This window comes from Kitasatospora sp. NPDC056446 (assembly GCF_042796115.1).
GTDB lineage: Bacteria > Actinomycetota > Actinomycetes > Streptomycetales > Streptomycetaceae > Kitasatospora.
This window is the reverse complement of record NZ_JBHTRF010000006.1, coordinates 147,214-204,884: the sequence shown is the minus strand read 5'-3', so window position 1 is coordinate 204,884 and position 57,671 is coordinate 147,214. Positions and strand designations below refer to the sequence as shown.

Here is a 57,671-nt window from a genome sequence, read left to right as displayed (position 1 = left end):
GGGCGGCAAGTCCGCCAACGTGGTGCTGCCCGGCTCCAACATCACCCGTGCCGTCAAGGCGAACGTCGCGAACGTGTTCGCCAACTCCGGCCAGACCTGCAGCGCCTGGACCCGGCTGCTGGTGCACGAGGACCAGTACGAGGAGGCGGTCACCCGGGCCGCCAAGGCCGCCGCCCAGTACGTCCCGGGCGACCCGGCCGACCCGCAGACCCGGATCGGCCCGGTGGTCAACGCCAAGCAACTGGCCCGGGTGCGCGGCTACATCGACGGCGCGCTGGCCGAGGGCGCCCGGCTCGTCGTCGGCGGCTCCGAGCCCGTCGCCGAACTGCCCACCGGCTTCTACGTCCGCCCGACCGTACTCGCCGACGTGACACCGGAGATGACCATCGCCCAGGAGGAGGTCTTCGGTCCCGTCCTGGTGATCCTCGCCTACCGCGACGAGGACCACGCCGTCGAACTCGCCAACGGCACCCCGTACGGCCTGGCCGGCGGCGTCTGGGCCCGCGACACCGACACCGCCGCGGCCTTCGCCCGCCGCCTCGACACCGGCCAGGTCGACCTCAACGGCGGCCGCTTCAACCCCCTCGCCCCCTTCGGCGGCTACAAAGACTCCGGCCTCGGCCGCGAGCTGGGCCGGCACGGACTGGAGGAGTTCCTCCGGTACAAGTCGCTGCAGTACTGACCAGCCGGGAACGGCGCGAGGTCAGGGGCAGCGCGGGAACGGAACAGCGCGGGGCCGCCGGAGGATCCTCCGGCGGCCCCGCGTTCCGGGTGCCTCGTGGGCCTGGCGCCTGGGTGCCTGGGGCCGGGTCAGACGAGGTCGACGCCCGGGTAGAGCGGGTAGGGGGCGAGGAGGTCGGCGGCGCGCTTGGCGGTGGCGTCGCGGAGGGCCGCGTCGAGGGTGTGGTTGGCCTTGGACGGGGCGCCGGCGGCCGTGGTGGCCGGGGTGGTGGCGCGCAGCACGGTGTCGATCAGCTCGGCGATCTCGTCCATCTCGGCGGTGCCGAGGCCGCGGGTGGTGAGGGCCGGGGTGCCGAGGCGGATGCCGGAGGTGTACCAGGCGCCGTTCGGGTCCTGCGGGACGGAGTTGCGGTTGGTGACGATGCCGGAGTCGAGCAGCGCCGCCTCGGCCTGGCGGCCGGTCAGGCCGTAGCCGGAGACGTCGGCGAGCACGAGGTGGTTGTCGGTGCCGCCGGTGACCAGCGTGCCGCCGCGGCGCAGCAGGCCCTCGGCGAGGGCCCGGGCGTTGTCGACGACGGCGTGGGCGTAGGCCTGGAACTCGGGGCGGCGGGCCTCGGCGAGGGCGACCGCCTTGGCGGCCATGACGTGCGAGAGCGGGCCGCCGAGCACCAGTGGGCAGCCGCGGTCGACATGCTCGGCCAGCTCGGAGGTGCACAGCACCATGCCGCCGCGCGGGCCGCGCAGGGACTTGTGGGTGGTCGTGGTGACGATGTGGGCGTGCGGCACGGGGTCGTGGTCGCCGGTCAGCACCTTGCCCGCGACCAGGCCGGCGAAGTGCGCCATGTCGACCATGAGGGTCGCGCCGACCTCGTCCGCGATCTCGCGCATCGTGCGGAAGTTCACCAGCCGGGGGTACGCGGAGTAGCCGGCGACGATGATCAGCGGGCGGAACTCGCGGGCGGTCTCGCGCAGCGCGTCGTAGTCGATCAGGCCGGTGACCGGGTCGGTGCCGTAGCTGCGCTGCTCGAACATCTTGCCTGAGATGTTGGGGCGGAAGCCGTGGGTGAGGTGGCCGCCGGTGTCCAGGGACATGCCGAGCATCCGCTGGTTGCCCAGCTCCTGGCGCAGCCGCGCCCAGTCCTCCTCGGTCAGGTCGTTGACGTTGCGGACCTGCGCCTGCCGCAGGGCCGGGCTCTCGACCCGCTGGGAGAGGACGGCCCAGAAGGCGGTGAGGTTGGCGTCGATGCCGGAGTGCGGCTGGACGTAGGCGTGGTCGGCGCCGAACAGTTCGCGGGCGTGCTCGGCGGCGATCGCCTCGACGGTGTCGACGTTGCGGCAGCCCGCGTAGAAGCGGCGGCCGACGGTGCCCTCGGCGTACTTGTCGCTGAGCCAGTTGCCCATGGCGAGGAGGACGGCCGGGGAGGCGTAGTTCTCGCTGGCGATCAGCTTGAGCGAGGCGCGCTGGTCGGCGAGTTCCCGGCCGATGGCGGCGGCGATCCGCGGCTCGACGCCGGCGACCACGTCGAGGGCGCTGCGGAAGGCGGTGTCGGCGGCGGGGGCGGCGGCGGTGTGGAACCGGAACGAGGGATCGGGCTGCTGGGCCATGGCGGTCTCCTGGTGGGGATGCGGATGGCCCAGGCGCTCGGCAACTTCGACGTGAGGTTTCACGAGGCCGCTTCCCGATGGTTGATTCCATCCCTGCGCGCCAGTCGCGGCCCACCGGGATCGTATCAACATCGGACGGACTGTGGCGGAGGTCTCAGAATGCGGAACGGCCTGCCCGTTTTGATGGCGTATGTCCGTTGTTTTGCAACGCCAGTGTTGCGGCGAAATGAAGCCGCCACATTTCCCGAAACAGTTCCGAAGGAATTTCCCGAAGCGTCGCCGAAGGGATTTGCGGAACCTCGGACGCATCCGATCTGATGGCGCTCGAACGGGCCGCCGGGAAACCCCCGGAGCCCGTACCGGAAATGCACACCAGCGCACCCTCACCCATGGGGCGGCGGAGAATTCGGGGGTCACGCCTCATGGCAGCGGTCGACACAGTCCCAGGCCCCACGGCCGTACCCGGCCGCTCCCCCGAACCCGCCCCCGGGTCCGCGCCCGCCGCCGCCGCGGGCCTGCTCCGCAGGATCCTGCGGGACCGGGTCGGCGCCGCCGCGCTGACCGTCGTGGCCCTGTTCCTGCTGCTCGCCGCGGCGGCCCCGCTGATCGCCGCGCTGTACGGCAGGAACCCGGTCGAGCACTACGGCCAGAACGCTCCGGGCCTGCTCAGCGACAGCGGACTGCCGATGCTGCCGAACGGCGGCATCTCCGGCGACTTCTGGTTCGGCCTGGAGCCCGGCCTCGGCCGGGACGTGTTCACCCAGCTGCTGTACGGCATCCGCACCTCGCTGCTGATCGCCTTCGTCGCCGCCACCGTGACCACCGCGCTGGGCGTCCTGGCCGGCGTCGCGGTCGGCTATCTCGGCGGAATCGCGGACCGGCTGTTCGGATTCCTCGCCAATGTGCTGCTGGCCTTTCCGACCCTGCTCCTGCTGCTCGCGCTGAGCCCGGTCATCCAGTCCCGGCTGGTCGATCCGGGCGCCGCGGAACCGGAGTGGATGCAGTTCCTGGTGCTGATCCTGGTTTTCTCCGCGTTCGGCTGGATTCCGCTCGCGCTTTCCCTGCGGGCCACCGTCCGCTCGCTCCGGGAAAGGGATTTCGTGCAGTCCGCCCGCGCCCAGGGCGCGAGCCGGTTCCATGTCGTCGTCCACGAACTCCTGCCGAATGTGCGCTCGCAGCTCCTGGTGCACGCCACCATGGCCGTGCCGACCTTCGTCGCCGCCGAAGCCGCGCTGTCCTTCCTCGGCGTGGGCATCACCGAGCCCGTCCCGGACTGGGGGCGGATGATCTCGCGCGGCTCGGAGGTCTTCCAGGCCGACCCGACGTACCTGGTCTTCCCCGGCGTGGCACTGCTCCTCTTCGTCATCGCCTTCAACCTGCTCGGCGACGCCGTCCGGGACGCGCTGGACCCCCGCTCCGGCCCCCGCTGAGCCGCACCGCTCCACCGATCCGCCGCTCTACCGATCCGCCTTCCCCATCCATCACCCCGAGCCCTCCCCGGCGCAGTCCGCCGGGGCGAGGAGAGATTCGCCATGCGCTGGACCAGACCGTCCCTCGCCGTCATCGCCACCGCCCTGCTGGCGACCTCCTGCTCGGCCGGCGCGGGCAGCACCGGCTCCGCCGGGGCCGGAGCCGCCGCCAAGGAGACCTCCCCGCTGACCGCCGTCCTCGGCAGCGAGCAGGAGAGCGCCGGCCCCGCCCCGGCCGTCCCGGGCGCCCGCGCGGGCGGCACGGTGAACGTGTACAACAGCGTCGAGTTCCGCCACCTCGACCCGCAGAAGGTCTACGCCGGCGCCACCTACAACGCCTCGCTGCTCTGGGGCCGCCAGCTGACGCAGTACCAGGTCGTGGACGGCAAGGCCAAGCTGGTCGGCGACCTCGCCACCGACACCGGCACCCCGGCCGACGGCGGACGCACCTGGACGTACAAGCTCAAGCAGGGCGTGGCTTGGGAGGACGGCAAGCCGATCACCTCCCAGGACGTCAAGTACGGCATCGAGCGCACCTTCGGCAAGGGCTACGAGGTCGGCCCCCCGTACTGGCCGCAGTGGCTCACCGGCGAGGCCGGCTACGAGGCGGCGGTCGCCAAGTACCCGGGCCCGCAGGCCGGCGACCTGGCCGCGATCGAGACGCCCGACGAGCGCACCGTCGTCTTCCACTTCCCGCAGCCGCAGGCCGACGTCCCGTACATGGCCGCGCAGTCCTCCTCCTCGCCGGTGCGCCGGGACAAGGACACCGGGACCGAGTACGACCGGCTGCCGTTCGCCACCGGGCCGTACCGGATCGTCGAGCACGTCCAGAACACCCGGATGGTGCTGGAGCGCAACCCCGCGTGGAAGCCGGAGACCGACCCGATCCGCAGCCAGTACCCGGAGAAGTTCGTCTTCACGTACGGCAAGGAGGCGCTCAACCTCAACCAGGAGATCCTCTCCGGACGTGACGGCGGCGCCAACGCCACCACCGCCTCCGACACCCTCTCCGCCGAGCTGTACCAGACCGCCGACACCGACCCGAAGGCCAAGGAGCTCGTCGTCTCCGGCCGGCAGGGCGCCTTCGTCACCCAGCTGATGATCAACAACGAGCGGGTGCCCGACGTCGAGGTCCGCAAGGCCCTGCACCTGGCCTACCCGCGCCAGCAGGCCCGCCAGGTCCAGGGCGGCGCCCGGACCGGCGAACTGGCCACCACGCTCAGCTCGCCCGCGCTGATCGACTGGCAGAAGTACGACCTCTACCCGGTCAAGCCCGAGGGCGACCCGGACGCCGCCAAGGCCGAGCTGGCCAAGGCCAAGCAGGCACCGGGCAGCCTCACCTACGCGTACCGGAACACGCCGACCGGGCAGCGCGTCGCCCAGGTGCTGGTCGACGGCTTCGCCAAGGCCGGCATCACCGTCGTGCCCAAGCCGGTCGACCCCAAGGCCTTCCTGGACGAGGTGCACCGCGCCGACTCCCCGTACGACCTGTTCGAGGAGACCTCCTCCGTCGACTGGCCGACGCCGTCGACCCTGGTCCCGTTCTCCTTCGACGGCCGCGCCGGCAGCGACACCAACTCGGCGCGCTACCGGAACCCGGAGGTCGACAAGGAGATCGACCGGATCAATCAGATCGGCGAACCGCGCGCCAAGGCCAAGGAGCTGTACGCGCTGGAGCAGACGGTGATGAAGGACGTGCCCGTCCTGCCGTTCGCCTACCCGACCGTCAACCAGCTGCGCGGCAGCAACGTCGGCGGGTCGTTCATCCACCCGATCTACGGGACGGTCTCGCTGGCGTGGCTGTACCTGAAGTCGTGACTCCGTGACGCCCTGACGGCCTGAGGCCGTCCGTGGCGGGGCCCGCTTCCGCCTCCCGCCGGTCGGCGGGAGCGGGCCCGCTCCCCCTTCGCCTCTCCTCGGCCCCCTTGCCCTCCCCCTTCCCAGCCACGTCGACCCCGGATCGGCCATGCTCTCCTTCGTCCTACGACGGACCGTCCAGGCCCTCGCCGTCCTGGTCGCGGTCTCCGCCGCCGCCTTCGCCCTCTTCTACGCCGCGCCCGCCGACCCCGCCCGCGACGCCTGCGGTCCGCGCTGCGACGCCGGCCAGATCGCGGCGGTGCGCCAGAGCATGGGCCTGGACCAGCCGCTCGCCGCCCAGTACACCGACTACCTGGTCGGCGTCGTCGCCGGACGGGACATCAACGACGTGGACGGCTCGACCATCCACTGCGCCGCGCCCTGCCTCGGCTACTCCTACCGGCTGCACCAGCCCGTCAGCGAGGCCCTGGCCGAACACCTGCCGGTCACCTTCTCGCTGACCGCCGGGGCGCTGGCCGTCCTGCTGGTGCTCGGCCTCGGCACCGGGTTCGTCTCCGCGCTGCGGCACGGGCGGCGCACGGACCGGCTGCTGTCCGGCTTCACCCTGGTCGGTGCCAGCGTGCAGATCTACTTCCTCGGCTACATCGCGCAGTGGGTGCTGGTCTACTCCACCGGCCTGCTGCCGCTGCCCTCCTACACCCCGCCGGGGGAGGACCCGGCCGCCTGGGCGGGCGGGATGCTGCTCCCCTGGCTCGTCCTCGGCTTCGTCAACTCGGCCGTCTTCGCCCGCCTTTCGCGCTCGCAGCTGCTGGAGACGATGAACGAGGAGTACGTCCGCACGGCCCGCGGCAAGGGCCTCGGGCGGCTCCGCGCCCACCTCAAGTACACCTCGCGCGGCGCCGCCGGTCCGCTGGTGCAGCTGCTCGGACTGGAGGCCGGGGCACTGCTCGGCGGGGCGGTGATCACCGAGACGGTGTTCGGGCTGAACGGGGTCGGGCGGTTCACCGCGCAGGCCGTCGCCGGGCAGGACCTGCCCGCCGTGGTCGGCGCGGTGCTGCTGGCCGCCTGCTTCGTGGTGCTGTTCGTCGCGCTGGCCGACCTCGCGGTGGCCTGGCTCGACCCGCGTGTCCGGCTGAGCTGAGGGAGTCGTTCGATGAAGTCCACCGTTCCGGGTGTCGCCACCGGCCGCACGGATTCCGTGCTGAGCGTGCGCGACCTGACCGTCACCTTCGCCGACCCGCGCGGCTGCCCTCCGGTGACCGCCGTCCAGGGGCTCTCCTTCGACCTCGCCCCGGGTGAAGTCCTGGGCCTGGTCGGCGAGTCGGGCTCCGGGAAGTCCACCGTCGGGCTCGCGGTGCTCGGCCTGCACGACCCGCGCACCACCACCGTCACCGGCTCGATCCGGCTGGACGGACAGGAGTTGGTCGGCGCCGAGGAGTCCGCGCTGCGCGGGGTACGGGGCGGCCGGGCCGCACTGGTCTTCCAGGACGCGCTCACCTCGCTCAGCCCGTTCCACGGCGTCGGCTCCCAACTCGCCGAGATGTACCGGCTGCACCACCCCGGGACGGGCCGCGCCGAGGCCCGTCGGCGGGCGACCGGGATGCTCGACCGGGTCGGCATCCCGGCATCCCGGGTCCGCGACTACCCGCACCAGTTCTCGGGCGGGATGCGCCAGCGGGTGATGATCGCGATGGCGCTGATGAACGAACCGCGACTGCTGATCGCCGACGAGCCGACCACCGCCCTGGACGCCCGGGTGCAGCGGCAAGTCCTCGACCTGCTGGGCGAGTTGCAGCGCGAGCACGGCACCGCCGTCCTGCTGGTCAGCCATGACCTGGGCGTGGTCGCCGGCACCACGGACCGCACCCTGGTGCTGCGCGGCGGCGTCGAGGTCGAGTCCGCGCCGACCACCGAGCTGCTGTCCGCGCCGCGCGAACCGTACACCCGCGCGCTGGTCGGGGCGGCGCTCCGGCTGGACTCCGTACCGGGCAGCGCACTGCCGACAGTCGACGATCCGTCACCGACGCGGGTGTTCCGGCCGAGGGTCACCGAGCGGCCCGACCGCTGGCTGGTGGAGGTGGACGACCTCACCGTGCACTTCCCCGGCCGACGGCGCTTCCCCGGCCTGCGTGCCGAGCCGGTACGGGCGGTCGAGGGCGTCGGCCTGCGGATCGCGCCCGGTGAGACGGTCGGGCTGGTCGGCGAGTCCGGCTCCGGCAAGTCCACCACCTCACGGGTCCTGGCCGGGCTGCAGCAGCCCACCGGCGGACGGGTGCGGTACGACGGGCAGGACGCCACCCGGCCCGACCGGGAGCTGCGGCGCCGGCTCAGCCGCGAGATCCAGCTGGTCTTCCAGGACCCGTACGCCTCGCTCAACCCGCGGCGCACCGTCGCGCAGACCCTCGACACCCCGCTGCGCCTGCACACCCCGCTGACCGCGGCCGAACGGCGGGAGCGCTCGGCCGAACTGCTGGAGCAGGTCGGGCTGAACACCGGGCACCTGGACCGCTATCCGCACGAGTTCTCCGGCGGGCAGCGCCAGCGGATCGGCATCGCCCGTGCCCTGGCCCCGCAGCCGCGCCTGATCATCGCGGACGAGCCCGTCTCGGCACTCGACGTGTCGGTGCAGGCGCAGGTGCTCAACCTGCTGATGGAGCTGCGCGAACGCCTCGGGGTCGCCTTCCTGTTCGTGTCGCACGACCTCGCGGTGGTCCGGCACTTCTGCGACCGGGTGGCGGTCATGCACCGGGGCCGGCTGGTCGAGTCCACCGACCGGGACCGACTGTTCGACGCCCCGCACACCGAGTACACCCGGGAGCTGCTGGCGGCGGTGCACTGACGGTGGGCGGGGCGGGCTCCGGGCTGAGGGCTGAGGGCTGCGGGGTGAACAGAGCCGCATAAAGGGTTGGCGTGACCGGAGCCGGGCGACTCATGATCGAAGCCCGACAGATCCGATCGAAGAGGTGCAGCGATGACATCCACCGAGCCCGCCGACGACCGGACACCCGTGGACGAAGAGCTCGTCGAGGCCGCCCTCGCGGTGGTGCGGCAGTACGCGCGGGGCGACAACCACACCGTGGCGGCGGCCGGACGCAACGCCGACGGACGGATCGTCACCGCCCTGAACGCCTACCACTTCACCGGCGGGCCGTGCGCCGAGCTCGTGCTGATCGGGGCGGCGGCCGGGCAGGGGGCGTACGAGCTCACCACCGTCGTGGCGGTCGCCGACCGGGAGCGCGGGGTGATCCCGCCGTGCGGGCGCTGCCGCCAGGCGCTGTTCGACTACTTCCCCGAGGTGCGGATCATCGTCGGCCAGGGGGCGCGGCAGCGGTCCGTACCCGTGCGGGACCTGCTGCCGGAGACGTACGTCTGGTCCGACCACCAGACGGACTGAAGGACCGAAGGGACGTACGACGCCAGGGCGAACGGGCACTTCCGTTCGCCCTTCGTTCTGCTGCGCGAGCGCGGCTCAAGGCGTTAGCGTGCAGGCGATGTGACGTAGGAATCCCGGAATCGTCAGCCAAGGAGGCACATTGTCGGACGACCTGCTCATCGCAAAGATCAATCACGGCTTCGATCACCTGGACGCCGACGGCGACGGCCTGATCACCGAGCGGGACCACGTCCTGATGGGCCACTCGGTCGCCCGCTCGCTCGGCCACCAGGAGGGCTCGGAGGCGGAGGCCGTCATCGTCCGCGCCTACCTGACGATCTGGCACGACCTGCACCTCGCCCACCTGCCCGCCGGCACCGAGGCGATCAGCCGGGAGCAGTTCCTCGCCTCGACCGGCCCGCTCGCCGACGACCCTGCGGCGGCACGCGACAGCCTCGGCGCGCTCGCCGAGGCCTTCCTCGCCGTCGCCGACGCCGACCGCAGCGGGACCGTCGACGCCGGCGAGTTCTTCGTCTTCCAACGAGGCCACTTCGCCGGCCTCAACCGCGACGACGCCGAGGAGGCCTTCCGCCACCTCGACACCGACGGCGACGGCGTGCTGTCCGCGGCCGAGTTCACCACCGCGATCATCGAGTACTGGACCAGCCGCGACCCGGCCGCGCCCGGCAACTGGTGGACGGGGAAGTCCCCCGCGCGCCTGTCGGCCCGGCCCTCCGACGCGGTCTCCTGACCCGGCGCGCCGGGACCGTCCCCGCGCGCCGGAAGCGCGGGGGCGGCCCGGCGGCGGGTCGGCCGCGAGGCGGGTGGGGAGTTGTAGAGCGGGCGGTAGCCGCGAGGCGGGCGGGCCGGATCCGGTCAGGCCGCGGGGACGATCCGCGCGACGATCGTGTCGATCAGCGCCGCGAGGCCGTCGACTCCCAACACCTCGGGCAGGGTGAGGTGTTCGAGGATCAGCCCGGTCATGGCGAGGTAGAGCACGACCACGGTCTCCCGGTCGCCGGGGAGACCCTCCCCCAGGTGGTAGGCGATGTTGGCCTCCAGATCGTCCCGGATGGTGCGGGTGAGCTGTGCCCGCAGGTCGGGGCGGCGGGTGGCCTCCAGCCGCAGTTCGAGCATCGCCAGATAGCCGGGCCGGTCGGCGGTGATGCGGCGGATCAGTTCGTGCATCAGCGCCGTGACCAGGGCACGGTCCCGGGGCGCGCGCAGCAGTTCGTCGAGGATCGCCGGATCCGGGGTGATCCGGTGGTGGATGTGCCGGGCGGTCTCGTGGAGCAGGTGGTCCCGGCCGGCGAAGTAGTTGGACGCGGTGCCGTTGGGGACGCCGGCCTGCCCGTCGACCGCGCGGAAGGTGAGGCCGCGGGCACCCTCGCGGGCGAGGACCTCGATGGCGGCGTCGGCGAGGGCGGCACGGCGGGCGGGGTTCTGGACCATGGGGCGATTCTCTCTCCTGTGACGTCGGGGCCGGACCGGGCCCGACGTCGTATTCGACGCACCCCGACGCCTCGCCCCCTGGCAACCACTACAGGTGAAGTACTATAGTCGTAGTGGTTCACGGGGCAGGCCCAACCGGCCCGCGCCGCGTCCCGACCCCGTTCCCCGATCCCGAGGACCTGCATGCGCAAGCTCAGCTACTTCGTCGGCGCCAGCATCGACGGCTTCATCGCGGCCCCGGACGGTGGCTTCGAGTTCTTCCATCCGTACGTCACCGAGGACTTCGCCCCGGTGGTCTTCGGCGAGTACCCCGAGACCCTCCCGACCTTCGGCCGCGCCGCGTTCGGCCTCGCGGACGCCCCCAACAAGCACTTCGACACCGTGCTGATGGGCCGCCGCACCTACGAGCCGGGGTTGGCGGCCGGACTCACCAACCCCTACGCCCACCTGCGCCAGATCGTCTTCTCCCGCACGCTCGGCACCAGCCCGGACCCCGCGGTCGAGGTCACCGCCGAGGACCCGCTGGACGTCGTCCGCCGACTGAAGCAGGAGGAGGGGCTCGGCATCTGGCTCTGCGGCGGCGCCGACCTCGCGGGCCGGCTGCTGCCGGAGATCGACGAGCTGGTCATCAAGCAGTACCCGGTGGTCCTCGGGGCCGGCATCCCGCTGTTCTCCGCGGACTTCGCGCCCCTCGCCTTCACCCTCACCGACAGCCGGGTCTTCGAGCGCGGGAACGTCGTGCTCACCTACGGGCGGATGCCGCCCTCCCCGGACGCCGGCTGACGCTCACCACCAGGCAGACCCCCGCCACCACGATCGCCCCGCCCGCCAGCGTCGGACCGGTCAGCGGCTCGGCCAGGACCAGCCAGCCCAGCAGCACCGCGACCACCGGGTTCACGTACGCGTACGTGGCGACGAGCGTCAGCGGCGCGGCGCGCAGCAGCCACGCGTACGCGGTGAAGGCGAGCAGCGAGCCGAACAGCACCAGGTAGACCAGGGCGAGCCAGGACCGGCCGGAGACGGCCGCCAGGTCCAGCCCGCGCTGCTCACCGCGGACCAGCCCGATCAGCAGGTTGCAGAGGCCGCCGGCCAGCATCTGGTAGGCGCTCGCGGCGAGCACGTCGGTCGGCATCGGGACCTTCTTGCTCGCGAACGAGCCGACCGCCCAGAGCAGCGTGGCGCAGATGATCAGGACCACGCCGAGCGGCCGGACGGACCCGCCGATCGCCGGGGCCGACAGCACGCCGAGGCCGACCAGGCCGAGCAGCACCCCGGCGAGTTCGGCCCGCTTCGGACGCTCACCGCCGAACGCGGTCAGCACCACCATCCACAGCGGGACGGCCGCCACCAGCAGGGCGGCCAGACCGGACGGGACCGAGGTCTCGCCCAGGACCACCAGGCCGTTGCCGCCAGTCAGCAGCAGCACGCCGACCAGCGCGGCGGAAGCCAGCCGGCGCGGGCTCACCCGCAGACCGGCCGGACCCCGGCGCACCAGCAGGTAGCCGGCCAGCAGGAGGCCCGCGGTGAGGAAGCGCGCGGCGGCGGAGAGGAAGGAGGGCATCGTCTCCACCGCGATCCGGATCGCCAGGTAGGTCGAGCCCCAGACCACGTAGACCACCGCGAGGGCCAGCCAGACCGCGCCGCCCAGGCGGGGGGCGGGCCGGGTGTCGGCCTGCGGAGGCTGTGGGGCCGGTGAGGCGGGGGTGGCGAGGGTGCCCTTGGTGATGGTGACGGGCGCCGCGACGGGGGTGGCGGGCGTGGTGGGAGTGGCGGTCGTGGGGGTGGGGGCCGGTTGGGAGGAGGCGGGCGATGTCATGTGTGTCCCCCTTGGACGGTACTGGCCGACATTCGACATGAGAGCGCATGGACGGGCAGGTGCGCCAGTCGGTATCACGAACCGGACCGGAGGACGTACCGTGGGCGCCCCGACGAGGAGGTCGAACCCGTGTCCGAGTATGTGTCCGCGCCCGGGCCCGGCCCGGGATCCGGCGCCGCGGCGGTCCTGCCGTTCTTCGTCTACGGCACCCTGCGCAGCGGCGGCCACAACCACGCCGTGCACCTGGCCGGACGCTGCGCGGACATCCGCCCGGCGGTGCTGGACGGCGCCGCGCTGCACGAGGGCCCGGGGTTCCCGTACGCGGTGCCCGACGCCGCGCCCGGGCGCCGGATCGTGGGCGAGCTGATCACCGTACGCCCCGGCGCGTACGCCCGAGCCCTCGCGACCCTGGACATGCTGGAGGAGTGCCGGGCGGACGGGACCGGGCTGTACGTGCGGCGGCGGATGACCGTACGGACGGCGGCGGGCGAACCCCGGGACGCCTGGGTCTACCTCGCCGGGCCGACCGCCGAGGCACAGCTCCGCGAGCGGCCGGCGTTGATCCGGTCCGGGGACTGGACGGACCGGACCGGACCGGCGACAGATGACAGATGACAGATGACAGAGTTCAGCGAACAGAGTTTGAAATCTGTTCGCTGAACTCTGTCATCTGTCCGCCGCCGTCCGTCACCCCGTGATCCGGCCCGGACCCGCCCGGATACCGCCAGGTAGGCTGCCCCGGCCGGTAAAGACCGCAAGATCCGCACGACCGCACGATTCGAACGACGAGGAGCCACCCGGTGCCCGAGCTGCCACCCCCGATCACCGTCGTCGGGATCGGGGCCGACGGCTGGCCCGGCCTCGCCGCCGCCTCCCGGGCCGCACTGCGCGACGCCGAGGTCGTCGTCGGCGGCCCCCGCCAGCTGGACCTGCTCCCCGCCGACGAGGTCACCGCCGAGCGCGTCCCCTGGCCGTCCCCGCTGCGCCCGGCCGTCCCCGGGCTGTTCGCCGCCCACGCCGACCGTCGCGTCGCCGTCCTGGCCAGCGGCGACCCGATGTTCTACGGCATCGGCCGCACCCTCGCCGAGACGGTCGGCGCCGAGCGGCTGCGCGTCCTCCCGCACCCCTCCTCCGTCTCCTACGCCTGCGCCCGGCTCGGCTGGCCGTTGGAGGCCACCGAGGTGGTCAGCCTGGTCGGCCGCCCGCTGGACACCCTCGCCCTGGCCCTTCACCCCGGTCGGCGCCTGCTGGTGCTCAGCGCCGACGCCGCGACCTCGGCCGCCGTCGCCGCGCTGCTCGCCTCGCACGGTTACGGCACCGCCCGGCTGCGGGTGCTGGAACAACTCGGCGGCCCGGCCGAACGAAAGCTCGACGGCACCGCCGAGAACTGGCCGCACCCGCCCGGGGACCCGCTGAACGTCATCGCCGTGGACCTCGGCGACGGCCCCCGCACCTCCCTCGTCCCCGGCCTGCCCGACGCCGCCTACGAGAGCGACGGCCAGCTCACCAAGCGCCATGTCCGCGCCGCCACCCTCGGCACGCTCGCCCCCTCCCCCGGCGAACTGCTCTGGGACGTCGGCGGCGGGTCCGGCTCGATCGCCATCGAGTGGCTGCGCGCCCACCGCGACTGCCAGGCCGTGGCCGTCGAGCGCGACCCGGTGCGCGCCGGGCGGATCACCCGCAACGCCGCCGCGCTCGGTGTGCCCCGGTTGCGCGTGGTGACCGGCCCCGCGCCCGCCGGGCTCGCCGGACTCCCCACCCCCGACGCCGTGTTCATCGGTGGCGGACTCACCGCGCCCGGCCTGCTGGACAGTTGCTGGGCCGCGCTGCGCCCTGGCGGCCGGCTGGTCGCCAACACCGTGACGCTGGAGTCCGAGGCGCTGCTCACCGAGTGGTACCGGCGCCACGGCGGCGAGCTCGTCAAGCTCGCCGTCGCCCACGCCGTCCCGGTCGGCGGCTTCACCGGGTGGCGCCAGGCCATGCCGGTCACCCAGTGGTCCGCCGTCAAACCCGAAGACCTCAAGCCCGAAGACCTCAAGACCGACGCCCCTCAGGAGGACACCCCGTGACCGTCTACTTCATCGGAGCCGGCCCGGGCGCCGCCGACCTGATCACCCTGCGCGGTCAGCGCGTCCTGGCCCGCGCCGAGGTCTGCCTCTTCGCCGGCAGCCTGGTCCCGCGCGAGCTCCTGGACGAGTGCCCGCCCGGCGCCCGCCTGGTCGACACCGCGCAGCTCAACCTGGACCAGATCCTCGCCGAGCTGGTCCGCGCGCACGAGGCCGGCCAGGACGTGGCCCGCCTGCACTCCGGCGACCCGTCCGTGTTCTCCGCCGTCGCCGAGCAGATGCGCCGCCTGGACGCGGCCGGTGTCCCGTACGAGGTGGTCCCCGGTGTGCCCGCGTTCGCCGCCGCCGCGGCCGCGCTGAAGCGGGAGCTGACCGTCCCGACCGTCGGCCAGACCGTCATCCTGACCCGGATCTCCAAGCGCGCCACCCCGATGCCCGAGGGCGAGGACCTCGCCACCCTCGGCCGCAGCGGCGCCCTGCTGGTGCTGCACCTGGCCGCCGGGTACGTGGACGACGTGGTCGAGCAGCTGCTCCCGCACTACGGCGCCGACTGCCCGGCCGCCGTGGTCGCGATGGCCAGCCGCCCGGACGAGCTGGTGCTGCGCGGCACCGTCGGCGACATCGCCGAGCAGGTCAAGGCGGCGGGCGTGGTCCGCACCGCCGTCATCATCGTCGGCCGGACGCTGGCCGCCGAGCACTTCCGCGACAGCCACCTCTACTCGGCGGACCGCGAGCGCCCGCACGAGCCCTGCGGGGCGTGATGCGCCACCTGCTCATCCTCGGCGGGACGACCGAGGGACGTACGCTCGCCGCCGCCCTGGACGGCCGGCCGGGCCTGCGGGTCACCAGCTCGCTGGCCGGCCGGGTCGCCCACCCCCGGCTGCCCGCCGGCCAGGTGCGGATCGGCGGCTTCGGCGGCCCGGAGGGCCTGGCCGACTGGCTGCGCGCCGAACGGGTGGACGCCGTCGTCGACGCCACCCACCCGTTCGCCGCCGGGATCTCGCAGAACGCCGCACTCGCGGCGGCGGCCACCGGCGTACCGCTGCTGGTGCTGCGCCGCCCCGGCTTCACCGCGGTCGACGGGGACCGCTGGCTCCCCGTCCCCTCGCTCGCCGCCGCGGCCGAACAGCTGCCGCGCCGCGGGGAGCGGGTCTTCCTCACCACGGGACGGCAGGGCATCGCCGCGTTCGCCCACCTCGACGGGGTCCACTTCCTCGCCCGCGCGGTGGACCCGCCCGAGCCCCCGTTGCCACCGTCCTTCGAACTCCTGCTGGACCGGGGCCCGTTCACCCTCGACGGGGAACGGGCACTGCTGCGCGAGCGGGGCATCGACATGCTGGTCACCAAGGACAGCGGCGGCGCGGCGACCGCGCCCAAACTGACCGCCGCCCGCGAGCTCCGCCTGCCCGTCGTCATCGTGCGTCGTCCGCCGGTCCCGGACGGCGTGCCGGTCGTCCCCGACGTCGAGGGCGCGGTGCGCTGGCTGGGGCTGCCGGGCTGAGTGCGGTCCGGGGAAATTGGCGCGCGGATCGGCCGACCGCCCGACAGGATGGGCCGATGAGCGACGACGAGCGCACCGAGACCCCCCGCACCGCCGACGAACGCACCACCCTGGCAGGCTTCCTGGACTACCAGCGCGACACCCTGGCGATGAAGTGCGCCGGCCTGACGGCCGAGCAGCTCCGCTCCCGGGTGCTGGAGCCCTCGGGGCTCTCCCTGCTCGGCCTGGTCCGGCACCTGGCCGAGGTGGAACGCAGTTGGTTCCGCAATGTCCTCAACGACGAAGGCGTGCCCGGCTTCTGGAAGAACCCCGACGGCTCCTTCGCCGAGTTCGACGTCGAGACCGCCGACCCGGACGAGGCCTTCGCGATCTGGCGCCGCGAGTGCGAGCGCTCCCGGGAACTCGTCGCCGCCGCGGAGTCGTTGGACGTCCTGGGCCGCTACGGCGAGGAGGTCTTCTCGCTGCGCTGGATCATCACCCACATGATCGAGGAGTACGCCCGCCACAACGGCCACGCCGACCTCCTGCGCGAACACCTCGACGGCACCACCGGCGAGTAGCGCCGAGGGGCGGCCCGGGAGGAGCAGCGGTGCGGACCCGCCAGAAGGAACGCGACACCCCCGGGCCGTCGGCCCCCTGGAACGAGATCGTGCCCGGGCTCTGGATGGGCGGGCACTACTTCACCCCGCCCGGCGGCGAACTCGAACCCGCCGTCGTCCGGGACGAGTTCGAGCTGGTGGTCAGCCTCTTCACCCAAGCCGGGCACGGGCCGGCGCCGTGGGTCGAGCACGTCGTCCGCGAGGTGCCCGACGATCCGCTCTCCCCCGGTCAGCTGCTGGCCGTGCAGGAGGCGGCGGAGCTGACGGCGGCGGCCGTCCGCCGGGGCCGCCGGACGCTGGTGCGCTGCCACTCGGGGTACAACCGTTCGGGACTGGTGGTGGCGCAGGCGCTGGTCGGCCTCGGCCACGACACCGGCGAGGCGATCCGGCTGGTCCGGGCGCGGCGGTCCCCCTGGGCACTGAACAACCCGGTGTTCGTGGACTACCTGAACACCGGGTTGGACGTGGCCGTCCTGCTGACCGGGCTCAACGGCTGAGCCCGGCCGGGAGGATGACGGGCCGTCAGGGAACGGTCAGATGTCGCGGAAGGTCTCGATCCGGGCGCCGATGGAGTTGAGGCGCTCGGCGAGGTCCTCGTAGCCGCGGTTGATGACGTAGACGTTGCGCAGGACCGAGGTGCCCTGGGCGGCGAGCATCGCCAGGAGGATGACGACGGCCGGGCGCAGGGCCGGCGGGCACATCATCTCGGCGGCGCGCCAGCGGGTGGGGCCCTGGACCAGGACGCGGTGCGGGTCGAGGAGCTTGACGTCCGCACCGAGGCGGGTCAGCTCGGTGAGGTAGATCGCGCGGTTGTCGTACACCCAGTCGTGGATCATCGTGGTGCCGTGGGCGGCCGCCGCGATGGCGGCGAAGAACGGCACGTTGTCGATGTTGATGCCGGGGAACGGCATCGGGTGGATGGTGTCGATCGGCGCGGTCAGCTTGGAGGGGCGCACGGTGAGGTCGACCAGGCGGGTGTGGCCGTTGTGGGCCCGGTACTCGGGGGTGCGGTCGTAGTCGAGACCCATGCCCTCCAGCACGGCGAGCTCGATCTCCAGGAACTCGATCGGCACCCGGCGGATCGTCAGCTCGGAGGAGGTGACGACGGCGGCGGCGAGCAGGCTCATGGCCTCCACCGGGTCCTCGGCCGGGGTGTAGTCGACGTCACGGGTGATCTCCGGGACGCCGTGCACGGTGAGGGTGGTGGTGCCGATGCCCTCGATCCTGACGCCCAGCTCCTCCAGGAAGAAGCAGAGGTCCTGGACCATGTAGTTGGGCGAGGCGTTGCGGATGACGCTCACGCCGTCGTGCCGGGCGGCGGCCAGCAGGGCGTTCTCGGTGACGGTGTCCCCGCGCTCGGTCAGCACGATCGGACGGTCCATCGGGGCGCCCGGCTGGACCGAGGCGTGGTAGGCGCCGCCGGTGGTGGCGACCTCCAGCCCGAAGCGGCGCAGCGCGGTCAGGTGCGGCTGGACGGTGCGGGTGCCGAGGTCGCAGCCGCCCGCGTAGGGGATGGCGAAGTGCTGGGCGCGGTGCATCAGCGGGCCGAGGAACATCAGCACGCTGCGGGTGCGGCGGGCGGCCTCGACGTCCATCGCGGCGAGGTCCAGCTCGGCGGGCGGGGTGAGTTCGAGGTCGCGGCCCTCGTTGATCCAGCGGCTCTTGACGCCGATGCTGGTGAGCACCTCGAGGATCCGGTAGACCTCCTCGATCCGGGCGACGCTGCGGATCGTGGTGCGGCCGGTCGTCAGCAGCGAGGCGCAGAGGATCGCGACGCAGGCGTTCTTGCTGCTGCGGACGTCGATGGCGCCGGAGAGCCGGGTGCCGCCGGCGACCCGCAGGTGCATCGGGCCGGAGTAGCCGAGGGAGACGATCTCGCTGTCGAGGGCTTCGCCGATGCGGGCGATCATCTCAAGGCTGACGTTCTGCTTGCCCTGTTCGATGCGGTTGACCGCGCTCTGGCTGGTGCCGAGTGCCTCTCCGAGCTGCGCCTGGGACCAGCCACGGTGCTGGCGCGCGGTGCGGATGAGGGTGCCGATACGGGTGAGGTAGTCGCCTGTCACTCGCCAGACGATATCTCATGGTTGAGATGGCGATGGACGCGGGCGGCGACGTGGCGCTCCTTTTGTCCGATTCTTTCCCTGTATGGCCGTCAGATCTTCACATCACCAGGTGATGCTGGCACGCTCCCGTGACAGTCGTGACATTGTCACGGCCCGAGCGGCTCCGCCCGGCCCACGACGGTGCCCGCGCGGTCGATGCAGATGACGTCCACCGCGACCGGCGACCCCAGCAGCACGCCCAGCGCCGTCGCCCGGGCCGCCTCGGCGACCAGATCCCCGAGCGGCACCCCGGCCGCGCGGCACAACTGCACCGCCTCCAACCCGGTGTTGGCCGCCGCGACCGCCTCCGCCAGCGCCTCGTCCGCCCCTCCCCGCCGGGCCAGTTCGGCCAGGTAGCCCTTGTCCACCTGGGATCGCGCCGAGTGCAGGTCGAGATGGCCCGCCGCGAGCTTGGACAGCTTGGCGAAGCCCCCGGCGATGGTCAGCCGGGGAACCGGGTGGCGCTTCAGGTACTTGAGGACGGCACCGGCGAAGTCGCCCATGTCCAGCAGCGCGTCCTCGGGCAGCCCGTGCACCGCGACCGCGACCTTCTCCGAGGTCGAGCCCGTGCAGCCCGCCACGTGCGTACGCCCCGCCGCCCGGGCCACGTCCACACCCCGGCGGATGGAGTCGATCCAGGCCGAGCAGGAGTAGGGGACGACGATCCCGGTGGTCCCCAGGATCGACAGGCCGCCGAGGATGCCCAGCCGGGGGTTCCAGGTCGAGCGGGCGATCTCCGCTCCGTGGTCGACGGAGATCTCGACCACCACGTCCCCGCTGCCGCCGTGCTCGGCCGCCACCTCGGCGACGGCGTCCCTGATCATCTGCCGGGGCACCGGGTTGATCGCGGGCTCGCCCACCGGCAGCGGCAGACCGGCCTTGGTCACCGTCCCCACCCCGGGACCGGCCCGGAACACCACCCCCGCGCCGGGCTTCCCGGCCCGCACGGTCGAACGGATCAGCGCGCCGTGGGTGACATCGGGGTCGTCGCCGGCGTCCTTCACCACCCCGGCCATGGCGTACGCCCGGGCGTCCGGGCCGGCGGCGAGCGGTCCGGCGTCCGGCTGCGCGGTGCTCGGCGGTACCGCGTTCGGCTGCGCGGTGCTCGACCCGCCGACGCCCGGCGCCTCACCGACACCCAGTGCCTCGGCGGCGAGCGCGAAGGCGGGCTGCTGGCCCTTGGGCAGGGTGATGACCACCGGGTCCGGGAACTCTCCGGTGAGCAGCGCGGTGTACGCGGCCTTCGTGGCGGCGGTGGCGCAGGCGCCCGTCGTCCAGCCGTGCCGCAGGCCGCTGCTCTTCAGCTGGCCGGCCCGGCCTCCCGCCCCGGCTTCCGCCTGGGCCCCGCCCTCGGCTCCCGCTGCGGCCACCTGCGCCTCGCTTCCGACGGCACCCGCGCCGTCCTGCTCCCCGGGCGGCCGCACCGGCCGCCGCCGCCGATTTTCCCCCATTCGCCCAGCTCGGGGCCGACCGGGGTGGGCGTCGGCGCGGTGCGCGTACGACGACGGCGCGGTGCGCGACCGGCGAGGGGGCGAAGCGGGTACGGCGAGGGCGCGGGGCAGGAGCGGTGAGCAGCCCGGGCGCGGGCAGCGGAGCCGCCGGGCCGCCGCCGCTGTCTCGCGTTCCCGAAGAGTTCTCCGCACGGGCCTCGCATCCCGGCCCTACCAGTGAGTAATCTGGCGGCCCGCCAGACGCGGGTTCATGACACGTGGGTCCGGTGACCGGGTCGTCCGCCCGCCGGGCCATCAGTATGTGGGGGTTTTTGTGGCAGGGATGAGTCGGCGTACGTTCCTCACCGGTACGTCGGTGGCCGCCGCGTGGTCGGCCTTGTCGCTGGGCGGCGCCCAGTTCGCCTCGGCCGCGGGCCGCGACCAGGCGCTGGCGGCCACGGCCGCCCGGGCGGTCACGATCACCGGGACCACGCTGGAGCAGGTGGCCACGCCGGTCGGCACCGGCGGCTACAAGCGGCTGACGGCCGGACCGGGCTGGCCGCTGGTGGTGCGCGGCGAGCTGGCGGCCCCGGCCACCGGGCGGGACGACCGCCGGACCGGACTGGCCAGCTTCGTCCAGTTCAGCGACCTGCACCTGGTGGACACCGAGTCCCCGGTGCGCTTCGAGTACCTGGCCCGGTTCACCGGCAGCGCGTACCGGCCGCAGGAGGCCCTGAACGCCCGTGGCGTCTCCGCTCTCGTCGAGCGGGTCAACTCGCTCGCCGGCGGCCCCTACACCGGGATGCCGTTCAGCATGGTGATGGCCACCGGCGACAACACCGACAACCACGAACTCGCCGAACTCGACTGGTACCTCAAGGTCATGGGCGGCGGCAGACTCGCCCAGAACACCGGCGACCCCAGCCGGTACGAGGGCGTGCAGAACTCCGGCAACGCGGCCTACTGGAACCCCGAACTCGCCTACAGCGACGGCTACAAGGCCAAGGGCTTCCCCCGGATACCCGGCTTCCTCTCCGCCGCCGGCCGGCCCTTCGACGCACCGGGCCTGCGCACGCCCTGGTACACCACGGTCGGCAACCACGACGACAGCATCGAGGGCACCCTGCCGGACCTCGGACTGCTCAACGACCTCTACACCGGCCAGTACAAGCTGGAGGGCTGCGACGACGCGACGGCCGCCCAGCTGACGGACTCGCTGCGCCGCGACCCGGCGGGCGCCGTGCTGCTGCTCGCCAAGCTGATCGCCGGCGGCGAGGCGGTCCGCCGGATCACCCCGGACGAGCGCCGGAAGCCGTTCACACCCAAGGAGTTCGCCAAGGCCCACCTGGACCCGGCGGTCACCGGCGCCGGCCCGTACGGGCACGGCTTCACCTCCGACATGGCGAGCAGCGGCAAGCTCTACTACACCTTCCGCATCTCGGAGAAGGTGGTCGGCATCAGCCTGGACACCACCAACCAGGCCGGGTTCGCCGACGGTTCGCTGGGCACCGCGCAACTGCGCTGGCTGGAGAAGCAGTTGCAGGCGCACAGCGGGCACTGGTACGACGCGGACGGGCGCCGGGTGACGGGCGGGAGCACGGACGACGTGGTCCTGGTCTTCAGCCACCACACCAGCACCTCGATGGGCAACCTGCTGCCGGACCCGCGGAACATCTTCGAGAAGCGGCACGACGGCAACGAGCTGGTGACGCTGCTGCAGCGCTACCCGAACGTGGTCGGCTGGGTGAACGGGCACACCCACATGAACAAGATCACGCCGCACGGCCACGCGGTGCCGGAGCGGGCGTTCTGGGAGATCAACACCGCCTCGCACATCGACTACCCGCAGCACGGCCGGATCATCGAGGTGGTGGACAACGGGGACGGCACGCTGTCGCTGTTCACCACCCTGATCGAGTCCTCCGCGCCGTACGGGACGGACTTCGGCGCCACCTCGGACGCCAACCTCGCGGCGCTGTACCGCGAGCTGTCCTACAACGACCCCAACGGGCGGCCGACCGCGCTGCTGGGCGCGGGCGAGGACCACAACACGGAGCTGGTGATCGCCAAGCCGACCCGGTGACGAACGGATGACAGCTGACAGCTGACAGCTGACAGATTTCATCATCTGTCAGCTGTCATCTGTTTGACGTCTTCCGTTCTCCGTCCGGCGGGCGACTGACAGCCGTCAGCCTCCCGCCGTCACTCCTCCGGGTAGCGCCGAGGCGTCCAGACGACCTCGACGCCGGCGCCGCGCTCGACCGCCTGGGTCTGCGAGGAGCCGATCAGCAGGATCGTCCGCATGTCGACCAGCGCCGGGTCCAGCTCGCCGAGCCGGACGATCCGCACCCGCTCGGTCGGCCCGCCGACGTCGCGCGCCATCACCACCGGGGTCTCCGGCGCCCGGTACTCCAGCAGCAGGTCCCGGGCGAGCCCGACCTGGGTGGTCCGGGACTTCGAGCCCGGGTTGTACAGCGCCAGCACCAGGTCCGCCTCGGCGGCGGCGCGCAGCCGCTTCGCCACCACGTCCCAGGGCTTGAGCCGGTCCGAGAGCGAGACCACCGCGTAGTCGTGCCCGAGCGGGGCGCCGGCCCGGGAGGCGGCCGCGTGGGCGGCGGTCATCCCCGGGAGGATCCGCACCGGGACGTCCCGGTAGGTCTCCTCGCAGGCGACCTCCAGCACGGCGGTGGCCATCGCGAACACACCCGGGTCGCCGGAGGAGACCACCGCGACCCGGTGCCCGCGCCGCGCCAGGTCGAGGGCGTACTCGGCGCGCTCCGACTCCACCTTGTTGTCGGAGCCGTGCCGCCGCTGCCCCGGGCGCTCCGGCACCCGGTCCAGGTAGGTGGTGTAGCCGACCAGGTCGGTGGCCTCGGCCAGTGCGCCGCGCGCCTCGGGGGTGAGCCAGAGCGGTCCGGCCGGCCCGGTGCCGACGACGGTCACGCTGCCCACCCCATCCGACAGCCGGACCTCGGGCTCCAGCGGTGCGACCTTGCTCGGCAGCACGGCGACCGAGAAGTACGGCACCGTCCCGCCGTCGACCTCCGCGAGCGGCGCGATGCGCTCGCCCGCCATGAAGGCCCGTTCCACGTACTGGGCGTCGTCGAGCCGTCCGGCCCGCTCCAGCGCCCGGCGGACGGTCGGGAAGGTGCGCCCCAGCTTCATGATCACGGCGGAGTCGGCCGATGCGATCCTCGCCGTCAGCTCCTCCTCGGGCAGCGTGCCCGGGATGATGGTGAGCGTCTCCTCGGCCTCGGTCAGCGGCTGTCCGAGCCGGGCCGCCGCCGCGCTGACCGAGGTCACGCCGGGCACCACCTCGGTCGGGTAGCGGTAGGCGAGCCGCTTGTGCATGTGCTGGTAGGAGCCGTAGAAGAGCGGGTCCCCCTCGGCGAGGACGACCACGTCGCGCCCGGCGTCCAGGTGGGCGGCCAGCCGGGCGGAGGCCTCCTCGTAGAAGTCGTCCAGCGCGCCCCGGTAGCCGCCCGGGTGGTCGGTGGTCTCGACGGTCAGCGGGTAGACCAGCTTCTCCTCGATCTGACCACCCGTCAGATACCGTTCGGCGATCGAGCGCGCGATGGACCGGCCGTGCCGGGCACTGTGGTACGCCACCACGTCGGCCTTGCCGATGAGTTCGGCGGCCCGCACGGTCACCAGCGACGGGTCGCCCGGGCCGAGCCCGACACCGTACAGCCGTCCGACCGAGGACTCCTGATGCTCCGTCACTCTTCTTCGCTCGCAATCGCGTTGACGGCGGCGGCGGCCATCGCGCTGCCGCCGCGCCGGCCGCGCACCACCAGGTGCTCCAGGCCGGACGGGTGCTCGGCCAGGGCCTGCTTGGACTCGGCGGCGCCGATGAAGCCGACCGGGACGCCGATCACCGCGGCCGGACGCGGCGCGCCCGCCTCGATCATCTCCAGCAGCCGGAACAGCGAGGTCGGCGCGTTGCCGACGGCGACCACCGCGCCCTCCAGCCGGGGCAGCCACAGCTCCATGGCCGCGGCGCTGCGGGTGTTGCCCATCCGGCGGGCGAGGTCGGGCACCGACGGGTCGGTGAGGGTGCAGACCACCTCGTTGTCGGCGGGCAGCCGCTTGCGGGTCACACCGCTCGCGACCATGTTGACGTCGCAGAGGATCGGCGCACCGGCGCGCAGCGCGGCACGCGCGGAGGCGACCACTCCGGGCGAGTACACCAGGTCCTCGACCAGGTCGACCATCCCGCAGGCGTGGATCATCCGCACCGCGACCTGGGAGACGTCCGCCGGAAGGGCGGCCAGATCGGCCTCCGCGCGGATGGTGGCAAAGGACTGGCGGTAGATGGACGCGCCGTCCTTCTCGTACTCGATCACTTCGTGGTCCTCCTGGCCTCGGCGACAGCCTCGGCCATCTCCTCGTTCGTCACCTCGGCAGCCGTGGCAGCGGCCGTAGGCTCGTTCACCGTCACCCGGTAGCCGTGCCCCGTGGCGAGCACGTCCACCCACCGCCCGGCCGGGTGGCCGCAGCGCCGTTCACAGCCCGACCAGTGCACGGGCAGCGCGCCCGCGACGCCGGCAGCGGCTCCGACCGTGGCGCCGACCGTGGCGTCCAGGGCCCGGGCCGCGTCCGAGCGGACGTCGGCGAGGGACTTGGCGCAGCCCGGCAACCCGGTGCAGGCGGTGGCGCGTTCCCAGGACGACCCGGGCTCGGTACGGAACCCGGCCTCGGCGAGCGCGGCCAGCCGGTCCGCCGGAGCGCCGGGCAGCACCACGCCGCGCCAGGGCGTCAGCCGCAGCTCACCCGACGGGCCGCCGGTCGCCGGCGAACCACTCGCGGCGGGCGCACCGGTCATCCCAGGCGAACCGGTCATCGCGGACGAGCCGGTCGCGACGGCGACCAGTACCCGCCACTGCGCGGCGCTCGCCCGGCCGAAGCGCAGGCCCACCGAGAGCCCGCCGGGATGCGCGCCGACGGCGGGCGCGGCACCGGCGAAGGCGGGCAGCGGCACCGAGCCGGCGGGCAGCAGGTCGGGGACCTCGCGCAGGTGCCAGGCCTTGCGCCCGCTCGTCCGCAGCGCGTCCAGGAAGGCGCGGGCCGCGTCCAGCACGGCCGTCACCTCCTGCCCGGCCTCGACCGGGTGTCCGTGGTCCGACCGCCCTAGCCTCAGCACAGTCTGGCGGCCCGGGGCGTCGGTGCCGGAAGAGGCGATGCCGCCGGGAGCGGCGTCCCCCGAGCCTGCGATCAATGTCACATCGGCGTCGAGCGCGGCGACGTCGCCCCGCCCGTCGTCCAGCGCGAACAGGAACTTGCCGGAGAGCCCGGCCGCCCAGTCGCTCGCGCACAGCCGCGCGTCCAGTTCCCGTACCCAGGCCTGCACATCGGCGTTGGCGGAGGCGTTGGCGGTGGCGTTGGCGGAGGCGGAGGCGGTGGTGTCCAGCCCCGCCAGCGGCGAGGCCACGATGTTGCGGACCCGCTCATGGGTGTCCGAGGGCAGCAGTCCGACGGCGCGCAGCCGTCCGGCGAGGTCCGCCGCGCAGTGCGGATCCAGGCCCCGCAGTTGGACGTTGCCGCGTGAGGTGGTCTCCAGCTCCCCGTCGCCCAGGGCCTCGGCGGCCTCGGCCAGCGCGAGCGCCTGACGGCCCGTCAGCAGTCCGCCGGGGAGGCGGATCCGGGCCAGGGAGCCGTCGTCGGCAGGGTGCAGGCGCAGTGCCCCGGGGCAGGCGTCCGCACGCCCCCGGTCGGGCACCTCCCGGTCGGGCACGGCGGCGCCCGGCGCGGTGGCGTCGGGTGTCGGTGGCATGGCGGCGAGCATACAGATGATCCGATCGGTTGCCGCCGTCCGCTGCATCACACCCCACCGCAGGCCGGCGCCCCCCGGCACACCCCGGCCGACACCCCCCGCCACCCCCGCCCACGCCCACGGGCCCCGCCCACGCCCACCGCTCACGCCCACCACCCACGGGCCGCGCGCACGGGCCGCCGGACCCGTGCCCGCGGGCGGCCCCGGGTACGCGGCCGAAAGCTCACTCTCCCCCAGGTCAGCCGTACCCCGTACGATGCTGGGCGGGCGGTCCCGGCGGACCGTCCACACGCCAGCGACGGCGCAGGGGAGGAAACCGGTGCAAGCCCGGTGCGGTCCCGCCACTGTGACCGCGGTTCACCGGGAAGCCGGTCGGCCGCGGGAGCCAGGAACTCCTGCCGTCCTCCACCGGCCCGGGGCGCGGACCCCGAGGAAGGCAGAAATGCACCAGCGCTGTCGCATGCCCGCGCACGCGTCACCGGCCGTCGACACGGCCTCCCCGGCCGCGGTCACGGCCGCACCGGTCGCAGCCACGTCTGCCACGTCCGCCACGGCGGACGCCTGCGCCGCCCAGGCCCGCATCCAGGCCGCCCCGGCCCACTTCACGGCCGCCACGGCCACCGACGAGGCCGGGAGGCCCTTCGCATGATCCTGCTGCTGTCGACGTCCGACACCGACCTGCTCAGCGCCCGCGCCGCCGAGGGACCGGTGCGCTACCGGCTCGGCAACCCGGCCCGGCTCACCCCCGAGGACCTGCCCGCGCTGCTGGAGGGCACCGAGCTCGTCGTGGTCCGCCTGCTCGGCGGGCGCCGTGCCTGGCAGGAGGGCCTGGACGCGCTGCTGGCCGGCCCCCGCCCGGTGATCGTGCTGACCGGCGAACAGGCCCCGGACGCCCAGTTGATGGAGCTGTCCACCGTCCCGGCCGGCATCGCCGCCGAGGCGCACGCCTACCTCGCCCACGGCGGCGCGGCCAACCTGGCCGAGCTGGGCGCCTTCCTCTCCGACACCGTGCTGCTGACCGGGCACGGCTTCGCCCCGCCGGCCTCCGCGCCGGCCTGGGGTCCGCTGGAGCGCGAGGCCCGCGACGGGGAGGACGGCACCGACCGCCCGACCGTCGCGGTGCTCTACTACCGAGCCCACCACATGAGCGGCAACACCGGCTTCGTCGAGACCCTCTGCCGGGCGATCGAGGACCAGGGCGCCCGGGCCAGGGCCTACTACTGCGCCTCGCTGCGCGGCGCCGAGCCCGAGCTGCTGGCCGCGCTGGGCGAGGCCGACGCGCTCGTCACCACGGTGCTCGCCGCCGGTGGCACCCGCCCGGCCGACGCGCAGGCCGGCGGCGACGAGGAGGCCTGGGACGCGGGCGCGCTGGCCGCGCTGGACCGTCCGATCCTCCAGGCGCTCTGCCTGACCTGGTCGCGCGCCCAGTGGGAGGGCAGCGACGACGGCCTGTCCCCGCTGGACACCGCCACCCAGATCGCCGTGCCGGAGTTCGACGGCCGCCTGATCACCGTCCCGTTCTCCTTCAAGGAGCTGGACGAGGACGGCCTCACCGTCTACGCCGCCGACCCGGAGCGGGCCGCCCGGGTGGCCGGCACCGCCGTCGCCCACGCCCGGCTGCGGTACGTCCCGGCCGCCGAGCGTCGCCTCGCGCTGGTGCTGTCCGCGTACCCGACCAAGCACGCCCGGGTCGGCAACGCCGTGGGCCTGGACACCCCGGCCAGCGCCGTCCGCCTGCTGGACCGGCTGCGCGAGGAGGGTATGGACCTCGGGAACGACCTGCCCGCCTTCCACGACGAGGACGGCGACCCCACGAACGGCCACGAGGGCGACGCCCTCATCCACGCCCTGATCGCGGCCGGCGGCTACGACCAGGACTGGCTGACCGAGGACCAGCTCGCCCGCAACCCGGTGCGCATCCCCGCCGCCGACTACCGCCGCTGGTACGCCACTCTCCCCGCCGGCCTGCGCGAGCAGGTCGAGGCGCACTGGGGCCCGGCCCCCGGCGAGCTGTACGTCGACCGTTCGCAGAACCCGGACGGCGACATCGTGCTGGCCGCGATCCGCTCCGGCAACCTGCTGGTCCTGATCCAGCCGCCGCGCGGCTTCGGCGAGAACCCGGTCGCCATCTACCACGACCCCGACCTGCCGCCGAGCCACCACTACCTGGCCGCCTACCGCTGGATCGAGGCCGCGCGGGAGGACGGCGGCTTCGGCGCCCACGCCGTGATCCACCTCGGCAAGCACGGCAACCTGGAGTGGCTGCCCGGCAAGACCGCCGCCCTGTCCGCCGAGTGCGGCCCGGACGCCGTCCTCGGCAACCTGCCGCTGGTCTACCCCTTCCTGGTCAACGACCCGGGCGAGGGCACCCAGGCCAAGCGCCGCGCCCACGCCACCCTGGTCGACCACCTCGTCCCGCCGATGGCCCGCGCCGACTCCTACGGCGACATCGCGCGCCTGGAGCAGCTGCTGGACGAGCACTCCAACATCGCCGCCATGGACCCGGCCAAGCTGCCCGCGATCCGCGCCCAGATCTGGACCCTCATCCAGGCCGCCAAGCTCGACCACGACCTCGGCCTGGACGAGCGCCCCGAGGACGACGGCTTCGACGACTTCCTGCTGCACGTCGACGGCTGGCTCTGCGAGATCAAGGACGCCCAGATCCGCGACGGCCTGCACGTCCTCGGCCAGGCGCCGGCCGGCGTCGACCGGGTCAACATCGTGCTCGCCATCCTGCGCGCCCGGCAGATCTGGGGCGGCGTCAGCGCGCTGCCGGGCCTGCGCGAGGCGCTCGGGCTGGACGAGGCGGCGCTGACCCTCGGTGCCACCGACGCGGCCGAGGCCCGGGCCCGCGCCCTGGTCGAGGCGATGGAGGCGGAGGACTGGGCGCCCGAGGCGGTCGAGAAGGTCACCGCCGACCTGCCGGAGACCGTCCGGGAGGCCGTCCGCCAGGTGCTGGACTTCGCCGCCTCCCAGGTGGTGCCGCGCCTGGCCGCGACCACCGACGAGCTGGACGCGGTGCTGCACGCGCTGCGGGGCGGCTTCGTCCCGGCCGGCCCGTCCGGCTCGCCGCTGCGCGGCCTGGTCAACGTGCTGCCGACCGGCCGCAACTTCTACTCGGTCGACCCGAAGGCCGTCCCCAGCAAGCTCGCCTGGGAGACCGGCCAGGCCCTGGCCGCCTCGCTGGTCGAGCGGTACACCGCCGACAACGACGGCGCCTACCCGCCCTCGGTCGGGCTCTCGCTCTGGGGCACCAGCGCCATGCGCACCGCCGGCGACGACATCGCCGAGGCCTTCGCCCTGCTCGGCGTCCGCCCGGTCTGGGACGACGCCTCCCGCCGGGTCACCGGCCTGGAGCCGATCCCGCTGGCCGAACTGGGCCGCCCGCGCATCGACGTGACGCTGCGCATCTCCGGCTTCTTCCGGGACGCCTTCCCGCACGTGGTCGCCCTGCTGGACGACGCGGTGCGCCTGGCCGCCGCCCAGGAGGAGGCCGACGAGCAGAACTTCGTCCGGGCCCACGTCCAGGCCGACCTCGCGGTCCACGGCGACGAGCGCAAGGCCACCGTCCGCGTCTTCGGCTCCCGCCCGGGCACGTACGGGGCCGGACTGCTCCAGCTCATCGACAGCCGGGACTGGCGCACCGACGCCGACCTCGCCGAGGTGTACACGGTCTGGGGCGGCTACGCGTACGGGCGGGGGCTGGACGGCCGGCCCGCCCGCGAGGAGATGGAGACCGCGTACAAGCGGATCACCGTCGCCGCGAAGAACACCGACACCCGCGAGCACGACATCGCCGACTCGGACGACTACTTCCAGTACCACGGCGGCATGGTGGCCACCGTCCGCGCCCTCACCGGCAAGGCGCCGACCGCCTACATCGGCGACTCCACCCGCCCCGAGACGGTCCGCACCCGCACCCTGACCGAGGAGGCGGCCCGCGTCTTCCGCGCCCGCGTGGTGAACCCGCGCTGGATCGAGGCGATGCGCCGCCACGGCTACAAGGGCGCCTTCGAGATGGCCGCCACGGTCGACTACCTGTTCGGCTACGACGCCACGACGGGCGTCGTCGCGGACTGGATGTACGAGAAGCTGACCCAGGAGTACGTGCTCGACCCGGTCAACCGGGAGTTCCTCGCGGGCGCCAACCCGTGGGCGCTGCACGGGATCAGCGAGCGCCTGCTGGAGGCGGCGAGCCGCGGCCTCTGGGAGAAGCCGGACCCGGAGCTGATCGCGCAGCTCCAGGCCGCGTTCCTGGAGACCGAGGGGGACCTGGAGGGCGAGGAGGGCTGAGGCCCGCCGCCCGGCCCCTCCCCTAGGACGTCCCCTCGGACGTTCGTTCGGACGTCCGTTCGAGAGGAGGGGCTCCGCCGTGCCGTTGGTGCGCCCGCCGGTGCCCGTCGCCCATCCGGGTGACGGGCACACTGGTGGCCCACGCCGTCCAAGCGGACAATACGGGTCATGTCGCGCCGCATCGCTCCCGCCAGCCCAGCCCTGAGCACGACCCCCACCGAGGAACGGGAGCCGCGTGCGCCGCACCGCTACCGGGCGCAGCTCGGAGCACTGGCGGCCGGGGCGGTACCCGTGCTCGCGTTCCCCGCGCCCGGCCAGGCCTGGCTGGCGTGGATCGCGCTCGTCCCCGGGCTGCTGCTGATGCAGCGGGCACCCGGCGGGCGCGAGGCGGCGGTGCGCGGGTGGTGGTTCGGGGCCGGGTTCATCCTCGCCGCGATGTACTGGCTGGTGCCGTCCATCGGACCGGGACTGCCGGTGCTCGCCGTGCTGATCGGGGCCCTGCAGGGCGCCGTCGGGTACACCGTGCACCGGCTGCTGGGGCCGCCGCTGACCACCCGTCGGGCGCTGCTCGCACTGGTGCTCGTCCCGGCGGTCTGGGTGTCCGCCGAGTACGCGCGCTCCTGGCCCGCGCTCGGTGGGCCGTGGGCCCTGCTCGGTGCCACCCAGTGGCAGCACCCGGCGATCCTCGGGCTGGCCTCGACGGGCGGGATCTGGCTGGTCAGCGCGGCGGTGGTGGCGGTGAACACCGGGGTGCTGATCGCCCTGACCGCGGTGCACTGGCGGCCGCGCGCCCTCGCGGCCGCGGCGACGGTGCTGGTGCTGGCCTCCGGCCCGGCCCTGTTCGCGCTGCGCGCGGCACCCGCCGGGGCCGGAGCCGTCACGGTCGCACTCGTCCAGCCCGGCATCGTGGAGGACCCGCAGGCCCGGTTCGACGCCAGTGCCCGGGCCACCGCCGCCCTGGTCGGACAACCCGTCGACCTGGTGGTGTGGGGCGAGAGCAGCACCACGGCGGACCTGGACCACGACCCGGCCGCCCTGGACGCGCTGCGCGGACTCGCCGCGACCACCGGCGCCCAGGTCATCGCCGGGGAGGACGCGCGCAAGGCGGACGGGCGGATCTCCAAGGACGCGGTACTGGTCTCCCCGGCGGGCGTGGTCGACCGCTACCGCAAGATCCGGCTGGTGCCGTTCGGCGAGTACATCCCGCTGCGGCCCGTGCTCGGCTGGATCGCCGGGGTCAGCCGGGCGGCGGGCGAGAACCGGGCGCCCGGCACCGCGTTCCACCTGCTGCCCGCCACCGACCGGACGGGCGCGCCGCTGCCGGTCGGGGCGCTGATCTGCTTCGAGTCCGCCTTCCCCGACATGGCGCGCACCGCCGCGCGGGACGGCGCCCGGGTGCTGGTCTACCAGTCCTCGACCTCCACCTTCCAGCACACCTGGGCGCCCGAGCAGCACGTCTCACTGGCGGCGATCCGGGCCGCCGAGACCGGGCGGCCCGCCGTCCAGGCCTCGCTGACCGGGGTCTCGGCGGCCTTCGACGCGCAGGGCCGGGAGCTCGCCCGGCTCGGCACCGACGGCACCGGCGCGGTGACCGTACGGCTGCCGCTCACCGCGCCCGGGACGCTGACCTGGTACGACCGGGTCGGCGACGTGGTGCCGCTGGGGGCCCTGCTGATCACGGCGGGGGCGGCGGCGGCCGCGGTGGCCGCAGCGGCGGGGCGGCGCCGGCGGGGGTGAGGGGGCCGCGGCGCCGGCGGGGGTGACTGCCGCCGGGCGGCCGGGTGCCGCCCCGCGGCCGGGTCAGTCCTCCGTGGGAGCGTGGTAGATGCCGAAGGGGGCGCCCTGGGGGTCGCGCAGCACGGCGATCCGCCGACCGCCGGGCACGCCGCCGGCGGGCATCAGCACGTCCGCGCCCAGGGCCACCGCCCGGTCGGCGGCGAGGTCGGCGTCGGCGACCGCGAAGTACGGCAGCCAGTGCGGCGGCACCTGCGGCGGGAAGGCGTCGTCCATCACCAGCATGCCGCCGAAGTCCCGGCCGGCCAGGCCCCACTGGGTGTAGTGCTCGGACGGGGCGACGGACCAGCCGAAGACCGCCGGGTAGAAGTCGGTCGCGCCGCCCGGATCGCGGGTGAGCAGTTCCACCCAGCCGAGCGAGCCGGGCTCGTTGAACACCCCGGCACCTCTGAACGCCCAGGCCTGCCAGAGGATGAAGACCGCGCGGGAGCCGTCGGCGGCCACCGCGAAGCGGCCGTGGTCGAGCACGTCGGTGGGCTCCTTCAGGAGGACACCGCCGGCCTCCTTGATCCTCGCCGCGGTGGCATCGGCGTCGGCGACCGCGAAGCAGACCGTCCAGGCCGTCGGCTGCTGCGGCGCGTAGCGCGGGGTGATCGCGGCGGCCGGGACGCCGTCCATGAGCATCTGGGTGTAGTCGCCGTCCTCGGGGCGCGCGCCGTCGTCCTCCTGCCAGCCGAACAGCTCGCGGTAGAACGCCCGGGCGGCGGCCGGATCGGAGGTGCCCAGCTCGACCCAGCAGGGGGCGTCGGTGGTCACGGAGGTCTGCTTCATGGCGTCTGCTCTCCAGCTCGTTGCACGTTCAGGCCGAGGGCACGGGCGATCCTGGCGGTGGCGGTGGCGGTGCGACGGCGGTGCCGACGGCGGCGGACGCTCCTCGGGTAGCGGCCTTCGGCCCTCGGCCCCGGTCCTCCCCGCCCCCAGCATGCGGGGCGGGGAGGACCGGGGGCGGGCGCTGGTGGGCCGAACGGGGGTGGGGGGACAAAGAACAGATGACAGCTGACAGATTTCGAAATCTGTCAGCTGTCATCTGTTTTCTGTTAGCTGTTTTCTGTCAGCTGTTTTCTGTCAGCCGTCCGCTGTCGGTTGCCGGCCCTCAGCTCCGCACCGCCCGCGCCACCGGGATCCAGAGCTCGGCCTCGGCATCGCCGGTCCCCGGGACGAAGCGGACCTGAAGGATCTCCGGCCCCACCCGGGCCTCGTACGGGTTGGACGGGAACCACTGGGCGGCCACGTCACCCCACATCTCCTGCAACGCCTGCGGGAACGGCCCGCTGTTGGTGAACACCGCCCACGTCCCGGCCGGGACGTCGAGGACGTCCAGGTCCTCCGGGACGACGGCGTCCTCACGCGCCACCACCGCGTGCCAGTAGTCGAGTTCGGACCCCTCCTCGCGGTTCGGCGCGAAGTCGTCGCTCACCGACACGATGCCGAGCGGGTCCTTGCCCGTGAGGGCGGTGATCCGCTCGACGGTCTCCGTGCCGAGCCCCTTGATGAACTCGGCGATCCCCGGGTTGATCCCCTGGTAGATCAGGGTGACCCGGGCCTTCTTGCCGACGATCCGGAAGTCCGGCTTCTCGACGATCCGGTATTCCATGCTGCTGCTTCCCTCCACGACGAGTCGGAAGGACATCCGGGGCTGGGAGACGAGCACCGCACCGTCGCGCCGGGCCTCTCCCGGCCCGACCCCGTGCATCGCCCGGAACGCCCGGGCGAAGGCCTCCCCCGAGGTGTACCCGTACCGGACCGCGATGTCGAGCAACGTCCTTTCGCCGTCGAGTACTTCGGCCCCGGCGACGGTCAGTCGCCGACGCCGGACGTACTCCGACAGCGGCATGCCGGCCAGCATCGAGAACAGCCGCCGGAAGTGGTACTCCGACGACATCGCGATCCTCGCCAGCTCGGCCGCGTCGACCTCGCCGTCCAGGTGCCGTTCGATGTGGTCCATCGCCCGGTTCAGGTGTTCCAACACGTGAGCCCCGTCCTTCCTTGCTGATCACCACCGTAGGAAGGACCCACCCTGCCTCACCCGACAATCGGTGCCCGCTCCGGTCGGGTACCGATCGCCGGGTGACCGGCGCAGCACGTCAGTTGCCCGGCAGATCAGCGGCCCGGCGGGGCGGCAGCGCGGCAGCGCGGCAGCGCGGCAGCAACTCGGTAGCGCGGCAGGGCGGCAACTCGGCCGCGCGGCGGGGCCGGATCAGACCAGGCCCTGAGCCAGCATCGCGTCCGCGACCAGCTCGAAGCCCGCGATGTTGGCGCCCGCCACGTAGTCGCCGGGGTGGCCGTAGCGCTCGGCGGTGGTGAAGCACGAGTCGTGGATGTGCTTCATGATCCCGGCCAGCCGCTCCTCGGTGCGCTCGAAGGTCCAGGAGTCGCGCGAGGCGTTCTGCTGCATCTCCAGGGCGCTGGTGGCGACGCCGCCCGCGTTGGCCGCCTTGCCCGGGCCGAAGGCCACCCCGGCCTCCTGGAACACCCGCACCGCCTCCGGGGTGGTGGGCATGTTGGCACCCTCGGCGACCGCGAGCACGCCGTTGCGCACCAGGGCGAGCGCGTCGGCCTCGGTCAGCTCGTTCTGGGTGGCACAGGGCAGCGCGACCTCGCAGGGCACGCTCCACACGCCTGGCCCCTCCACGAACCGGACGTGGCTGCCGCGCAGTTCGGCGTAGTCGGAGACGCGTCCGCGCCGGACCTCCTTGACCTCCTTGAGCAGGGCGAGGTCGATGCCCTTCTCGTCCACGACGTAGCCGGTGGAGTCGGAGCAGGTGAGCACCGTCGCGCCGAGCTGCTGCGCCTTCTCGATCGCGTAGACCGCGACGTTGCCGGAGCCGGAGACGGCCACCCGGCGCCCGTCCAGGCTGTCGCCGCGGCTGTGCAGCATCTCGGCGGTGAACAGCACGCAGCCGTAGCCGGTGGCCTCGGTCCTGACCTGCGCCCCGCCCCAGCCGAGGCCCTTGCCGGTCAGCACGCCGCTCTCGTAGCGGTTGGTGATCCGCTTGTACTGGCCGAAGAGGTAGCCGATCTCACGGCCGCCGACGCCGATGTCCCCGGCCGGCACGTCGGTGTGTTCGCCGAGGTGGCGGTGCAGCTCGGTCATGAAGGACTGGCAGAACCGCATGATCTCGGCGTCCGAGCGGCCCTTGGGGTCGAAGTCGGAGCCGCCCTTGCCGCCGCCGATCGACAGTCCGGTGAGCGCGTTCTTGAATATCTGCTCGAAGCCGAGGAACTTGACGATGCCGAGGTTCACCGAGGGGTGGAAGCGCAGTCCGCCCTTGTACGGGCCGAGGGCGCTGCTGAACTCCACTCGGAAGCCCCGGTTGACGTGGATGTCGCCGGAGTCGTCCGTCCACGGCACCCGGAACATCAGCTGGCGCTCGGGCTCGCAGATCCGCTCGATGATCCGGGCGTCGAGGAGTTCGGGGCGGTGGGCGAGGACCGGGGCGAGGGTCTCCAGCACCTCGTGGACGGCCTGGTGGAACTCCGTCTCGCCCTTGTTGCGGCGGACCACGTCCGCGTAGAGGGCTTCGATCGCGCGCTGTTCGGCGTCGAAGCGGGGCTGGGTCGCGGTGTCGGGGGTCGCGTTGGCGCGGCTCGTGGGCATCTGATCAGGACCTTCCGTGGTCGTCGGTGGTCGTGCGCGGGGCGTTCCCGTGCCCAGGAAACGGGACGAAGTCTCGCAGTGTCGACACCGCGGACCGCCTCCCTTCCACATGCTGGAACGCCGGATGGGAACACCGGGGGCGGACGGGGTGTTGTGCGCGTCCGTGATCACGGGGGATGCCGGCCGCCAGTTGTTCAAATTGGAACAACCGAGTACGGTCGACATCCGTCCACCCGGACCCTGATCAAACCCGGTCCACCTCCGATCGACGAAGGCCCGCCCATGCCTCAACCCGCCTCCGCCACGGTGCGCTCGCATGTGCGCATCCCACTGACCTTCCCCGACGGCTACCACGCCGACGCCGAGGTCTTCACCTTCCACGGCCTCAGCGACGGCGCCGAACACCTGGCACTCGCCCTCGGCGAGGTCCCCGAGGGCGGAACGCCGCTGGTGCGGCTGCACTCCGAGTGCCTGACGGGCGACGTCTTCGGCTCGGACCGCTGCGACTGCGGCCCGCAGCTGCGCGAGTCGGTCGAGCGGATCAGCGAGACCGGCGGGTACCTGCTCTACCTGCGCCAGGAGGGCCGGGGCATCGGGCTCTACAACAAGCTCGACGCGTACGCCCTCCAGGACTCCGGGCTGGACACGTACGACGCCAACACGGCGCTCGGCCTGCCCGAGGACGGCCGCGACTACACCGCCGCCGCCCAGATGCTCGCCGCGCTCGGCCACACGGGCATCGACCTGCTGAGCAACAACCCGGACAAGGCGGCGCAGCTGGCCGGACTCGGGATCACCGTGCGGCACCGGGTACCGACCGGCGTCCACCTGTCGGCGAGCAACGTCCGGTACCTGCGGGCGAAGGTGGAGCGGACCGGGCACTCGATCGAGCTCTCCCGGCTGGTCGGCTGAGCGGACGGCACGTCCCGGCCGACCGCCGGCAGGTGACGGCCGGCGGGTTGCGGCGAACAGATGACAGCTGACAGATTTCGAAATCTGTCAGCTGTCATCTGTCATCTGTTTGCTGTCATCTGTTCGCTGTCGGCTGTCGGCCGACTTCCGTCAGCGGTTCGCTGTCCGCTGTGGCCCGTTCGCCCCCGCCCGCAGCCGGACGGTCCGCAGGATGCCGTAGGCCGCCAGTGGCAGGGCCAGCAGCAGGGCGGCCCAGAAGGCGCCGTGTCCCCAGAGCCCGGCGACGGCGCGGAACGCGCCCTCGAATACCGGGATCCGGAGTGCCTCGACCGGGCCCAGCGGCTTGGGCCAGGCGCCCAGGAACAGGGTGGCCGGGATCCAGAGCACGAAGAGGGCCCGGGCGGTGACCGGCGTGCCCAGGGTGCTGGCCAGTGACACCACCGCCAGCAGGACGACGAACCCGGCCTGGTAGGCCGCCCCCGTCTCGCCCGCGCCCCAGGAGGCCGGCGTCCCGTGCACCCCGGTGACCGCGAGCCGCACCTCGACCGCCGCCCACAGCAGCAGGACCAGTACCGCCGTGGTCCCGAGCGCGAACCGCAGCCGGTCGCGCACACCCGGCCCGCCCGCACGCCACCGCCCGGCGGCCGTCCCGGTGGGCGCGCCGCGCGGCCGTCGGGTTCCGGAGCGGGCCGCGCTCCGCTCGTCCAGCCGCCGCCAGGCCTCCCGGACCCGCCGACGCGCGTCGTGGGCGGGCTTCAGCAGCCGCCCCGCCGCCCGTTCGATCAGTGCGAGCGACGCCACGATCGCCACCACCGCCGCGATCCCGGCCCAGCTGCCCATCCCGCCCTCGAACACGACCACCCGGTCGGCCACCGGCTGCGGCGCCTCCAGCGCCGTCATCGGCGGCCCGAGCCGCAGGTAGCCGATCGTGAAGGCCCCGGCGCCGGTCAGCAGCGCCGTGCCGAGGCCGACCCGGGCCGGGAAGAACGCGAGGACGGCGGCGGCGGCGAAGGCCGCGCCGAGTTGGCCGACCACCTGCCGGGCCGCGTGGTCGCCCGCCGTACGGAGCGGTCCGCCGAAGGCGCCGCCGGGCGCGATGCCCAGCTTCTCGCCGGCCTCGACCGGGTAGCGGATCACCGCACCCGCCCAGAGCAGCAGCCCGAAGCCGAGGAGCAGCAGCAGGACGGCCCCGGCCCGGCGCGGCAGCGCGGTGCGGGCGTGCGGCCACCAGGCCTCCAGCCGGGCGCGCCAGTCGACCGGCGGCCGACGGCGCCGGTTGCGCCACAGCCTGGTCAGCCGCCCCTCCTGCCGTACGCCGGGCTCCGGTTCGGGGCGTTCGGGCCGTCCCCGGCCCCGCCGCCGCAGGGCCTCGGCCGCGACCAGGGCCGCCCGCCCGGCCACCTGCGCCGGGTCGGCCGCCACCGCCTGGCGCCGCAGCGCCGACCAGCGGCGCCGCACCACGTCCCGGGGGGTGGCCGCCGCCGGGTCGGGTGCCGGTCGCCGGGCCGCCGCCCGCACGGCCGTGCGGGCGCCCGCGCCGGTCGCGAGCGCGCCGTCGACCACCGTCGCCGCGACCACCGCGGCCAGTTCCGACACCCGTTCGGGCAGCGGCAGCCGGTGCAGCGCGGCGGGCAGCGGCGAGAGCCGGCCCAGCAGCCGTAGGCGTTCCTCGGGCCGGATGCTCAGCCACACCGCCTGCCGGTGCGCCTCCTCCCGTTCCTCCGGGCTGAGCCCGTTGCCGCCGCGCCGGCCGCCGCCGACGGTGCGCGCCAGCCGGTCCACCTCGGTGAGCACCTCCGGCAGTGCGGCCAGCGCGAGCAGTCGCGAGCAGTGCTCGCCGGCGCATTCGGGGTGGAAGCAGTCGTAGCGGGCGACGACGGCGGGCGCCCCGCCCCGGACCAGTTCGTCGATGAACTCGGCGCCGTCCGATTCGCTGACGACGCGTTCCAGCCCGGTGGTGTCGACCGCGCGGTCGCGGTAGTGCGGGGTCGCGGACGGGGCGAAGGCGGCGCCGAGCGCGAGCACGGCGACGGCCGCCACCGACTCGCGCCGGGAGCCGGGCGCCCGGGCCACGTCGGTGAGGTAGTGCAGGTCGAAGACGGTGTCCTCGACCTCGTCGCGCAGCCAGTCCCGCAGCCGTTCCGCTCCCCCGGTGGAGAGCCAGCGCGCCGCGGCACCGGAGTTCTTGAGCAGTGCCTCGGTGAGCCGCGCCGGGTCGGTGAAGGGGTTGCCGAGGAAGGTGACCGGCCGGTGGGCGCGGGCCTGCGCCTGGGGTCGGCGGCGGACCACCTCGGGACTGCCTCCGGCCAGCCAGCCACGGACCTGCGGCGCCGTCCAGCGGTCCTCCGGCATCTTGGTGAACAGGCCCTGGAGCAGGAGGAGTTGGCGTGGGTCACGGACCGCGCCGAGGTCCACCTCCTCGCCCATGACCAGCTCCAGTTCGAGCTCCTGGTCGGCCGCGCGCTCACCGTCCGCGCCGACGAACCGGGGGCGGCCGACGAACAGTTCGTACAGCACGTTGCCGAGCCCCCACCACGGACCGGCCGGGTGGTTCTTGCCGGCCAGCTGCTCGGGGGCCATGTAGGCGACGGTGACCATCATCGCGGAGGTGAACCGGCGGCTGTCGGTGAGCCGGTCGACGCCGCCGAAGTCGGCGATCACGAACTCGCCGGAGCCGCTGCCGGGGCGCACCAGGATGTTGGCGGGCTTGAAGTCCAGCGGGTTGCGCCTGATCCGCTGCTGCCAGAAGTCGAGCAGGGCGACCAGCTCGTAGACGATCTGCTCGGTGGTGCGCCGGTTCGCGTGCCCGCCCTCCTGCCACAGCCCGGCGACGTGCGCGGCGAGGGTGACCGGGAGGTACTCCATGGCCACCCAGTCGACCAGCGCCCCGTGGTGGCGGACCCGCCCGTAGTCGATCAGGTGCGGGACGTGCCGGCGGAAGCCGTCGTTGCGCAGGTGGTCCAGCAGGTCGTGGTCCATCGGCTGGCCGGCCGCGGCCACCTTGACGGCCGCGTCGCCCGCGCCGTCGGTGCGCCGGACGTACCAGACGGTGCCCTCGGAGCCCGCGCCCGCCCGGCCCAGCGGGATGAAGCGGTCCCGCAGGGCGTCCGGGAAGGCGTCCTCGGACGGGCCGTCGGCGGTGTCGGCACCGGTGCCCGCGGCGTCGACCCCCGCAGGGTCGACGCCCTCGGAGCCGACACCCCCGACGCCCCGGGCGCCGTACGCGCCTCCGTTCAGGCCCGGGCCGCCGTTGAGGCCGGGGCCGAAGCCAGAACCGGGGCCGGGGCTGCCCGGTGTCGGCCCGGGACCGACGCCGTCCTGCCACGACGGGGCTGCCTCCCCGCCGGCCACCGGCCGGACGACCTCGGTCGCCGCGTCCGGGTCGAACCGCCCCGGGCGGACCCGCCGGACCTTCGTCGGCGCCTTCGGGTCGAAGCGCGGCCGGGCCCCGGGCACCCGACGGGTCGCGGCGTCCGGGTCGAAGCGGGAACCGCCGCCGGACACCCGACGGGTCGCGGCCTCGGGATCGAAGCGGGGGGCCGTACCCGGCATCCGACGGGTCGCGGCCTCGGAGTCCGCCCGGGGCGGCGGTACGGCCCCGAGCCGGGACGAGCGGCCCGGCTCGCCGTCGGGCGCGCGCCACCGCCCGCGCGACCACCGCTCCACCCGGCTGCGCGGCTCGTCCACCGGTCCGGCGCCGCCCGCCGACCGGGGCCGCGGCTCACGCCGGTCTCCGTCCGCCGGGTCCGCGTCCTCCGTCGTGCCCATGCGACGTTCCCCTCCCCGCGGCCCGGGCCGGCGCGGGGCCGTGACCACGGGTGCGCCGATGCCGACTGGTGATTTTGACGCGTCATCATCCCGCACGGCGGGTAGAGGTGTCGGGCGGTTTCCCGGATCAGGACCGACCCGGCGCAGGACCGATACCCAAGCGCGACCAGCGGCGGGGAACCGGCACCGCCCGCCCCGACGACCGGGGCCCGACCTGAAGCCCGCCCCGGGGCCTGACCTGGCTCGACCGAGGCCCGAGCCGGACCTGACCCCGGCCTGACCCCGGCCCGACGGAACCCAGGCCGTTCCCCGACCGCAACCGCGCCGCAGCCGTGCCGCAGCCGCGTCGGGGCCGCCCCTCAGCGGTCCCCGACCGGACGCCCCTTCGGCTCCTCCAGGATCCGCCGGGCGATCTCGTCCGGCCGCACCGGTCGGCCGAAGTGCCAGCCCTGCGCCCAGTCGCAGCCCATGGTCCGCAGCCGCTCGGCGTCCCTGGCGGTCTCCACGCCCTCGGCGGTGACGTTCAGGCCGAGCGCGTGCGCCATCGACACCAGACCGCTGACGATCCGCCACCCGGTGGACTCGTCCTTGCCCGGCTCGTGCAGGTCCCCGACGAAGGATCCGGCGATCTTCAGCCCGGAGACCGGCAGATCCCGCAGGTAGGCGAGGTTGGACCAGCCGGTGCCGAAGTCGTCCACGGCCAGCGACACCCCGAGGTCGACCAGCCCGTGCAGGGTGCGCAGCGCCTCGTCCTCGGGCCCGACCACGGTCGACTCGGTGATCTCCAGTTGGAGCCGGGCCGGGTCCAGGCCGGTGCTGTCCAGGATCCGGGCGAGGTCGGTGACCAGGGCGGCACTGCGCGCCTGGCGGACCGCCAGGTTGACGTTCAGCTGCGGCGCGGCGTCGCCGAACCGTTTGATCCACTCGGCGGCCTGGCCGGAGGCCTGCTCCAGCACCCAGCGGCCGAGCGGCATGATCAGCCCGGTCTCCTCCGCGGTGGTGACGAACTCGTCCGGCCCGAGCACGCCGAGCTGCGGGTGGCGCCAGCGCACCAGCGCCTCCACGGCGGCCAGCCGGCCGTCCGCGAGGCGGTAGAGCGGCTGGTAGTCGATGAAGAACTCGCCGCGGTCGAGGGCGGCCGGCATCCGCACCGACACCGCGTAGCGGCTGACCGCGCGGGCGTTCTCCTTGGGGTCGAACAGCGTCCAGCGGCCGCGGCCCGCCTCCTTGGCGCGGTACAGGGTGAGGTCGGCGGCCCGGACGGCGGCGCCCGGGGTGGTGGTGGAGACCCGCCGTTCGAGCACGCCGACACTGGCGCCCACGGCGAGCTTGTGGTCGCCGATCAGCACCGGGCCGGCCAGTGCCTTGAGCACGCTCTTCGCGGCGGCCACCGCCTCCTGCTCGCCGCGGCACTTCTCCAGCAGGACGACGAACTCGTCGCCGCCGAGCCGGGCCACCAGGTGTCCGGCCGGGGTGAGGGCGGCCTTCAGGCGCGCGGCGACGGCGGCCAGCAGCTGGTCGCCCATGTCGTGGCCGAGGCTGTCGTTGACCACCTTGAAGCCGTCGAGGTCGACGTAGCAGAGGCCGAAGCGGGCGCCCGGCTCCGGGTCCTCGAACAGCTTCTCCAGCCGCTCGAAGAAGGCCGCCCGGTTGGGCAGGCCGGTCAGCGGGTCGTGGGTGGCCTGGTGGCGCAGCCGCTCCTGGAGGCGGTAGCGGTCGGTGACGTCCTCCAGCATCGCGACCTGGTACTGCGGGGAGCCGTCGTCGTCGCGGATCAGCGAGACGGTCAGGTGGGTCCAGACCACCTCGCCGTCCTGGCGGTAGTACGGCTTGTCGAACTGGAAGTAGTCGCGCTTGCCGCTGATCAGTTCCTCGTACGCCTCCCACACGCCCGGGGCATCCTCGGGGTGCACGAGGTCGCCGACCCGGCGGCCGATCATGTCCGCCGGGCCCGCACCGAACAGCTCCTGAAGGGCCTTGTTGACGGCCATGATGTTGCCGTCGGTGTCACCGATGCCGATGCCGATCGCCGCGCTCTCGAACAGCGCGCGGAACCGGGCCTCGGAGGCGCGCAGCGCCCGCTCGGCCTCCTTGCGGGCGGCGTCGGCGGCGGTGCGGATCGCCTCCTGCTCGCTCAGCGTGCGCTCGCGCAGGGCGGCGGCCCAGCCGGCCGCGAAGGCGCCGGTCAGGGCGGGGCCCCGGTCGTCCGCGAGGGGCTGCGCCTGGAGCAGCTCGACGGTCCGGGCCAGCAGCACCGGGTCGGTGAAGTGCGCGTCGACCAGTTCGGCGCCGGCCTGCGCGGCCAGGCGGGGCTCGAAGGGCTCGTCCTCCTGGGCCCGGTGCAGCAGGGCGGCGGTGCGTGCGACCAGCCGGTTGAGCAGGCCGGGGTGGACGGCGATGCCGTGGTCGGCCGAGAGCAGCCGGGCCCACTCCTCGTGGAAGCGTTCGGCGTCGCCGCGCACCGGGGCGGTACTCATCGGCGCGCCCCGGGCACTCGGCCGGCACCGGAGGCGGTGGTCCCGCCCGTGCCGGAGGCGGTGGTCCCGCCGGTACCGAACGCGGTGGTGCCGACCGTACCCAGCGGTGCCGTGGTGCCGGCCGTGCCCAGCGCCGTGCGCCCGGCGGCCGCCTCGCGGGGTGGGCGGCCGTCGGTGCCCCGGCTGTCGCGTCCGCTCAAGGGCGGAGCCCCACGCCCGCCACCCCGGTCATCCGCTCGGGGTGCTCGCCGACGGTGTCGGGCTGGTCCGGGCGCCACTGCGGCAGGTAGACCACGCCCGGCTCGACCAGCTCGAAGCCCGCGAACATCGCGGTGATCTGCTCGTGGGTACGCATGGTCAGCGGGGTCGGCGTCTTCCGGTAGAGCTTCTGGTGGTCCTCCGCCTGGTCCGGGCGGCCTTCCAGCGAAGCGTGCGAGAGCACCAGCGCGCTCCCGGGCGGGAGCGCGTCGCGGACCACGCCGATCAGCTTCCAGGGGTCCTCGTCGTCGCTGACGAAGTGCGCGACGGCCACCAGCAGCACGGCCACCGGCTCGCCCTCCGCCAGCAGCTCGACCACCTCGGGGCGGGACAGCAGGTGCTCGACGTCGCGCAGGTCGGCCTGGACGACGGAGCTGGCCGGGTCGTCCTCCAGCAGCAGCTTGCTGTGCGCGACGGCGACCGGGTCGCGGTCCACGTAGACGACCTTCGCCTCGGGGCGGATCGCGCGGGCGATCTCGTGCACCGCGCCGAAGGTGGGGATGCCGGAGCCGATGTCCAGGAACCTGCTGATGCCCTGCTCGGCGAGGAAGGTCACGGCGCGGCGCAGGAAGGCTCGGTTGGAGCGCATGATCTGCGGCAGCTCCGGCCACAGGGCGATCGCCTTGCGGGCCATCTCCCGGTCGACCTCGAAGTTGTGCGAGCCCCCGAGGTAGTAGTCGTAGACCCGTGCGGCGTTCGGTTTGTCCAGGTCCGTGCCCTCCGGTACCCAGTTCGGTCGCCGCATGCCTGTGACTCCTTCACTCCGGTTCTGGGGTTGCAGCGCCCTCGGGATGCTGCAGTGATAGATGAGACTACAAGCACAGAAGATCCTCCCCCGCACCCCGAACGGGTGCAAGCGGAGTGTTCACCTCCGCGCCCGGAGCCGCACTGGAGCCGCACCGGAGCGGGGCGGGAGCCCGGTCGGTCCCGTCCCGGAGCGGGGCCAGGGCGGAACCGGCGCCAACTCGGCAACGGCCTGCCGACGTTCGGGCTTCACGCCGCCCCGGCCCGGCTAGGGTGAGCGCGTGGACCCCAACCACTACCGCTTCCGGGGCGTGTGGCGGCTCGCCGCACCGACGTCCGCCGTGTACGCGGTGCTGGAGGACGTGCGGAGCTACCCGCTGTGGTGGCCGGAGATCCGCGAGGTGCGGCCGACCGGCGAGGCCACCGGGGACGTGGTGGTGCGCGCCCTGCTGCCGTACCGGCTGGTGATCGGCCTGGAGACGAGGCGGCGCGACCCGGTCGCGGGGGTGCTGGAGGCGGTCATGCGGGGCGACCTGACCGGGTGGTCACGGTTCACGGTGACGGCGGACGAGCCCGGCGGTACGGGTGCCCCGGCCGGCGGCGGCAGCCGGGTGCTGTTCGAGGAGGACACCCGGCCCGGAAAGCCGCTGCTGCGACGGCTCGCCCTGCCCCTTCACCCGGTGTTCCGGGCCAACCACGCGGTGATGATGCGACGGGGGCGGCGGGGGCTGGCGGCGTACCTGGCGGGGCAGGAGCAGACGGCAGCGGCACCGGACCACGGGTGCCGGCGAACAGATGACGGATGACAGATGACAGACGACAGCTTTCAGCGAACAGATAACAGATTTCGAAATCTGTCATCTGTTCGCGGCGTCCCGGCCCCCGATCCCACGGCCGCCCCCGAGCCCGCCCCGGCTCCCGACCTCACCACCGACTTCACCGCCGACTTCACCGCCCCCTTCGACCGCTCCGGCACCGGCAGCAGCAAGTGGGCCCGCGCGGACTCCCCCGGGGTGGTCCCGATGGGCCTCGCCGACATGGACCTCCCCGGCCCGCCCGCCATCGCCGAGGCCCTGCGCCGTCGCGCCGGCCACCGCGCGTACGGCTACACGGCGTGCGACCCGGCCGGCCGGCAGCTGGTCGCCGACTGGTACCGCGCCCGGCACGGCGCCGCCGTGGACCCGGACTGGGTCCTGCTGCTGCCCTGCGGCCCGCGCACCGCCCTTCGCGTCCTGCTGGAGACCGTACGGCCGCAGGCGCCTGTCCTGTTCCCGGCCCCGGAGTGGGGCGGCTTCGCCCAGCTGTGCCGGGCCGCCCGGATCGGGTACCGCGAACTCCCGCTCCCCGTCGGCCCGGACGGCTACCGGCTCCCGGACGGCCCGCTGCCCGGCCCCGCCACCGCCGTCCTGCTCAGCAGCCCGCACAACCCCTCCGCCCGGGTCTGGTCCGCCGAGGAGCTGCGCGCCCTGGCCGGGCGGGCGGCGGAGGCGGGCGCGCTTCTGGTCTCGGACGAGGTGCACGGCGACCTCACCCACCCCGGCCACGTCCACCCCGTCGCGGTCACCACCGTCGACCCGGCGCACCGGCACCTCGCCGTCACCCTCAACTCCGTCGGCAAGACCTTCAACTGCTCGGGGATCCCCAGCAGTTTCGCCCTCGTCCCCGATCCCGGGCTGCGCGCGCGGTTCGCCGACGCGCTGGCTGGCTACGGCCTCTGGGAGGGCGGCCTGCTGGAGCAGACCGTGCAGGAGGCGGCGCTGCGCGAGGGGGGTCCGTGGCTGGACACGCTGCTCGCCCACCTCTCCGACGCCCGGGTCCGGCTCACCGACCGCCTCGGCTCCGCCGTCCGCTCGGCGCCGCAGGCCTCGTACCTGCTCTGGCTGGACGCCGCCGCCCTCGGTCTGCCGCCCGGGGCGGCGCGGCGGGCGCTGCTGGAGCGCTGCGGCCTGGAGGCCTCCGACGGCGCCGAATTCGGCCCCGGCGGCCAGGGTTCGCTGCGGTTGAACTACGCCCTCCCGAACTCCGTACTGGACACCGTCCTGGCGCGGCTGGAGCGGCTCGACCTCGGGTGAGCCCGGCACGCGCCGGAGCGTGCCGGGGCTCGCATCCGGGCGCGCAAACCCTCCCTCAAACCCCCTTTTCACCCGTTCGCCATGCCCCTGAGCTGCAGAAACGAACGTTCACACGATTTTTGCGGAGCGCCCCCGCATGCTCCGTAGCAGACTGGGCAAAGTAGACCGGGCCGCAATCGTGATCCCGAGGATGGTGAGTCCGGTGATACCGACATCCCGCACCACACAACCCGACCGGCAGAGCACGCCACCACCCCTGACGGGGGTGACCCCGTTGACCGAATCGGGGGCGCGCAGCCACGTGTCGGGCGTCTGCTTCAAGATCGGACCTCCCCGCCTGGTGGGGGTCGAGGTCGAGTGGTTCGTCCATGACGATCGATGTCCGACCCGGCCCGTACGGCCGGAACTGCTCCACGCCGCACTCGATTCGCTGCCCCTCGGCGGCGCCGACGGCACCTCGCTCCCCTCCGGTTCGCGCCTCACGCTCGAACCCGGCGGACAGGTAGAGCTCAGCTCCCCGCCCGCCACCGGCCTCGTGGCCTGCGTCGAGGACACCCGACGCGATCTGACCGCCCTGCGGGCCGCCTTCGCGGCCCAGGGCCTGCGACTCACCGGCACCGGGACCGACCCACTGGCCCGCCCCCGCAGGATGGTGCTGGACCACCCCCGCTACCTCGCGATGGAGCGGTTCTTCGACTCCGCCGGGCCCTGGGGCCGGATCATGATGACCGGCACCGCCTCGGTGCAGGTGTGCCTGGACGCCGGCGACGCGGACGGCCCGCAGGCGGCGGAGCGCCGCTGGCAGCTGGTCCACCGGCTGGGCCCCGTCCTGGTCGCGGCTTTCGCCAACTCCCCGATCCTGGACGGCAGGCCGACCGGCCACCGGTCGACCCGGCAGACCGTCTGGTCCCGGATGGACCCGTCGCGCACACTCGCCCCGGAGCCGGACCACGGCGACCCGCGCGAGGCCTGGGCGCAGTACGTGCTGGACGCCGAAGTGCTGTGCGTGCAACGGCCGGAGGGCCTGCCGTGGACGGCCCCCGCCGGGCTGACCTTCCGTGACTGGATCCGGGGCTCGGGTGAACGCCCGCCCACGCTCGCCGACTTGGAATACCACTGCACCACGCTGTTCCCGCCGGTGCGCCCGCGCGGCCACTTGGAGCTGCGGATGATCGACGCCCAGCCCGGGGACGGCTGGGCCGTGGTCACCGCGCTGGTCACCGCGCTGCTGGACGACCCGGTGGCCGCCGACGCCGCCCTGGCCGCACTGGAGCCGCTCGACTCCCTGAACCGGCCGCAGGGGCCGGACGGCCCGCGACCGCCGCGCAGCGAGGTCTGGCGGCGCGCCGCCACCCTGGCCGTGGCCGACCCCGAGCTGCGCCGGGCCGCCCTCACCTGCTTCGCCGCCGCCGACGCCGCGCTGGGCCGCCTGCCCGGCGCCGGGCGGCTGCGCGCCGCCGTCGCCGAGTTCGCCGAGCGCTACCCCGCGCGCGGCCGCTGCCCGGCCGACGACCAGCTGGACGCCCTGCGCTCCGGCACCCGACGCACTCCTCCGGAGGAGGCCGCACCATGACCGACGTCCGACCGAACGGCCCGACCGCAGCCCCCGCCGCCCCGACCGCCCCGCCCTTCCCGGCGCGCGGCATCGAGGACCTGCGCGAGACCATCGCCGCCGAGCTGCTCGCCGCCCGTGCCCGGACCGCCGCGCTGACCGACTGCGTCGAGGAGGGCGACCTCACCGCCCAGCACTCGCCGCTGATGTCCCCGCTGGTCTGGGACCTCGCGCACATCGGCAACCAGGAGGAGCTCTGGCTGCTGCGCAACGTCGGCGGCCGCGACCCGATGCACCCGGAGATCGACCCGCTGTACGACGCCTTCCAGCACCCCCGGGCCGAGCGGCCCAGCCTGCCGCTGCTCCCGCCCGCCGAGGCCCGCGCCTACGCCCACGACGTGCGCGGCCGGGTGCTGGACCTGCTCGCCGCCAGCCCGTTGGAGGGCGCGCCGCTGCTGGACTCCGGGTTCGCGTTCGGGATGATCGCCCAGCACGAGCAGCAGCACGACGAGACGATGCTCATCACCCACCAGCTGCGCAGGGGCGAGCCGGCTCTGGCCGCTCCCCCGCCGCCGCCCGCGCCCGCCGACGCGGCCACGCTGCCCGCCGAAGTCCTGATCCCCGCAGGCCCGTTCACCATGGGGACGGACACCGAGCCATGGGCACTGGACAACGAGCGCCCGGCCCACACCGTCGACCTGCCGGCCTTCCTGCTCGACACCACACCGGTCACCAACGCGGCCTACCGGCGCTTCATCGAGGACGGCGGCTACGACGACCCCCGCTGGTGGACGGCGGAGGGCTGGGCGCACCGGCAGCGGGCCGGCCTGACCGCCCCGCTGTTCTGGCAGCGGCAGGACGGCGAGTGGCTGCGCCGCCGCTTCGGCACGGTCGAGCCCGTCGAGCCCGACGAGCCGGTGCTGCACGTCAGTTGGTACGAGGCGGACGCGTACGCCCGGTGGGCCGGACGGCGGCTGCCGACCGAGGCGGAGTGGGAGAAGGCGGCCCGTCACGACCCGGCCACCGGCCGCTCCCGCCGCTACCCCTGGGGCGACGGGGCCCCCGGCCCCCAGCACGCCAACCTGGACCAGCGCCACCTGCGCCCGGCCGGCGCCGGCAGCTACCCGGAGGGCCAGTCCCCGTACGGTGTCCGGCAGTTGATCGGCGACGTATGGGAGTGGACGGCCAGTGACTTCCACTCCTACCCGGGCTTCCGGGCCTGGCCGTACAAGGAGTACTCGGAGGTCTTCTTCGGGCCTGAGTACAAGGTGCTGCGCGGCGGCTGCTTCGCGGTGGCACCGGTCGCCTGCCGGGGCACGTTCCGCAACTGGGACTACCCGGTCCGGCGGCAGATCTTCGCCGGGTTCCGCACCGCCCGTGACCAGGAGCACTCCTGATGTGCCGTCACCTCGCCTACCTGGGCGAGCCGCTGGCACCGCGGGAGCTGGTGGTGCGGCCGCCGTACGGCCTGTACCGGCAGTCCTGGGCACCCCGGACGCAGCAGTACGGCACGGTCAACGTGGACGGCTTCGGCCTCGGCTGGTACGCGGACGGCGACGAGGCGCCCGCCCGCTACCGCCGGGCCGGGCCGATCTGGGCGGACGAGACCTTCGCCGACCTCGCCCGGGTGGTCCGCACCCGCGCGCTGCTGGCCGCCGTGCGCTCCGCCACCGAGGGCTGTGCGGCGGGCGAGGGCGCGGCCGCGCCGTTCGCCGCCGGACGCTGGCTGTTCAGCCACAACGGCGCGGTGGCCGGCTGGCCGGGCAAGCTGGACGCCCTGGCCGCCCTGCTCCCCCCGGCCGAACTGCTGGACCTGCCGGCGCGCACCGACTCGGCCCTGCTCTGGGCCCTCGCCCTGCACCGGCTGCGGGCCGGCGCCGGGCTGGGCGAAGCCCTGGCGGGCACGGTCGAGGACGTCACCGCGCACACCACCGGGCGGCTCAACCTGCTGCTCACCGACGGCACCGCGATCGCCGCGACGACCTGGGGCGACACCCTTCACCACCGGACCCTGCCGGGTCTCGGCACGGTGGTGGCCTCCGAGCCGTACGACGACGGACCGGACTGGACGCCCGTCCCGGACGGCTCGCTGCTGCTGGCCGACGGACGCGGCGTCACCGTCCGTCCGCTCGTCGGCAACGGCTGACCCTCCACTCTCCCTTCACTTTCTGAACAGAGGAACCACGCTGTCATGGACACCTTCGATCTCACCCGACTGCTGCCCGCCGACCACTTCAGCACCGCGCTGCACCACGACGTCCGGCAGGGCCTGACGTCCGAACCCAAGCGGCTCCCGCCGAAGTGGTTCTACGACGCGCGGGGCAGCGAGCTCTTCGAGGAGATCACCCGGCTGCCCGAGTACTACCCGACCCGCGCCGAGCGGGCCATCCTGACCGCCCGGGCCGGCGAGATCGCCGCCGCCACCCGGGCCCGCACCCTGGTCGAGCTGGGCTCCGGCTCCTCCGAGAAGACCCGGCTGCTGCTGGACGCCCTGCGCGCGCTCGACACCCTGGAGACCTACGTCCCGGTGGACGTCAGCGAGAGCGCGCTGACCGCGGCCGGCACCGCGCTCTCCACCGAGTACCCCGGGCTGGGCGTGCACGGGGTCCTGGCCGACTTCACCGCCCGGCTCGGCCTGCCCCCGGAGGGCGGCCCGCGCCTGGTCGCCTTCCTCGGCGGCACCCTCGGCAACCTGCTGCCCGGGGAGCGCGCGGTCTTCCTGCGCGGCCTGCGCGCCGCCCTCGACCCGGGCGACTTCCTGCTGCTCGGCACCGACCTGGTCAAGGACCCGGCGGTACTGGTCGCCGCCTACGACGACTCCGCCGGGGTGACCGCCGAGTTCAACCGGAACGTGCTCAACGTGCTCAACCGCGAGCTGGGCGCCGACTTCGACCCCGACGCCTTCGAGCACGTCGCGCTCTGGGACGCCGAGCAGGAGTGGATCGAGATGCGGCTGCGCTCGCTGCGCTCGCAGACCGTGAAGATCCCGGCCCTGGACCTGCCGGTGCACTTCGACCGGGGCGAGGAACTGCGCACCGAGGTGTCGGCCAAGTTCCGCCGCGAGCGGGTGGCCGACGAACTGGCGGCGGCCGGGCTTCGGCTGAGCCACTGGTGGACGGACCCGCAGGGCCGGTTCGGGCTCTCGCTCTCCGCCCCGGCGTAGCGCGAGCGCGCCGGGCACCGGGCGGCGGGCACCGAGCGCCGCCCGGGCGCCGAGCGGACGCCGCCCGGGCGCCGAGCGGGCGCCAGGCAGCGGGCACCGGGCGGCTCAATTTGCTTGTTCACCTTACGAATTCTCAGAGCGAAAATTGAGCTTCCCGGTGTACAAGAGTTAAACGAATAGGGGTTACGATCTCGGCTACCGAGCTCAGCGTTGAGTACCAGGAGTCAGATCGTGAGCGTCACCCAGAAGCCCTCCGGGGCGGTCGAGGCCCCCACGCCCGGCCGCCTCGGCTTCGTCGTCTTCATCACCGCCGCCGCGGCCCTCGGCGGGTTCCTGTTCGGCTACGACAGCTCCGTGATCAACGGCGCCGTCTCCGGGATCCAGGAGAAGTTCGGCGTCGGAAGCGGCGTGACCGGCCTGATCGTCTCCTCGGCCCTGCTCGGCTCGGCGGTCGGCGCCGCGGTGGCCGGCCGGTTCGCCGACCGGTACGGCCGCATCAAGGTCATGAAGGCGGGCGCGCTGCTGTTCGCGGTCAGCGCGGTCGGCTCGATGCTGCCCTTCTCCGCGTGGGACCTCGCCCTGTGGCGCGTCCTCGGCGGCGCCGCCATCGGCATCGCCTCGGTGATCGCCCCGACCTACATCGCCGAGGTCGCGCCGACCAGGTACCGGGGCCGGCTGGCCTCCTTCCAGCAGGCCGCGATCGTGCTCGGCATCGCGATATCCCAGCTGGTCAACTGGCTGCTGGCGCAGGCGGCCGGCGGCGACACCCGCGGTCAGCTGCTCGGCCTGGAGGCCTGGCAGTGGATGCTCGGCATCTGCGTCGTGCCGGCCGCCGTCTACTTCGTGCTCGCCTCGGTCATCCCCGAGTCCCCGCGCTTCCTGATCCAGGCCGACCGCCTGGCGGATGCCCGCAAGGTCCTCGCCCAGGTCGAGGGCGAGGACGTGGACACCGAAGCCCGGATCGCCGAAGTCCGGACGCTGATCGCCTCGGACCACCGCCCCCGCTTCCGCGACCTGCTGGGCGGCCGCTTCGGCCTGCTGCCGATCGTCTGGGTCGGCATCGGCCTGTCGGTCTTCCAGCAGCTGGTCGGCATCAACGTGATCTTCTACTACTCGTCGATCCTCTGGCAGTCGGTCGGCATCGACCAGGGCGACTCGCTGCTGATCAGCTTCATCGGCTCGGTCATCAACATCCTCGGCACCGTGATCGCGATCGTGCTGGTCGACCGGATCGGCCGCAAGCCGCTCGCCCTGATCGGATCCGTCGGCATGGCGGTCGCGCTCGGCACGGCCGGCTGGGCGTTCTCCTCGGCCAACGGCAGCGGCGACAACCTCACCCTGCCCGACCTCCAGGGAACGGTCGCCCTGATCGCCGCCAACGCGTTCGTGCTGTTCTTCGCGATGTCCTGGGGCGTGGTCGTCTGGGTGATGCTCGGCGAGATGTTCCCGAACCGGATCCGCGCCGCCGCGCTCTCCGTCGCCGCCTCGGCGCAGTGGATCGCGAACTGGGTGATCACCGTGTCGTTCCCGTCCATGTCGCGGTGGAACCTGTCGGCGACCTACCTGGTCTACGCGGCCTTCGCGGCGCTGTCGATCCCCTTCGTGGCGAAGTACCTGAAGGAGACGAAGGGCGTCCGCCTGGAGGACATGGGCTGACCGCCGGTCATCGGCTGATCGGACAGTCCGACCTTCGGCCTCCGCACCCTAGCGCGATCAGCGCGGGTGCGGAGGCCGAATCGTTCACTCTCTGCGGTGGACCGGACACCTCCGGTACTCCTGTTCGGCAGGAGGGATGTGTCCTTGATCTTCAACCGGCTTCGCACCCGCAGACCCGCGCCCGCCGCCCCGACCGGCGGCTGCCCGTACGCCCACACCCATGCGCACCAGGCCCCGCCGACGCGTCCGGACCCCGTACCGGAACCGCAGCCCGTACCGGGACCGCAGCACACGCCGGAACCGCGGCCGAAGCTGCGGACCGCGCCGCCGCCGGAGCCCCAGCCGTCGGCCGTACCGCCGTCCGGGGCCCGGCAGTCGTCCGGAACGCAACTGCCGCCCGCGCCGCCGCCGTTCACCGACCCGGACCAGGCCGCCGACTTCATCCGGCAGTTCCACCGCGAACAGCCCGCCGCCGGTGACCCGGAGCAACGGCTTCGCGGCGTCCTCGACGAGATCGGGCGCACCGGCAGCTACCGGCACACCCCCGCCGAACTCGCCTACGGCGCCAAGCTCGCCTGGCGCAACGCCGCCCGCTGCATCGGCCGGCTGTACTGGCGCAGCCTGGTGGTCCGCGACCTGCGCCACCTCTCCTCCGCCGACGACATCGCCGCCGAGTGCTTCGAGCACCTGCGGCTGGCCGGCAACGGCGGGCGGATCCGGCCGGTGGTCTCGGTGTTCGCCCCCGACCGCCCCGGACGTCCGGCCGCACGCATCCTCAACCAGCAGCTCGTCCGCTACGCCGGGCACCGGACCGACGGGGGCGTCGTCGGCGACCCGGCCGGTACGGCCCTCGCCACCCGCGCCCGCGACCTGGGATGGAAGTGCGCCGAGGACCGGTTCGAGGTCCTGCCCCTGCTGATCCGGGAACGACCCGACGAAGCGCCCGCCTGGTACGAACTGCCGGACGACACCACGCTGGAGGTGCCGCTGAGCCACCCCGAGCACAGCTGGTTCGCCGACCTCGGGCTGCGCTGGTACGCGGTGCCCGCGATCAGCGACCTGACGCTGGAGATCGGCGGCATCCGCTACCCGACCGCGCCGTTCAACGGCTGGTACATGGGCACCGAGATCGGCGCCCGCAACCTCGCCGACGCCGACCGCTACGCCATGCTCGGCACCGTCGCCGAGCGCCTCGGCCTGGACACCTCCAGCGACCGCACGCTCTGGCGCGACCGCGCGCTGATCGAGCTCAACATCGCGGTGCTGCACTCCTTCCAGGAGGCCGGGGTGACGATCGCCGACCACCACACCGAGTCGGAGCGCTTCCTCAAGCACGTCGCCCAGGAGAAGCGGCTCGGCCGCCCGACCCCGGCGGACTGGAGCTGGATCGTGCCCCCGGTCTCGGGCGGGCTGACACCGGTCTACCACCGGTACTACGACCCGGTGGACCCGGAGCTGCGGCCGGCCTTCGTCCCGCACGAGCCCTGGTAGCAGGGGGCACCGCGGGCACCGATGCCCGCCCGCCCGTGCGGGCGCCGGGCGGTGCGGGCGCCGGGTGGTGCGAACACCGGTGCCGCGAAGGCCGGTCGGCCCGGACGGGGACCGCCGGTGCGGCGTCAGGCCTGCGCGGGGAGGCGGGCGTAGCGCAGGGCGAGCCCGTCGAGCATCGCCTCCAGACCGGTCTCGAAGGCTCCTTCGTCGACCGTCCCCCGGTGCCCGGCCAGCCGGTGCGCCTCGCCGAGGTGCGGGTAGTCGGCCGCGTCGTACACCTCGGCGTCCGCCGGGAAGCCGGCCGCGAAGGAGGCCAGCGCGGAGCCGGTGACGAAGTAGCGCATCGACGCGCCGATCCGGGTCGCCTGGCCGCGCGGCCACCCGGCGTCGACCAGGTGGCCGAAGACCGCGTCGGCCAGGCGCAGTGCGTTCGGCCGCCGCCCCGGGCCCTGGGCCAGCACCGGGACGATGTTGGGGTGGGCGGCCAGTGCGCTGCGGTAGGAGCGGGCCCAGTCCCTCAGCGCCTCCGGCCACGGAGTCCCGGCAGGATCCTCAGGACCCACAGGACCCGCAGTCCCGGCCGCACCGGTGGCACCGCCCGCTCCGAACATCGACAAGTCGACCTCGCCGATGACGCTGTCCACCACCGCGTCCAGCAGTTCGTCCTTGGTGGCGAAGTGGTTGTAGAGCGAGGGCCCGCTGACCGACAGCTCGGCGGCGAGGCGGCGGGTGGAGAGGGCGTCCAGTCCCTCGTCGTCGACGAGCCGCAGGGCGGCGGCGACGATGCGCTCGCGGCTGAGCAGCGGAGTGCGTGGACGGGCCATCGCGGCGGCTTCCTCCGGTTCCTCGGGCCGGTTCGCCCGGTCGGGTGCGGTGGGGACCGCTTCCGGCAGGTGCCCCTTCCCAGGGCGGGCCGGCCGGGGCTACAGTCCCCCCATAAAACTTGCAGCGCTAGTTTAATGGGTCCGACGCCGTCCCGGGCCCGAGTCGGGAGCCGCCGTGAACCTGGAGTTGTCCGAGGAGCAGAGCGCCGTCCGGGACCTCGCCGCCGCCTTCACCGACCGCGAGATCGTCCCCCACGCCGCCGAGTGGGACCGGGTCGAGTCCGTCGACCGCGCGATCGTCGGCAAGCTGGCGAAGGTCGGCTTCCTCGGCCTGACCATCCCCGAGGAGTACGGCGGCAGCGGCGGCGACCACCTCGCCTACTGCCTGGTCCTGGAGGAGCTCGGCCGCGGCGACTCGGCCGTGCGCGGGATCGTCTCGGTCTCGCTCGGCCTGGTCGGCAAGTCGATCAACAGCTTCGGCACCGAGGAGCAAAAGCGGCACTGGCTGCCCCGGCTCACCTCGGGCGAGGCGCTCGCCTGCTTCGCGCTCACCGAACCCGGCACCGGCTCCGACGCCGCCAACCTCACCACCCGCGCGGTCCGCGACGGCGAGGACTGGCTGATCAGCGGCGCCAAGATGTTCATCACCAACGGCACTTGGGCCGACGTCGCCCTGGTCTTCGCCCGCACCGGCGGCGACGAGCCCGAGCAGCGCGGCCACCGGGGCATCACCGCCTTCCTCGTCCCCACCGGCCTGCCCGGCTTCACCCGCACCGAGATCCACGGCAAGCTCGGCCTGCGCGGCCAGGCCACCGCCGAACTCGCCTTCGACGGCGTCCGGGTGCCCGACAGCGCCCGGCTCGGCGAGGTCGGCAAGGGGTTCACGGTGGCGATGGCCGCACTGGCCAAGGGCCGGATGTCGGTCGCGGCGGGCTGCGTCGGCATCGCCCGCGCCTGCCTGGAGGCCGCCGTCCGCTACGCCGGCGAGCGCGAGCAGTTCGGGCGGCCGATCGCCTCGCACCAACTCGTCCAGCAGCTGCTGGCCGGCATCGCCGTGGACGTCGAGGCGGCCCGGCTGCTCACCTGGAAAGTCGCCGACCACATCGAACGCGGCCTGCCCTTCGCCACCGAGTCCTCGGTCGCCAAGCTCTACGCGAGCGAAGCCGCCGTCCGGGCCGCCAACAACGCGCTCCAGGTGTTCGGCGGGTACGGGTTCATCGACGAGTACCCGGTCGGCAAGTACCTGCGCGACGCGCGCGTGATGACCCTCTACGAGGGCACCAGCCAGATCCACCAACTGCTCATCGGACGCGCCCTCACCGGCGTCAACGCCTTCTGAACCGCCCCACCTGATAAGGAGCCCGACGACGTGCGCCCTGTCTATTTCGCCGCAGCCCGCCGCACACCCATCGGCCGGCTGCGCGGAGCGCTCGCCACGGTCCGCCCGGACGACCTCTCGGCCACCGTGCTGCGCGCCCTGCTCGCCGACGCCCCCGCCCTCGACCCGGCCCGCATCGACGACGTCTACTGGGGCGCCGCCAACCAGGCCGGCGAGGACAACCGCAACGCCGCCCGGATGGCCGTCCTGCTGGCCGGCCTGCCCGAGACCGTCCCCGGAGCCACCGTCAACCGGCTCTGCGCCTCCGGCCTGGAGGCCGTCACCCTCGCCGCCCGGGCCATCGGCTCCGGCGAGGCCGACGTGGTGCTGGCCGGCGGCTGCGAGTCGATGACCCGCGCGCCCTTCGTCCTCCCCCGCCCCGACGAGGCGCTGCCGCACCGCATCGAGACCTACGACACCCGGCTCGGCTGGCGGCTCACCAACCCGCGGATGGCCGAACTGCACGGCGTGCTCAGCATGGGCGAGACCGCCGAGGAGGTGGCCGCCCGGCACGGCATCGGACGGGAGCGCCAGGACGCCTTCGCGCTGCGCAGCCACCAGCGGGCCGCCGCCGCCCGCAAGGACGGGCACTTCGACGCCGAGCTGATCCCGGTCGAGCGGCCGGACGGGGTCACGGTGAGCCGGGACGAGGGCATCCGCGAGGACACCAGCCTGGCGAAGCTCGCCGGGCTCAAGCCGGCGTTCCGGCCCGGGGGCACCGTCACGGCCGGGAACGCCTCGCCGATGAACGACGGCGCGGCCGGGCTGCTGCTGGTCGGCGAGGAGGCGCTGCGCGACCTCGGGCTGCAGCCGCTCGGCCGGTACGTGGCCGGGGCCTCGGCCGGGGTGCACCCGGACGTCATGGGCATCGGACCGGTGCCGGCGACGGCGAAGGTGCTCGGCCGGGCCGGCTGGTCGCTCGCCGACCTGGACACCGCCGAGCTGAACGAGGCCTTCGCCGCCCAGGCGCTGGCCTCCGCCGACGGGATCGGGTTCGACCCGGAGCGGGCCGACGAACTGGTCAACCCCAGCGGCGGGGCGATCGCGCTCGGCCACCCGCTGGGCGGCTCCGGCGCCCGCATCCTCACCACCCTGCTGCACCGGATGCGCCGTACCGGTGCCCGGCGCGGCCTGGCCACCATGTGCGTGGGCGTGGGGCAGGGTACGGCCGTGCTGGTCGAGAGCGTTTGACCCCGTCGAGAAGGTCCGGCCCCGTCGAGGACGTCCGGCCTCGTCGAGAAGGTCCGGCCTCGTCGAGGACGTCCGACCCCGGACGGGCGGCGGTTTCCGCCACGTTCACGTTCTTCGCATTCTTTCCAAGGAGTCCACATGACACGTTTCGCGGGCAAGGTCGCCGTGGTGACCGGCGCGGCGCAGGGCATCGGGGCGGCCACCGCCCGCCGGCTGGCCGAGGAGGGCGCGGCGGTCGCCGTGGTCGACCTCACCGCCGACCGGGCGGCCGGGACGGTCGCCGAGATCACCGCCAAGGGCGGCACCGCCCGGGCCTACGGGTGCGACGTGGCCGACTACGACGCCGTCGAGGCGGTGTTCGCCCAGGTCGCGGCGGATCTCGGCGGGTTGCACATCCTGGTGAACAACGCCGGGATCACCCGGGACAACCTGTTCTTCAAGATGCCCAAGTCCGACTGGGACGCGGTGCTGACGGTCAACCTGACCAGCGCGTACAACTGCAGCCACGTCGCGCAGAAGTACATGGTGGCCCAGAAGTACGGGAAGATCGTCTCGCTCAGCTCGCGCTCCGCCCTCGGCAACCGGGGCCAGGCCAACTACGCCGCCGCCAAGGCCGGCATCCAGGGCCTGACCGCGACCCTGGCGATCGAGCTCGGGCCGTTCAACATCAATGTCAACGCCGTCGCCCCCGGCTACATCGCCACCCCGATGACCGCGGCCACCGCCGAGCGGGTCGGCAGCACGGCCGAGGACCACCGGACCGAGGTCGCCGCCCGTACGCCGCTGCGCCGGGTCGGGCAGCCGGAGGAGGTCGC

General features: G+C 73.8%; 46 protein-coding genes and 2 riboswitches (2 of these 48 only partly in view). Of the genes, 30 read left to right on the top strand and 16 right to left on the bottom strand.

All coding sequences use genetic code 11. The features are described from left to right. Positions 1 to 682, top strand: partial view of an aldehyde dehydrogenase family protein gene (locus ACFQ6N_RS06610; RefSeq protein WP_380647348.1) — the 3' end only. It extends 746 nt beyond the left edge of the window; the window shows 682 of its 1,428 coding nt (coding positions 747-1,428); its start codon lies off the left edge, out of view; the stop codon is at positions 680 to 682. Positions 683 to 810: 128 nt separating this feature from the next. On the opposite strand, the gene ACFQ6N_RS06605 is transcribed toward ACFQ6N_RS06610, so the two are convergent. Further along, positions 811 to 2,286, bottom strand: coding sequence for a glycine hydroxymethyltransferase (locus ACFQ6N_RS06605; protein WP_380647347.1), 1,476 nt, complete (start codon positions 2,284 to 2,286; stop codon positions 811 to 813). 20 nt (positions 2,287 to 2,306) lie between these two features. Further along, positions 2,307 to 2,404: riboswitch (ZMP/ZTP riboswitch) on the bottom strand. A 304-nt stretch (positions 2,405 to 2,708) separates the two neighbouring features. Here ACFQ6N_RS06605 and ACFQ6N_RS06600 point away from each other — a divergent pair. The 6 genes from ACFQ6N_RS06600 (at position 2,709) to ACFQ6N_RS06575 (ending at position 9,697) form a co-directional block, all read left to right on the top strand. Continuing rightward, on the top strand, positions 2,709 to 3,716 hold the full coding sequence (locus ACFQ6N_RS06600; RefSeq protein WP_380647346.1) for an ABC transporter permease: 1,008 nt from the start codon (positions 2,709 to 2,711) through the stop codon (positions 3,714 to 3,716). Positions 3,717 to 3,818: 102 nt separating this feature from the next. After that, positions 3,819 to 5,573, top strand: a complete 1,755-nt coding sequence (locus tag ACFQ6N_RS06595) for an ABC transporter substrate-binding protein (RefSeq protein ID WP_380647345.1) — start codon at positions 3,819 to 3,821, stop codon at positions 5,571 to 5,573. Between the two features lie 148 nt (positions 5,574 to 5,721). Then, positions 5,722 to 6,714 (top strand): ABC transporter permease, encoded by a 993-nt coding sequence (locus tag ACFQ6N_RS06590; protein ID WP_380647344.1) that lies wholly within the window; start codon positions 5,722 to 5,724, stop codon positions 6,712 to 6,714. A gap of 12 nt (positions 6,715 to 6,726) precedes the next feature. Further along, a complete protein-coding gene (locus tag ACFQ6N_RS06585) occupies positions 6,727 to 8,412 on the top strand; it encodes a dipeptide ABC transporter ATP-binding protein (protein ID WP_380647343.1) in 1,686 nt (561 codons plus the stop codon). A gap of 132 nt (positions 8,413 to 8,544) precedes the next feature. Next, entirely contained in the window at positions 8,545 to 8,967 is a 423-nt protein-coding gene (locus ACFQ6N_RS06580; RefSeq protein ID WP_380647342.1) for a cytidine deaminase family protein, read from the top strand. 139 nt (positions 8,968 to 9,106) lie between these two features. After that, the gene (locus tag ACFQ6N_RS06575) at positions 9,107 to 9,697 is read left to right on the top strand and encodes an EF-hand domain-containing protein (RefSeq protein WP_380647341.1); all 591 of its coding nucleotides are present in this window, start codon (positions 9,107 to 9,109) and stop codon (positions 9,695 to 9,697) included. Positions 9,698 to 9,822: 125 nt separating this feature from the next. On the opposite strand, the gene ACFQ6N_RS06570 is transcribed toward ACFQ6N_RS06575, so the two are convergent. Next, positions 9,823 to 10,398 (bottom strand): TetR/AcrR family transcriptional regulator, encoded by a 576-nt coding sequence (locus ACFQ6N_RS06570; protein WP_380647340.1) that lies wholly within the window; start codon positions 10,396 to 10,398, stop codon positions 9,823 to 9,825. Between the two features lie 183 nt (positions 10,399 to 10,581). Between ACFQ6N_RS06570 and ACFQ6N_RS06565 the strand changes: the two genes are divergently transcribed. Then, a complete protein-coding gene (locus ACFQ6N_RS06565; RefSeq protein WP_380647339.1) occupies positions 10,582 to 11,181 on the top strand; it encodes a dihydrofolate reductase family protein in 600 nt (199 codons plus the stop codon). Here the strand turns inward: ACFQ6N_RS06565 and ACFQ6N_RS06560 are convergent. Next, positions 11,141 to 12,214: an EamA family transporter gene (locus ACFQ6N_RS06560; protein ID WP_380647338.1), complete on the bottom strand. Its 1,074-nt coding sequence runs from the start codon at positions 12,212 to 12,214 to the stop codon at positions 11,141 to 11,143. The two genes, ACFQ6N_RS06565 and ACFQ6N_RS06560, sit on opposite strands and share 41 nt — an antisense overlap. Positions 12,215 to 12,343: 129 nt before the next feature. Between ACFQ6N_RS06560 and ACFQ6N_RS06555 the strand changes: the two genes are divergently transcribed. The 6 genes from ACFQ6N_RS06555 to ACFQ6N_RS06530 all read left to right on the top strand — a co-directional run bounded on the left by ACFQ6N_RS06555 (position 12,344) and on the right by ACFQ6N_RS06530 (position 16,877). Then, entirely contained in the window at positions 12,344 to 12,829 is a 486-nt protein-coding gene (locus ACFQ6N_RS06555) for a gamma-glutamylcyclotransferase family protein (RefSeq protein WP_380647337.1), read from the top strand. 185 nt (positions 12,830 to 13,014) lie between these two features. Next, the gene (cbiE, locus tag ACFQ6N_RS06550) at positions 13,015 to 14,283 is read left to right on the top strand and encodes a precorrin-6y C5,15-methyltransferase (decarboxylating) subunit CbiE (RefSeq protein WP_380647336.1); all 1,269 of its coding nucleotides are present in this window, start codon (positions 13,015 to 13,017) and stop codon (positions 14,281 to 14,283) included. Beyond that, positions 14,280 to 15,041: a precorrin-4 C(11)-methyltransferase gene (cobM, locus tag ACFQ6N_RS06545; RefSeq protein ID WP_380647334.1), complete on the top strand. Its 762-nt coding sequence runs from the start codon at positions 14,280 to 14,282 to the stop codon at positions 15,039 to 15,041. Before cbiE ends, cobM begins: the two co-directional genes overlap by 4 nt. After that, on the top strand, positions 15,041 to 15,781 hold the full coding sequence (locus ACFQ6N_RS06540; RefSeq protein ID WP_380647358.1) for a cobalt-precorrin-6A reductase: 741 nt from the start codon (positions 15,041 to 15,043) through the stop codon (positions 15,779 to 15,781). The genes cobM and ACFQ6N_RS06540 overlap by 1 nt, the downstream gene beginning before the upstream one ends. Positions 15,782 to 15,837: 56 nt before the next feature. After that, positions 15,838 to 16,341 (top strand): DinB family protein, encoded by a 504-nt coding sequence (locus ACFQ6N_RS06535; protein WP_380647333.1) that lies wholly within the window; start codon positions 15,838 to 15,840, stop codon positions 16,339 to 16,341. Between the two features lie 29 nt (positions 16,342 to 16,370). Next, a complete protein-coding gene (locus ACFQ6N_RS06530) occupies positions 16,371 to 16,877 on the top strand; it encodes a protein phosphatase (protein ID WP_380647332.1) in 507 nt (168 codons plus the stop codon). A 36-nt stretch (positions 16,878 to 16,913) separates the two neighbouring features. Here the strand turns inward: ACFQ6N_RS06530 and ACFQ6N_RS06525 are convergent, their stop codons facing one another. Both ACFQ6N_RS06525 and ACFQ6N_RS06520 read right to left on the bottom strand, forming a co-directional pair. Next, a complete protein-coding gene (locus ACFQ6N_RS06525; protein ID WP_380647331.1) occupies positions 16,914 to 18,443 on the bottom strand; it encodes a UDP-N-acetylglucosamine 1-carboxyvinyltransferase in 1,530 nt (509 codons plus the stop codon). A gap of 146 nt (positions 18,444 to 18,589) precedes the next feature. Then, entirely contained in the window at positions 18,590 to 19,933 is a 1,344-nt protein-coding gene (locus ACFQ6N_RS06520) for a cobalt-precorrin-5B (C(1))-methyltransferase (RefSeq protein WP_380647330.1), read from the bottom strand. Positions 19,934 to 20,255: 322 nt separating this feature from the next. On the opposite strand from ACFQ6N_RS06520, the gene ACFQ6N_RS06515 reads away from it, so the two are divergent. Next, positions 20,256 to 21,995, top strand: coding sequence for a TIGR03767 family metallophosphoesterase (locus ACFQ6N_RS06515; protein WP_380647328.1), 1,740 nt, complete (start codon positions 20,256 to 20,258; stop codon positions 21,993 to 21,995). Positions 21,996 to 22,114: 119 nt separating this feature from the next. Here the strand turns inward: ACFQ6N_RS06515 and ACFQ6N_RS06510 are convergent, their stop codons facing one another. From ACFQ6N_RS06510 to ACFQ6N_RS06500, 3 genes are read right to left on the bottom strand one after another with little or no spacing between them, the layout of a single operon-like run. Beyond that, positions 22,115 to 23,635, bottom strand: a complete 1,521-nt coding sequence (locus ACFQ6N_RS06510) for a precorrin-2 C(20)-methyltransferase (protein ID WP_380647327.1) — start codon at positions 23,633 to 23,635, stop codon at positions 22,115 to 22,117. Continuing rightward, positions 23,632 to 24,258, bottom strand: coding sequence for a precorrin-8X methylmutase (locus tag ACFQ6N_RS06505; RefSeq protein WP_380647326.1), 627 nt, complete (start codon positions 24,256 to 24,258; stop codon positions 23,632 to 23,634). Before ACFQ6N_RS06505 ends, ACFQ6N_RS06510 begins: the two co-directional genes overlap by 4 nt. Next, complete coding sequence (locus ACFQ6N_RS06500) at positions 24,255 to 25,697, bottom strand: hypothetical protein (protein WP_380647325.1); 1,443 nt, start codon at positions 25,695 to 25,697, stop codon at positions 24,255 to 24,257. The genes ACFQ6N_RS06505 and ACFQ6N_RS06500 overlap by 4 nt, the downstream gene beginning before the upstream one ends. Before the next feature lie 297 nt (positions 25,698 to 25,994). Beyond that, positions 25,995 to 26,080: riboswitch (cobalamin riboswitch) on the top strand. Positions 26,081 to 26,127: 47 nt separating this feature from the next. Here ACFQ6N_RS06500 and ACFQ6N_RS06495 point away from each other — a divergent pair. From ACFQ6N_RS06495 to lnt, 3 genes are all read left to right on the top strand, one after another. Continuing rightward, complete coding sequence (locus ACFQ6N_RS06495; protein ID WP_380647324.1) at positions 26,128 to 26,334, top strand: hypothetical protein; 207 nt, start codon at positions 26,128 to 26,130, stop codon at positions 26,332 to 26,334. Then, a complete protein-coding gene (cobN, locus tag ACFQ6N_RS06490; RefSeq protein ID WP_380647323.1) occupies positions 26,331 to 29,978 on the top strand; it encodes a cobaltochelatase subunit CobN in 3,648 nt (1,215 codons plus the stop codon). The genes ACFQ6N_RS06495 and cobN overlap by 4 nt, the downstream gene beginning before the upstream one ends. 168 nt (positions 29,979 to 30,146) lie before the next feature. After that, positions 30,147 to 31,715, top strand: coding sequence for an apolipoprotein N-acyltransferase (gene lnt / locus ACFQ6N_RS06485; protein ID WP_380647322.1), 1,569 nt, complete (start codon positions 30,147 to 30,149; stop codon positions 31,713 to 31,715). Positions 31,716 to 31,778: 63 nt separating this feature from the next. Here lnt and ACFQ6N_RS06480 read toward each other — a convergent pair whose 3' ends face one another. The 3 genes from ACFQ6N_RS06480 to gdhA all read right to left on the bottom strand — a co-directional run bounded on the left by ACFQ6N_RS06480 (position 31,779) and on the right by gdhA (position 35,370). Next, positions 31,779 to 32,543 carry a VOC family protein gene (locus tag ACFQ6N_RS06480; protein ID WP_380647319.1) on the bottom strand — a complete coding sequence of 255 codons (765 nt, stop codon included), beginning with the start codon at positions 32,541 to 32,543 and terminating at the stop codon, positions 31,779 to 31,781. Positions 32,544 to 32,865: 322 nt separating this feature from the next. Beyond that, entirely contained in the window at positions 32,866 to 33,741 is an 876-nt protein-coding gene (locus ACFQ6N_RS06475; RefSeq protein ID WP_380647318.1) for a GyrI-like domain-containing protein, read from the bottom strand. Between the two features lie 228 nt (positions 33,742 to 33,969). Further along, the gene (gene gdhA, locus ACFQ6N_RS06470) at positions 33,970 to 35,370 is read right to left on the bottom strand and encodes an NADP-specific glutamate dehydrogenase (RefSeq protein WP_380647317.1); all 1,401 of its coding nucleotides are present in this window, start codon (positions 35,368 to 35,370) and stop codon (positions 33,970 to 33,972) included. A 282-nt stretch (positions 35,371 to 35,652) separates the two neighbouring features. Between gdhA and ribA the strand changes: the two genes are divergently transcribed. Beyond that, on the top strand, positions 35,653 to 36,282 hold the full coding sequence (gene ribA, locus ACFQ6N_RS06465) for a GTP cyclohydrolase II (RefSeq protein WP_380647316.1): 630 nt from the start codon (positions 35,653 to 35,655) through the stop codon (positions 36,280 to 36,282). Between the two features lie 150 nt (positions 36,283 to 36,432). Here ribA and ACFQ6N_RS06460 read toward each other — a convergent pair whose 3' ends face one another. The 4 genes from ACFQ6N_RS06460 to ACFQ6N_RS06445 form a co-directional block, all read right to left on the bottom strand. Continuing rightward, positions 36,433 to 40,050: a hypothetical protein gene (locus tag ACFQ6N_RS06460; RefSeq protein ID WP_380647315.1), complete on the bottom strand. Its 3,618-nt coding sequence runs from the start codon at positions 40,048 to 40,050 to the stop codon at positions 36,433 to 36,435. 359 nt (positions 40,051 to 40,409) lie between these two features. Beyond that, a complete protein-coding gene (locus ACFQ6N_RS06455; protein ID WP_380647314.1) occupies positions 40,410 to 42,527 on the bottom strand; it encodes a putative bifunctional diguanylate cyclase/phosphodiesterase in 2,118 nt (705 codons plus the stop codon). Further along, positions 42,524 to 42,727, bottom strand: a complete 204-nt coding sequence (locus tag ACFQ6N_RS06450; RefSeq protein WP_380647312.1) for a hypothetical protein — start codon at positions 42,725 to 42,727, stop codon at positions 42,524 to 42,526. The genes ACFQ6N_RS06455 and ACFQ6N_RS06450 overlap by 4 nt, the downstream gene beginning before the upstream one ends. After that, positions 42,724 to 43,530 carry an SAM-dependent methyltransferase gene (locus ACFQ6N_RS06445; RefSeq protein ID WP_380647311.1) on the bottom strand — a complete coding sequence of 269 codons (807 nt, stop codon included), beginning with the start codon at positions 43,528 to 43,530 and terminating at the stop codon, positions 42,724 to 42,726. The genes ACFQ6N_RS06450 and ACFQ6N_RS06445 overlap by 4 nt, the downstream gene beginning before the upstream one ends. 280 nt (positions 43,531 to 43,810) lie before the next feature. Between ACFQ6N_RS06445 and ACFQ6N_RS06440 the strand changes: the two genes are divergently transcribed. The 8 genes from ACFQ6N_RS06440 (at position 43,811) to ACFQ6N_RS06405 (ending at position 53,463) form a co-directional block, all read left to right on the top strand. Beyond that, the gene (locus ACFQ6N_RS06440) at positions 43,811 to 44,335 is read left to right on the top strand and encodes an SRPBCC family protein (protein WP_380647310.1); all 525 of its coding nucleotides are present in this window, start codon (positions 43,811 to 43,813) and stop codon (positions 44,333 to 44,335) included. 3 nt (positions 44,336 to 44,338) lie between these two features. Beyond that, a complete protein-coding gene (locus ACFQ6N_RS06435) occupies positions 44,339 to 45,601 on the top strand; it encodes a MalY/PatB family protein (protein ID WP_380647309.1) in 1,263 nt (420 codons plus the stop codon). 265 nt (positions 45,602 to 45,866) lie between these two features. Further along, complete coding sequence (gene egtA, locus ACFQ6N_RS06430; protein WP_380647308.1) at positions 45,867 to 47,174, top strand: ergothioneine biosynthesis glutamate--cysteine ligase EgtA; 1,308 nt, start codon at positions 45,867 to 45,869, stop codon at positions 47,172 to 47,174. After that, a complete protein-coding gene (gene egtB / locus ACFQ6N_RS06425) occupies positions 47,171 to 48,550 on the top strand; it encodes an ergothioneine biosynthesis protein EgtB (protein ID WP_380647306.1) in 1,380 nt (459 codons plus the stop codon). The genes egtA and egtB overlap by 4 nt, the downstream gene beginning before the upstream one ends. Next, positions 48,550 to 49,299, top strand: coding sequence for an ergothioneine biosynthesis protein EgtC (gene egtC, locus ACFQ6N_RS06420; protein ID WP_380647305.1), 750 nt, complete (start codon positions 48,550 to 48,552; stop codon positions 49,297 to 49,299). The genes egtB and egtC overlap by 1 nt, the downstream gene beginning before the upstream one ends. A gap of 45 nt (positions 49,300 to 49,344) precedes the next feature. After that, entirely contained in the window at positions 49,345 to 50,316 is a 972-nt protein-coding gene (gene egtD, locus ACFQ6N_RS06415) for an L-histidine N(alpha)-methyltransferase (RefSeq protein ID WP_380647304.1), read from the top strand. Positions 50,317 to 50,544: 228 nt separating this feature from the next. Next, positions 50,545 to 51,972, top strand: coding sequence for a sugar porter family MFS transporter (locus ACFQ6N_RS06410; protein WP_380647357.1), 1,428 nt, complete (start codon positions 50,545 to 50,547; stop codon positions 51,970 to 51,972). A 138-nt stretch (positions 51,973 to 52,110) separates the two neighbouring features. Next, positions 52,111 to 53,463, top strand: a complete 1,353-nt coding sequence (locus ACFQ6N_RS06405; RefSeq protein ID WP_380647303.1) for a nitric oxide synthase oxygenase — start codon at positions 52,111 to 52,113, stop codon at positions 53,461 to 53,463. 125 nt (positions 53,464 to 53,588) lie between these two features. Here the strand turns inward: ACFQ6N_RS06405 and ACFQ6N_RS06400 are convergent, their stop codons facing one another. Continuing rightward, positions 53,589 to 54,287, bottom strand: a complete 699-nt coding sequence (locus ACFQ6N_RS06400; protein ID WP_380647302.1) for a TetR/AcrR family transcriptional regulator — start codon at positions 54,285 to 54,287, stop codon at positions 53,589 to 53,591. 175 nt (positions 54,288 to 54,462) lie between these two features. Between ACFQ6N_RS06400 and ACFQ6N_RS06395 the strand changes: the two genes are divergently transcribed. From ACFQ6N_RS06395 to fabG, 3 genes are all read left to right on the top strand, one after another. Beyond that, positions 54,463 to 55,626, top strand: a complete 1,164-nt coding sequence (locus tag ACFQ6N_RS06395) for an acyl-CoA dehydrogenase family protein (RefSeq protein WP_380647300.1) — start codon at positions 54,463 to 54,465, stop codon at positions 55,624 to 55,626. 30 nt (positions 55,627 to 55,656) lie between these two features. Next, entirely contained in the window at positions 55,657 to 56,856 is a 1,200-nt protein-coding gene (locus ACFQ6N_RS06390; protein ID WP_380647298.1) for a thiolase family protein, read from the top strand. Between the two features lie 138 nt (positions 56,857 to 56,994). Beyond that, positions 56,995 to 57,671, top strand: partial view of a 3-oxoacyl-ACP reductase FabG gene (gene fabG, locus ACFQ6N_RS06385; protein ID WP_380647297.1) — the 5' portion only. It continues 82 nt past the right edge of the window; the window shows 677 of its 759 coding nt (coding positions 1-677); its start codon is at positions 56,995 to 56,997; its stop codon lies beyond the right edge, outside the window.

Excerpts from the sequence above, each read along its gene's own strand:
- ACFQ6N_RS06605 (WP_380647347.1), bottom strand. The coding sequence starts at position 2,286 with ATGGCCCAGCAGCCCGATCCCTCGTTCCGGTTCCACACCGCCGCCGCC.
- ACFQ6N_RS06600 (WP_380647346.1), top strand. The coding sequence starts at position 2,709 with ATGGCAGCGGTCGACACAGTCCCAGGCCCCACGGCCGTACCCGGCCGC.
- ACFQ6N_RS06595 (WP_380647345.1), top strand. The coding sequence starts at position 3,819 with ATGCGCTGGACCAGACCGTCCCTCGCCGTCATCGCCACCGCCCTGCTG.
- ACFQ6N_RS06590 (WP_380647344.1), top strand. The coding sequence starts at position 5,722 with ATGCTCTCCTTCGTCCTACGACGGACCGTCCAGGCCCTCGCCGTCCTG.
- ACFQ6N_RS06585 (WP_380647343.1), top strand. The coding sequence starts at position 6,727 with ATGAAGTCCACCGTTCCGGGTGTCGCCACCGGCCGCACGGATTCCGTG.
- ACFQ6N_RS06580 (WP_380647342.1), top strand. The coding sequence starts at position 8,545 with ATGACATCCACCGAGCCCGCCGACGACCGGACACCCGTGGACGAAGAG.
- ACFQ6N_RS06570 (WP_380647340.1), bottom strand. The coding sequence starts at position 10,398 with ATGGTCCAGAACCCCGCCCGCCGTGCCGCCCTCGCCGACGCCGCCATC.
- ACFQ6N_RS06565 (WP_380647339.1), top strand. The coding sequence starts at position 10,582 with ATGCGCAAGCTCAGCTACTTCGTCGGCGCCAGCATCGACGGCTTCATC.
- ACFQ6N_RS06560 (WP_380647338.1), bottom strand. The coding sequence starts at position 12,214 with ATGACATCGCCCGCCTCCTCCCAACCGGCCCCCACCCCCACGACCGCC.
- ACFQ6N_RS06540 (WP_380647358.1), top strand. The coding sequence starts at position 15,041 with ATGCGCCACCTGCTCATCCTCGGCGGGACGACCGAGGGACGTACGCTC.
- ACFQ6N_RS06535 (WP_380647333.1), top strand. The coding sequence starts at position 15,838 with ATGAGCGACGACGAGCGCACCGAGACCCCCCGCACCGCCGACGAACGC.
- ACFQ6N_RS06520 (WP_380647330.1), bottom strand. The coding sequence starts at position 19,933 with ATGGGGGAAAATCGGCGGCGGCGGCCGGTGCGGCCGCCCGGGGAGCAG.
- ACFQ6N_RS06515 (WP_380647328.1), top strand. The coding sequence starts at position 20,256 with ATGAGTCGGCGTACGTTCCTCACCGGTACGTCGGTGGCCGCCGCGTGG.
- ACFQ6N_RS06500 (WP_380647325.1), bottom strand. The coding sequence starts at position 25,697 with ATGCTCGCCGCCATGCCACCGACACCCGACGCCACCGCGCCGGGCGCC.
- ACFQ6N_RS06495 (WP_380647324.1), top strand. The coding sequence starts at position 26,128 with ATGCACCAGCGCTGTCGCATGCCCGCGCACGCGTCACCGGCCGTCGAC.
- cobN (WP_380647323.1), top strand. The coding sequence starts at position 26,331 with ATGATCCTGCTGCTGTCGACGTCCGACACCGACCTGCTCAGCGCCCGC.
- lnt (WP_380647322.1), top strand. The coding sequence starts at position 30,147 with ATGTCGCGCCGCATCGCTCCCGCCAGCCCAGCCCTGAGCACGACCCCC.
- ACFQ6N_RS06480 (WP_380647319.1), bottom strand. The coding sequence starts at position 32,543 with ATGAAGCAGACCTCCGTGACCACCGACGCCCCCTGCTGGGTCGAGCTG.
- gdhA (WP_380647317.1), bottom strand. The coding sequence starts at position 35,370 with ATGCCCACGAGCCGCGCCAACGCGACCCCCGACACCGCGACCCAGCCC.
- ribA (WP_380647316.1), top strand. The coding sequence starts at position 35,653 with ATGCCTCAACCCGCCTCCGCCACGGTGCGCTCGCATGTGCGCATCCCA.
- ACFQ6N_RS06460 (WP_380647315.1), bottom strand. The coding sequence starts at position 40,050 with ATGGGCACGACGGAGGACGCGGACCCGGCGGACGGAGACCGGCGTGAG.
- ACFQ6N_RS06455 (WP_380647314.1), bottom strand. The coding sequence starts at position 42,527 with ATGAGTACCGCCCCGGTGCGCGGCGACGCCGAACGCTTCCACGAGGAG.
- ACFQ6N_RS06445 (WP_380647311.1), bottom strand. The coding sequence starts at position 43,530 with ATGCGGCGACCGAACTGGGTACCGGAGGGCACGGACCTGGACAAACCG.
- ACFQ6N_RS06435 (WP_380647309.1), top strand. The coding sequence starts at position 44,339 with ATGACAGACGACAGCTTTCAGCGAACAGATAACAGATTTCGAAATCTG.
- egtB (WP_380647306.1), top strand. The coding sequence starts at position 47,171 with ATGACCGACGTCCGACCGAACGGCCCGACCGCAGCCCCCGCCGCCCCG.
- egtC (WP_380647305.1), top strand. The coding sequence starts at position 48,550 with ATGTGCCGTCACCTCGCCTACCTGGGCGAGCCGCTGGCACCGCGGGAG.
- egtD (WP_380647304.1), top strand. The coding sequence starts at position 49,345 with ATGGACACCTTCGATCTCACCCGACTGCTGCCCGCCGACCACTTCAGC.
- ACFQ6N_RS06400 (WP_380647302.1), bottom strand. The coding sequence starts at position 54,287 with ATGGCCCGTCCACGCACTCCGCTGCTCAGCCGCGAGCGCATCGTCGCC.